Annotated in this window: 64 protein-coding genes, 1 tRNA gene and 1 pseudogene (2 of these 66 running past the window's edge); 36 read left to right on the plus strand and 30 right to left on the minus strand. The window is 60.9% G+C overall.

All coding sequences use genetic code 11. From position 1 onward, the window contains the following. The 11 genes from ILT42_RS19815 to ILT42_RS19865 all read left to right on the plus strand — a co-directional run. Nucleotides 1-98: the 3' portion of a hypothetical protein gene (locus ILT42_RS19815; RefSeq protein ID WP_204217620.1), read on the plus strand. 397 nt of this gene lie to the left of the window's left edge; the window shows 98 of its 495 coding nt (coding positions 398-495); its start codon lies off the left edge, out of view; it ends in the stop codon at nucleotides 96-98. A gap of 9 nt (nucleotides 99-107) precedes the next feature. Then, the gene (locus ILT42_RS19820; protein WP_204217621.1) at nucleotides 108-500 is read left to right on the plus strand and encodes a phage holin family protein; all 393 of its coding nucleotides are present in this window, start codon (nucleotides 108-110) and stop codon (nucleotides 498-500) included. Beyond that, nucleotides 497-898 (plus strand): DUF3618 domain-containing protein, encoded by a 402-nt coding sequence (locus ILT42_RS19825; RefSeq protein ID WP_204217622.1) that lies wholly within the window; start codon nucleotides 497-499, stop codon nucleotides 896-898. Before ILT42_RS19820 ends, ILT42_RS19825 begins: the two co-directional genes overlap by 4 nt. 16 nt (nucleotides 899-914) lie before the next feature. Beyond that, entirely contained in the window at nucleotides 915-1652 is a 738-nt protein-coding gene (locus ILT42_RS19830; protein ID WP_204217623.1) for a DUF883 family protein, read from the plus strand. A gap of 298 nt (nucleotides 1653-1950) precedes the next feature. Then, a complete protein-coding gene (locus tag ILT42_RS19835; RefSeq protein WP_204217624.1) occupies nucleotides 1951-2292 on the plus strand; it encodes a response regulator in 342 nt (113 codons plus the stop codon). A 26-nt stretch (nucleotides 2293-2318) separates the two neighbouring features. Further along, nucleotides 2319-3362, plus strand: a complete 1044-nt coding sequence (locus tag ILT42_RS19840) for an apurinic/apyrimidinic endonuclease family protein (protein ID WP_204217625.1) — start codon at nucleotides 2319-2321, stop codon at nucleotides 3360-3362. After that, complete coding sequence (locus ILT42_RS19845) at nucleotides 3343-3690, plus strand: hypothetical protein (protein WP_204217626.1); 348 nt, start codon at nucleotides 3343-3345, stop codon at nucleotides 3688-3690. Before ILT42_RS19840 ends, ILT42_RS19845 begins: the two co-directional genes overlap by 20 nt. Before the next feature lie 111 nt (nucleotides 3691-3801). Then, nucleotides 3802-4251 carry a response regulator gene (locus ILT42_RS19850; protein ID WP_204217627.1) on the plus strand — a complete coding sequence of 150 codons (450 nt, stop codon included), beginning with the start codon at nucleotides 3802-3804 and terminating at the stop codon, nucleotides 4249-4251. Between the two features lie 176 nt (nucleotides 4252-4427). After that, entirely contained in the window at nucleotides 4428-4760 is a 333-nt protein-coding gene (locus tag ILT42_RS19855) for an SWIB/MDM2 domain-containing protein (RefSeq protein ID WP_204217628.1), read from the plus strand. A 267-nt stretch (nucleotides 4761-5027) separates the two neighbouring features. Continuing rightward, on the plus strand, nucleotides 5028-5888 hold the full coding sequence (locus ILT42_RS19860; protein ID WP_204217629.1) for a D-amino-acid transaminase: 861 nt from the start codon (nucleotides 5028-5030) through the stop codon (nucleotides 5886-5888). Nucleotides 5889-5940: 52 nt separating this feature from the next. Continuing rightward, on the plus strand, nucleotides 5941-6285 hold the full coding sequence (locus ILT42_RS19865) for a hypothetical protein (RefSeq protein ID WP_204217630.1): 345 nt from the start codon (nucleotides 5941-5943) through the stop codon (nucleotides 6283-6285). 45 nt (nucleotides 6286-6330) lie between these two features. Here ILT42_RS19865 and ILT42_RS19870 read toward each other — a convergent pair whose 3' ends face one another. The 3 genes from ILT42_RS19870 to cysQ form a co-directional block, all read right to left on the minus strand. Further along, on the minus strand, nucleotides 6331-7596 hold the full coding sequence (locus tag ILT42_RS19870; protein WP_204217631.1) for a coiled-coil domain-containing protein: 1266 nt from the start codon (nucleotides 7594-7596) through the stop codon (nucleotides 6331-6333). A 177-nt stretch (nucleotides 7597-7773) separates the two neighbouring features. After that, complete coding sequence (locus ILT42_RS19875; protein ID WP_204217632.1) at nucleotides 7774-8370, minus strand: DUF1134 domain-containing protein; 597 nt, start codon at nucleotides 8368-8370, stop codon at nucleotides 7774-7776. A 362-nt stretch (nucleotides 8371-8732) separates the two neighbouring features. Next, nucleotides 8733-9557 carry a 3'(2'),5'-bisphosphate nucleotidase CysQ gene (gene cysQ / locus ILT42_RS19880; RefSeq protein WP_204217633.1) on the minus strand — a complete coding sequence of 275 codons (825 nt, stop codon included), beginning with the start codon at nucleotides 9555-9557 and terminating at the stop codon, nucleotides 8733-8735. A gap of 178 nt (nucleotides 9558-9735) precedes the next feature. Between cysQ and chpT the strand changes: the two genes are divergently transcribed. Next, nucleotides 9736-10377 carry a histidine phosphotransferase ChpT gene (chpT, locus tag ILT42_RS19885; RefSeq protein WP_204217634.1) on the plus strand — a complete coding sequence of 214 codons (642 nt, stop codon included), beginning with the start codon at nucleotides 9736-9738 and terminating at the stop codon, nucleotides 10375-10377. Here the strand turns inward: chpT and ILT42_RS19890 are convergent. Continuing rightward, entirely contained in the window at nucleotides 10374-11306 is a 933-nt protein-coding gene (locus tag ILT42_RS19890; RefSeq protein ID WP_204217635.1) for a LysR substrate-binding domain-containing protein, read from the minus strand. The two genes, chpT and ILT42_RS19890, sit on opposite strands and share 4 nt — an antisense overlap. 113 nt (nucleotides 11307-11419) lie before the next feature. On the opposite strand from ILT42_RS19890, the gene ILT42_RS19895 reads away from it, so the two are divergent. Next, a complete protein-coding gene (locus tag ILT42_RS19895; protein WP_204217636.1) occupies nucleotides 11420-12259 on the plus strand; it encodes an EamA family transporter in 840 nt (279 codons plus the stop codon). A 4-nt stretch (nucleotides 12260-12263) separates the two neighbouring features. On the opposite strand, the gene ILT42_RS19900 is transcribed toward ILT42_RS19895, so the two are convergent. Together ILT42_RS19900 and ctrA are read right to left on the minus strand one after the other, a co-directional pair. Further along, nucleotides 12264-12701, minus strand: a complete 438-nt coding sequence (locus ILT42_RS19900) for an EamA family transporter (protein ID WP_204217637.1) — start codon at nucleotides 12699-12701, stop codon at nucleotides 12264-12266. Nucleotides 12702-12779: 78 nt separating this feature from the next. Then, nucleotides 12780-13481: a response regulator transcription factor CtrA gene (gene ctrA / locus ILT42_RS19905; protein WP_204217638.1), complete on the minus strand. Its 702-nt coding sequence runs from the start codon at nucleotides 13479-13481 to the stop codon at nucleotides 12780-12782. A gap of 525 nt (nucleotides 13482-14006) precedes the next feature. Between ctrA and fliJ the strand changes: the two genes are divergently transcribed. Further along, the gene (gene fliJ, locus ILT42_RS19910) at nucleotides 14007-14420 is read left to right on the plus strand and encodes a flagellar export protein FliJ (RefSeq protein ID WP_204217639.1); all 414 of its coding nucleotides are present in this window, start codon (nucleotides 14007-14009) and stop codon (nucleotides 14418-14420) included. Here fliJ and ILT42_RS19915 read toward each other — a convergent pair. Further along, on the minus strand, nucleotides 14417-15106 hold the full coding sequence (locus ILT42_RS19915; RefSeq protein ID WP_204217640.1) for a GNAT family N-acetyltransferase: 690 nt from the start codon (nucleotides 15104-15106) through the stop codon (nucleotides 14417-14419). The genes fliJ and ILT42_RS19915 overlap by 4 nt on opposite strands. A gap of 75 nt (nucleotides 15107-15181) precedes the next feature. On the opposite strand from ILT42_RS19915, the gene ILT42_RS19920 reads away from it, so the two are divergent. The 4 genes from ILT42_RS19920 to ILT42_RS19935 all read left to right on the plus strand — a co-directional run bounded on the left by ILT42_RS19920 (nucleotide 15182) and on the right by ILT42_RS19935 (nucleotide 18012). Beyond that, on the plus strand, nucleotides 15182-15580 hold the full coding sequence (locus ILT42_RS19920; protein WP_204217641.1) for a hypothetical protein: 399 nt from the start codon (nucleotides 15182-15184) through the stop codon (nucleotides 15578-15580). Between the two features lie 43 nt (nucleotides 15581-15623). Further along, the gene (gene copM, locus ILT42_RS19925; RefSeq protein ID WP_204217642.1) at nucleotides 15624-16013 is read left to right on the plus strand and encodes a CopM family metallochaperone; all 390 of its coding nucleotides are present in this window, start codon (nucleotides 15624-15626) and stop codon (nucleotides 16011-16013) included. A 159-nt stretch (nucleotides 16014-16172) separates the two neighbouring features. Next, nucleotides 16173-17174, plus strand: coding sequence for a lysylphosphatidylglycerol synthase domain-containing protein (locus ILT42_RS19930; protein WP_204217643.1), 1002 nt, complete (start codon nucleotides 16173-16175; stop codon nucleotides 17172-17174). Nucleotides 17175-17178: 4 nt separating this feature from the next. Continuing rightward, entirely contained in the window at nucleotides 17179-18012 is an 834-nt protein-coding gene (locus ILT42_RS19935) for a class I SAM-dependent methyltransferase (RefSeq protein WP_204217644.1), read from the plus strand. Here the strand turns inward: ILT42_RS19935 and ILT42_RS19940 are convergent. The 4 genes and pseudogenes from ILT42_RS19940 to ILT42_RS19955 all read right to left on the minus strand — a co-directional run. Continuing rightward, nucleotides 18009-18239: pseudogene (locus ILT42_RS19940) on the minus strand (helix-turn-helix domain-containing protein); the annotation flags it as partial. The gene ILT42_RS19935 and the pseudogene ILT42_RS19940 sit on opposite strands and share 4 nt — an antisense overlap. Nucleotides 18240-18411: 172 nt before the next feature. Next, nucleotides 18412-18687: a CtrA inhibitor SciP gene (gene sciP / locus ILT42_RS19945; protein WP_204217645.1), complete on the minus strand. Its 276-nt coding sequence runs from the start codon at nucleotides 18685-18687 to the stop codon at nucleotides 18412-18414. Nucleotides 18688-18847: 160 nt separating this feature from the next. Then, complete coding sequence (locus tag ILT42_RS19950; RefSeq protein ID WP_204217646.1) at nucleotides 18848-19483, minus strand: MarC family protein; 636 nt, start codon at nucleotides 19481-19483, stop codon at nucleotides 18848-18850. A gap of 72 nt (nucleotides 19484-19555) precedes the next feature. After that, nucleotides 19556-19777: a hypothetical protein gene (locus tag ILT42_RS19955; RefSeq protein ID WP_204217647.1), complete on the minus strand. Its 222-nt coding sequence runs from the start codon at nucleotides 19775-19777 to the stop codon at nucleotides 19556-19558. A gap of 179 nt (nucleotides 19778-19956) precedes the next feature. On the opposite strand from ILT42_RS19955, the gene mnmA reads away from it, so the two are divergent. The 4 genes from mnmA (at nucleotide 19957) to ILT42_RS19975 (ending at nucleotide 22389) form a co-directional block, all read left to right on the plus strand. Then, nucleotides 19957-21108 carry a tRNA 2-thiouridine(34) synthase MnmA gene (gene mnmA / locus ILT42_RS19960; protein ID WP_229428810.1) on the plus strand — a complete coding sequence of 384 codons (1152 nt, stop codon included), beginning with the start codon at nucleotides 19957-19959 and terminating at the stop codon, nucleotides 21106-21108. A gap of 20 nt (nucleotides 21109-21128) precedes the next feature. Further along, on the plus strand, nucleotides 21129-21782 hold the full coding sequence (locus ILT42_RS19965; RefSeq protein WP_204217649.1) for a class I SAM-dependent methyltransferase: 654 nt from the start codon (nucleotides 21129-21131) through the stop codon (nucleotides 21780-21782). Continuing rightward, entirely contained in the window at nucleotides 21779-22216 is a 438-nt protein-coding gene (locus ILT42_RS19970) for a bleomycin resistance protein (protein WP_204217650.1), read from the plus strand. The genes ILT42_RS19965 and ILT42_RS19970 overlap by 4 nt, the downstream gene beginning before the upstream one ends. Before the next feature lie 96 nt (nucleotides 22217-22312). Beyond that, nucleotides 22313-22389, plus strand: a tRNA-Met gene (locus ILT42_RS19975). 320 nt (nucleotides 22390-22709) lie between these two features. Here ILT42_RS19975 and ILT42_RS19980 read toward each other — a convergent pair. Then, nucleotides 22710-23624, minus strand: a complete 915-nt coding sequence (locus tag ILT42_RS19980) for a LysR substrate-binding domain-containing protein (protein ID WP_204217651.1) — start codon at nucleotides 23622-23624, stop codon at nucleotides 22710-22712. A gap of 170 nt (nucleotides 23625-23794) precedes the next feature. On the opposite strand from ILT42_RS19980, the gene ILT42_RS19985 reads away from it, so the two are divergent. The 6 genes from ILT42_RS19985 (at nucleotide 23795) to ILT42_RS20010 (ending at nucleotide 30171) form a co-directional block, all read left to right on the plus strand. Then, nucleotides 23795-24721 (plus strand): sugar phosphate isomerase/epimerase family protein, encoded by a 927-nt coding sequence (locus ILT42_RS19985; RefSeq protein ID WP_204217652.1) that lies wholly within the window; start codon nucleotides 23795-23797, stop codon nucleotides 24719-24721. Between the two features lie 9 nt (nucleotides 24722-24730). Beyond that, nucleotides 24731-26053: an extracellular solute-binding protein gene (locus ILT42_RS19990; protein ID WP_204217653.1), complete on the plus strand. Its 1323-nt coding sequence runs from the start codon at nucleotides 24731-24733 to the stop codon at nucleotides 26051-26053. Nucleotides 26054-26120: 67 nt separating this feature from the next. Next, nucleotides 26121-27062: a carbohydrate ABC transporter permease gene (locus ILT42_RS19995; protein WP_204217654.1), complete on the plus strand. Its 942-nt coding sequence runs from the start codon at nucleotides 26121-26123 to the stop codon at nucleotides 27060-27062. 7 nt (nucleotides 27063-27069) lie between these two features. Beyond that, nucleotides 27070-27951 (plus strand): carbohydrate ABC transporter permease, encoded by an 882-nt coding sequence (locus ILT42_RS20000; protein WP_204217655.1) that lies wholly within the window; start codon nucleotides 27070-27072, stop codon nucleotides 27949-27951. Nucleotides 27952-27976: 25 nt separating this feature from the next. Further along, the gene (locus tag ILT42_RS20005) at nucleotides 27977-29050 is read left to right on the plus strand and encodes a Gfo/Idh/MocA family protein (protein WP_204217656.1); all 1074 of its coding nucleotides are present in this window, start codon (nucleotides 27977-27979) and stop codon (nucleotides 29048-29050) included. Between the two features lie 35 nt (nucleotides 29051-29085). Continuing rightward, complete coding sequence (locus ILT42_RS20010) at nucleotides 29086-30171, plus strand: ABC transporter ATP-binding protein (RefSeq protein WP_204217657.1); 1086 nt, start codon at nucleotides 29086-29088, stop codon at nucleotides 30169-30171. A 134-nt stretch (nucleotides 30172-30305) separates the two neighbouring features. Here the strand turns inward: ILT42_RS20010 and ILT42_RS20015 are convergent, their stop codons facing one another. The 13 genes from ILT42_RS20015 to ILT42_RS20075 form a co-directional block, all read right to left on the minus strand. Beyond that, the gene (locus tag ILT42_RS20015) at nucleotides 30306-31235 is read right to left on the minus strand and encodes a dihydrodipicolinate synthase family protein (RefSeq protein ID WP_204217658.1); all 930 of its coding nucleotides are present in this window, start codon (nucleotides 31233-31235) and stop codon (nucleotides 30306-30308) included. Continuing rightward, on the minus strand, nucleotides 31235-32359 hold the full coding sequence (locus ILT42_RS20020) for an NAD(P)/FAD-dependent oxidoreductase (RefSeq protein WP_204217659.1): 1125 nt from the start codon (nucleotides 32357-32359) through the stop codon (nucleotides 31235-31237). Before ILT42_RS20020 ends, ILT42_RS20015 begins: the two co-directional genes overlap by 1 nt. Further along, nucleotides 32356-33774: an FAD-dependent oxidoreductase gene (locus ILT42_RS23310; RefSeq protein WP_204217660.1), complete on the minus strand. Its 1419-nt coding sequence runs from the start codon at nucleotides 33772-33774 to the stop codon at nucleotides 32356-32358. The genes ILT42_RS20020 and ILT42_RS23310 overlap by 4 nt, the downstream gene beginning before the upstream one ends. Beyond that, nucleotides 33771-34067 carry a (2Fe-2S)-binding protein gene (locus ILT42_RS23315; protein ID WP_204217661.1) on the minus strand — a complete coding sequence of 99 codons (297 nt, stop codon included), beginning with the start codon at nucleotides 34065-34067 and terminating at the stop codon, nucleotides 33771-33773. The genes ILT42_RS23310 and ILT42_RS23315 overlap by 4 nt, the downstream gene beginning before the upstream one ends. A gap of 86 nt (nucleotides 34068-34153) precedes the next feature. Further along, on the minus strand, nucleotides 34154-34828 hold the full coding sequence (locus tag ILT42_RS20035; protein ID WP_204217662.1) for a GntR family transcriptional regulator: 675 nt from the start codon (nucleotides 34826-34828) through the stop codon (nucleotides 34154-34156). Continuing rightward, nucleotides 34825-35304, minus strand: coding sequence for an amidohydrolase family protein (locus ILT42_RS23235; protein WP_204217663.1), 480 nt, complete (start codon nucleotides 35302-35304; stop codon nucleotides 34825-34827). Before ILT42_RS23235 ends, ILT42_RS20035 begins: the two co-directional genes overlap by 4 nt. Before the next feature lie 32 nt (nucleotides 35305-35336). Then, nucleotides 35337-36386, minus strand: a complete 1050-nt coding sequence (locus tag ILT42_RS20045) for an ABC transporter ATP-binding protein (RefSeq protein WP_204217664.1) — start codon at nucleotides 36384-36386, stop codon at nucleotides 35337-35339. Continuing rightward, nucleotides 36376-37374 carry an ABC transporter ATP-binding protein gene (locus ILT42_RS20050; RefSeq protein ID WP_229428793.1) on the minus strand — a complete coding sequence of 333 codons (999 nt, stop codon included), beginning with the start codon at nucleotides 37372-37374 and terminating at the stop codon, nucleotides 36376-36378. Before ILT42_RS20050 ends, ILT42_RS20045 begins: the two co-directional genes overlap by 11 nt. A 35-nt stretch (nucleotides 37375-37409) precedes the next feature. Continuing rightward, the gene (locus ILT42_RS20055) at nucleotides 37410-38348 is read right to left on the minus strand and encodes a succinylglutamate desuccinylase/aspartoacylase family protein (protein ID WP_204217665.1); all 939 of its coding nucleotides are present in this window, start codon (nucleotides 38346-38348) and stop codon (nucleotides 37410-37412) included. Next, nucleotides 38345-39433: a branched-chain amino acid ABC transporter substrate-binding protein gene (locus ILT42_RS20060; protein ID WP_204217666.1), complete on the minus strand. Its 1089-nt coding sequence runs from the start codon at nucleotides 39431-39433 to the stop codon at nucleotides 38345-38347. Before ILT42_RS20060 ends, ILT42_RS20055 begins: the two co-directional genes overlap by 4 nt. 18 nt (nucleotides 39434-39451) lie before the next feature. Next, on the minus strand, nucleotides 39452-40351 hold the full coding sequence (locus ILT42_RS20065; RefSeq protein ID WP_204217667.1) for an ABC transporter permease: 900 nt from the start codon (nucleotides 40349-40351) through the stop codon (nucleotides 39452-39454). Then, nucleotides 40348-41289: an ABC transporter permease gene (locus tag ILT42_RS20070; protein ID WP_204217668.1), complete on the minus strand. Its 942-nt coding sequence runs from the start codon at nucleotides 41287-41289 to the stop codon at nucleotides 40348-40350. The genes ILT42_RS20065 and ILT42_RS20070 overlap by 4 nt, the downstream gene beginning before the upstream one ends. A gap of 84 nt (nucleotides 41290-41373) precedes the next feature. Beyond that, nucleotides 41374-43011: an ABC transporter substrate-binding protein gene (locus ILT42_RS20075; RefSeq protein ID WP_204217669.1), complete on the minus strand. Its 1638-nt coding sequence runs from the start codon at nucleotides 43009-43011 to the stop codon at nucleotides 41374-41376. Nucleotides 43012-43531: 520 nt separating this feature from the next. Between ILT42_RS20075 and ILT42_RS20080 the strand changes: the two genes are divergently transcribed. Then, entirely contained in the window at nucleotides 43532-44317 is a 786-nt protein-coding gene (locus ILT42_RS20080) for an alpha/beta fold hydrolase (protein WP_204217670.1), read from the plus strand. Here ILT42_RS20080 and ILT42_RS20085 read toward each other — a convergent pair. The 4 genes from ILT42_RS20085 to ILT42_RS20100 form a co-directional block, all read right to left on the minus strand. Next, nucleotides 44314-44901: a GNAT family N-acetyltransferase gene (locus ILT42_RS20085; RefSeq protein WP_204217671.1), complete on the minus strand. Its 588-nt coding sequence runs from the start codon at nucleotides 44899-44901 to the stop codon at nucleotides 44314-44316. The genes ILT42_RS20080 and ILT42_RS20085 overlap by 4 nt on opposite strands. A 93-nt stretch (nucleotides 44902-44994) precedes the next feature. Beyond that, nucleotides 44995-45222: a hypothetical protein gene (locus ILT42_RS20090; protein ID WP_204217672.1), complete on the minus strand. Its 228-nt coding sequence runs from the start codon at nucleotides 45220-45222 to the stop codon at nucleotides 44995-44997. A 109-nt stretch (nucleotides 45223-45331) separates the two neighbouring features. Continuing rightward, nucleotides 45332-45895: a hypothetical protein gene (locus tag ILT42_RS20095; RefSeq protein ID WP_204217673.1), complete on the minus strand. Its 564-nt coding sequence runs from the start codon at nucleotides 45893-45895 to the stop codon at nucleotides 45332-45334. A 129-nt stretch (nucleotides 45896-46024) separates the two neighbouring features. After that, nucleotides 46025-46612 (minus strand): hypothetical protein, encoded by a 588-nt coding sequence (locus tag ILT42_RS20100; RefSeq protein WP_204217674.1) that lies wholly within the window; start codon nucleotides 46610-46612, stop codon nucleotides 46025-46027. Between the two features lie 358 nt (nucleotides 46613-46970). On the opposite strand from ILT42_RS20100, the gene ILT42_RS20105 reads away from it, so the two are divergent. From ILT42_RS20105 to ILT42_RS20115, 3 genes are all read left to right on the plus strand, one after another. Next, nucleotides 46971-47255 (plus strand): hypothetical protein, encoded by a 285-nt coding sequence (locus tag ILT42_RS20105; RefSeq protein ID WP_204217675.1) that lies wholly within the window; start codon nucleotides 46971-46973, stop codon nucleotides 47253-47255. Nucleotides 47256-47428: 173 nt separating this feature from the next. Next, a complete protein-coding gene (locus tag ILT42_RS20110) occupies nucleotides 47429-47851 on the plus strand; it encodes a hypothetical protein (RefSeq protein WP_204217676.1) in 423 nt (140 codons plus the stop codon). Between the two features lie 405 nt (nucleotides 47852-48256). Then, nucleotides 48257-49042: a pentapeptide repeat-containing protein gene (locus ILT42_RS20115; RefSeq protein WP_204217677.1), complete on the plus strand. Its 786-nt coding sequence runs from the start codon at nucleotides 48257-48259 to the stop codon at nucleotides 49040-49042. On the opposite strand, the gene ILT42_RS20120 is transcribed toward ILT42_RS20115, so the two are convergent. Further along, complete coding sequence (locus ILT42_RS20120) at nucleotides 49039-49518, minus strand: opioid growth factor receptor-related protein (RefSeq protein WP_204217678.1); 480 nt, start codon at nucleotides 49516-49518, stop codon at nucleotides 49039-49041. The genes ILT42_RS20115 and ILT42_RS20120 overlap by 4 nt on opposite strands. 268 nt (nucleotides 49519-49786) lie before the next feature. On the opposite strand from ILT42_RS20120, the gene ytfQ reads away from it, so the two are divergent. The 4 genes from ytfQ to yjfF all read left to right on the plus strand — a co-directional run. Further along, nucleotides 49787-50749, plus strand: coding sequence for a galactofuranose ABC transporter, galactofuranose-binding protein YtfQ (gene ytfQ, locus ILT42_RS20125; protein WP_204217679.1), 963 nt, complete (start codon nucleotides 49787-49789; stop codon nucleotides 50747-50749). Between the two features lie 62 nt (nucleotides 50750-50811). Next, on the plus strand, nucleotides 50812-52326 hold the full coding sequence (ytfR, locus tag ILT42_RS20130; RefSeq protein ID WP_204217680.1) for a galactofuranose ABC transporter, ATP-binding protein YtfR: 1515 nt from the start codon (nucleotides 50812-50814) through the stop codon (nucleotides 52324-52326). Then, entirely contained in the window at nucleotides 52327-53331 is a 1005-nt protein-coding gene (gene ytfT, locus ILT42_RS20135) for a galactofuranose ABC transporter, ATP-binding protein YtfT (protein ID WP_204217681.1), read from the plus strand. Further along, a protein-coding gene (yjfF, locus tag ILT42_RS20140; RefSeq protein WP_229428811.1) for a galactofuranose ABC transporter, permease protein YjfF crosses the window boundary here: on the plus strand, nucleotides 53331-54112 show its 5' portion. Its footprint extends 190 nt past the window's final position; only the first 782 of its 972 coding nucleotides appear in the window; it begins with the start codon at nucleotides 53331-53333; the stop codon falls past the right edge of the window. Before ytfT ends, yjfF begins: the two co-directional genes overlap by 1 nt.

Here is a 54112-nt window from a genome sequence, read left to right on the forward strand (position 1 = left end):
GCACCGCGTCCGACCTGCGTTACGAAGCCGAACTGGCGGGTGGCGATATTCGCACGGCACGCAGGCGCCCGACTCAGGCGATGTCGCGACGCGGCTAGGAGCTCGACATGGCAGGCGGACCTCAATCCATTCAAGGCCTCTTCGGCGACGCGTTGCGGGAAACGACGGATCTGGCGCAGAAGGAGTTCGCTCTCTTCCGCACCGAGATGAACCAGAACATTCGCAGCCTCTTCGTGGGACTGGCGATGATCGTCGGTGCCGCGGTCTTTGCCATCGCGGCTTTGATCCTATTCACGAAATCCCTGGTCGACTGGCTTGCCACGGTGGTGCACTCGGAGGCCCTCGCGGCGCTGATCGTGGGGGGTGTCATGGCCGCCGTCGCGATCGGGCTTGGCCTCTACGGCCGCCACATGATGTCGAGCTTTTCCATCACCCCTCAGCGGACGGTTCGGTCGATCAAGCGCGATGCTGAAGTACTCTCGGAAAGGTCCGCCGCATGAGCGACGATATGGGTGATCTCGAACGCGAGATCGAACAGACCCGTGCCCGGCTCGATCTGACGATCGATCGGTTGCAGGACAAACTGACCGTTTCCGGCGTCGTGGACGATGCATTGGGCTCCGTCCAACGGAGCGCGTTCGCTCCTGTCTATGACAACATGCTCACGACCATCCGGCAGAACCCGGTGCCGGTCATGCTGGTGGCGGCGGGCATGGCGATGATCTTCTACCGCATGACGAAGCCTCGCCCCCGGCGCGTCAAAATCGCCGTCGTCGAGGAGCCGCTCGCGTCCGATGTCGTCGATGACGGTTTCGTCCTGCGTCCTACATCTCCGGCAATCCATCCCGGTCTCGAGCCCCTTGGGCCCGACCTCGATAACCCCTCACGGCGCTACTGATCGATAGGAGAGATCCATGGCTGATCCGAAGAACAACGACACCAGCAAGACCACTCAGTCGAAGACCTCCGATACGACGTCGAAGGTCTCGGCCGGGACGTCGGTGGGCGATATCGGGTCGTCCCCGATGCCTCATGCCCAGGGCGACCACAAGTCCGCCCAGAGTTCTACCCTGGCTTCGCATACGTCAAAGCCCCTTGGTGGCTCGTCCGGGCAGCACGAAAACAAGGCGTCGGCTCAAGGCGAGAACTTGACGGACAAGGCCAAGGACGCCTTCGAGTCCGCCTCCGACACCGTGCGCTCGAAGGCCGGGCAAGCGCAAAAGCGCGCGGCCGACCTGTATGACGATGCCTCCGATTGGGCGCAGGACACCTATGATCGCGCGTCGTCTTGGGCCGAAGATCGCTCCGGCCGCGCAGGCGAACGGTTCGGCCACGCCCGCGAGCGCTCCACGAGAGCGCTCGGCAGTGCCAAGGGAAGCCTCCAGCATTATGTGGCCGAGAACCCCATGGTGGTTGGCATCGTGGGTCTGGCAACCGGTCTGCTGATCGGCGCTCTCCTGCCGCGGACTCGCAAGGAAAACGAGACCTTCGGCGCTTGGGCCGACGAGGTGCGCGAGCAGGGCCTTCGCTACGCTCAGGACGTGACCCAACGCGGCCGGGACTATGTGGAGGAGACCTTCACGGGGGACGATCCTCGCTTCAGCCGTCATGAAGCCGATTTCCGTTCGGACCAGAACGCCAACCGTCACTGAGTTATCGCGCATCTGCTTGAAAGCACCGGCCCCTGCGGCCGGTGCTTTTGTTCGTAAAGCGACGTTTTGTCTCGTATGACTTTCGATAAAACCTGAGCCGGGGGAGCTGTTGTCGTCGGCAAAGACATTTCTTAACTATCCTTCGAGCGAAGATTAACGATGAGCTATTGGTTGGGAACCCTCTGTTTATTTGTTCGTTCTCAAGGTGTTCACTCGAATTGAGGGCCAGCCGACAGGCTCGGATGTGCTGCAGATTTCGCGGCGGGAAAGAGTGTGGCCTTAACGCCGAGGAATGACGATGCGCGTGTTGATCCTGGAAGACGACCCTTTCATCGCACTCGATCTGCAGTCACTCGTGGAAAGCGACGGCCACGAGGTTCTGGGTACCTACGCATCGGTGGCGGAGGCGGCCGAGCACCTGGAAGACGGCTTCGATTACGCTCTGCTCGATATTGACGTAGCCGACGGCAAGAGCTTCGCCATAGCGGCCGAACTCAAGGAACGTGGGATTCCCTTCGCGTTCGTCTCGGCCTCTAAGCCTGGCGATGTTCCCGGCCATCTGCGAACGGCTGCTTTCATCTCGAAGCCGTTCGAAGAGGAAGCCGTTCTGAGCAGTATCGAACGACAGACCCTTGCCTGACGCCGAGTCCGGCCTAAACCCGAACCATGACTCAGTCCCGCATCGGCTTCTGCTGCAAATACGTACCCCAAGATGGCGACGCCGAGGCATCGAGGGCCCTCAATGTCGGGGCCGTCACCATGGCCTATCTCGGGCGCCTCGACCCCAAAGCAGCCTTCGATAAGCTCTCCTCCGTCGTGATGCACAACCTCTCGGCTTTTCACCGTCAGGTGGAACATGTCGGTGGAAGGCCCTCGCTCGAGCGCCTGCACCGCCTCTCCAGCGGTCTGCTGCCGGGCTACACCCATCCGACCGCGCAGGATTATTATCGCGATCCCGACCTGCGACGCCTGATCGAGACGGGTCTCGCTTCGACCGGGGCCCTGGCCCGCGAGCGTGGCGTAAGGCTCAGCATGCATCCCGGCCAATTCTGCGTCATCACGTCTGCGAACGAATCTGCCCTGCGCAATGGGGTGGCGGAGTTCGAATATCATGCCGAGGTGATGGCTCTCATGGGCTATACGGGTGGATGGCACCCGGACGGGGCGCATATCAACATCCACGGGGGCGCGCGAGCCATGGGAGCCGAGGGCTTCCGGAAAGGGCTCGCCGCACTGTCCGAGCAGGCACGAAACCTCATCACGGTCGAGAATGACGAGGTCAGCTACGGCCTCGACGACCTGCTGCCGCTCGCCGATGCGCTGCCCATCGTCCTCGACCTGCATCATCACTGGATTCACAGTAGGGGCGAGTACATCCTCCCCGACGATCCCCGGATCGAGACCATCAAGGCGTCCTGGAGGGGGGTGCGGCCCCTGAGCCATATCAGCGTGTCGCGGGAGGAATTCCTGCCCGACCCGGACATCCAGGTTCGGCCGGATTTCGCGGTCCTGGCTGCGGGTGGCGTGAAGGCGAAGGATCTGCGGGCCCATTCGGACCTGATGTGGAACGAGGCTTTGAACGATCTCGTGGCCGAGCACCTCGCCTGGACGGATTTCGAGGTCGAGGCGAAGATGAAGAACATCGCGTCCGAGGGCCTCGCCCATCACGTGACCGCCCGATGGAAGCGGGATGAGCGCATCCCGGCCTGATCCCTACCCGTCGACGCCGGATGGCCGCTACTTCGTGGTCCGCGGCCGCCTCTGGCGCTGCTCGAACCCGAACCTCGATCCCCAGGAGCGCGACACGCTCGTGCGCGACCTCATGCGGGCTCGCAGGGCGGTCGGCGCGGCCCAGAAATGCAACGACGAGGAGGCGCTGAAAGCAGCGAGATCCGATGTGGATCGCGCCAAGCGCGGCTTGGGAGAACGAGGACCGGTCTGGTGGACGGATGGCGCGCCGGACCTCAATCGGCATCTCGTCAAGAACACTCCCTACGCGGCCTGGTATGGGACCCACCATCCCCAAAGCCGCCCGTGATGCCTCTCTACCCCTGAGCTTTTCGTATGAACGGAATGGTTAATGGCGCGTCGCAACGGAACACACGGCTTCCTTCGGCGTTGGCGAAGATCGTGTTCGAGTTCAGTGTAGATGACCGACGATACGCCCGCGATACTTCTGGTTGAGGATGAGCCTCTCATTCGCCTTTTCCTGGCAGAGCTTCTGGAAGAAGCTGGGTTCAGGGTGGTCGAAGCCGCTCATGCCAATGAGGCCCTTACGATCCTGAACTCCGGCTTGCCCGTGAGCGTCCTGCTGACGGATGTCGATATGGGCCCGGGGCCCGATGGCTATGAATTGTCCCGTACAGTCAATCGATTCTGGCCCGGCACGGAGATCCTCATCATGTCCGGACGGCGGTGGCCCGCCGATGGCGACCTTCCTCCCGGAGCGGCCTTCCTGGCCAAGCCATGCCCCAACGAGGCCGTTGTCCTGCATGTCCGATCGGCCATGACGCGAGCCCTGGGGCAAGAGACCTGTGTCAGGACCGACTGGGCTCCGGAACCCAAGGGAACGGTGGTTCCTTTCCCAAAAACCGCTTGATCTTGTGCGCAAGAGCGCCGGAGCGCCTTGCCGTTGGCTCTGAGCAGCCATAAGCTCCCGCCTGTTGAAACCCTTTCAGGATCAATATCTCGGACCCAAGACGGTTTCGGTTGCGTAGCGGATCTTCCGGCCAAGCCTGAAAACGTCGTCCCTTCCATCCTACCTCGGAGGAACCTATGCCGACCAAGCCGACCGCCGGAAAAGCCGGTGCGACGAAGACCGCCGCCAAGCCAGCCGCCAAGAAGGCAGCGGGCACCAAGGCCGCTGGATCCAACGCTCTTCAGAAGCCGCTCCAACCTTCCAAGGAACTGGCGGTCGTCGTGGGTTCCAACCCCATCGCGCGGGGCGAGGTCGTCAGCAAGATGTGGGAATACATCAAGAAAAACAATCTCCAGAACCCGGAGAACAAGCGCGAGATCCTGGCGGACGACAAGCTCAAGCCGATCTTCGGCAAGGACAAGGTGACCATGTTCGAGATGAACAAGCACCTGGCCCAGCACTTGAAGTAACCCTTCTCGGCCCCCTGAAAGGGCCGACATTTTTGAACGGACCTTCCGCCACTCCTCCAAGGGCGAAAGGTCCGTTTTTTCATCCGGATCCGGAGAAGCTGAACCCCCTCCGGGCGGCCCCAGGGAGCCAACGCCTCGGGGCCCCTCCAAATCGCGTACGGGCCATGCGGATGGGGGCCTTTAGCGGGTCCCGCGATCGGGATATGTAGGCCGATGCTTCCGCCGGACCGAGCCGGTTCCGGGCCGGAGCGATCGTCTGGAGCCATCATGTCCCGCGTCGTTTTTCTCAACGGTACCTTTCTTCCCCTCCAGGACGCCAAGGTGTCCGTCATGGATCGCGGCTTCTTGTTCGCCGATGGCATCTACGAGGGTTACGGGGTGCTGGATGGGCACCTCGTCGACACCGAGGGGCACCTGGCCCGGCTGGAGCGGTCCTTGGATGGGGTCCGGATCGCCAACCCGTATTCCCGCACCGAGTGGATCGAGGCCATGAACGGTCTCATCCACCGCAACAGCATGCGGGAGGGCTTCCTGTACCTGCAGGTGACGCGGGGTGAGGCCGAGCGCGACTTTTTCTTCCCGGACGGCGTCGCGCCCACGGTGGCCATGTTCACCCAAGCCAAATCGATCGTCGACGCGCCGGCTGCGGAAACCGGGATCGCCGTCGTGAGCGTTCCGGACCTTCGCTGGAAGCGGCGCGACATCAAATCCTTGTCATTGCTGGCCCAGGTGCTGGCCAAGCAGGCCGCCCGCGAGGCGGGTGCCGGCGAGGCCTGGATGGTCGAGGACGGCTACGTGACGGAGGGCGGCTCCTCCAGCGCTTTCATCATCACCCGGGATGGAAATCTCGTGGTCCGTCCTCTCTCACACGCCATCCTGCCGGGCATCACCCGCCAGTCGATGCTGCGCTTCGTCGAGGAGACGGGAACGGGAATCGAGGAACGCCTCTTCACGCTGGAGGAGGCCTACGATGCGGCGGAGGCCTTCCTGACCAGCGCCTCCAACTTCGTCCTGCCGATCGTCACCATCGACGGACGGTCCATCGGCGACGGGCGTCCGGGCGCGCGAACCCGCCGCCTGCGCGAGCTCTACATTCAGGCCGCCCGAGCTTCCGCTGGGGTCGCGTGAGGCCGGAACCCTTGCTCCGCTTGGGCCGTTGCCCTCGAAAGGAGCCGAGCCGATGAAACGCATCACTGTCCTGACGACCCTGGCCGCCATGGGATTCGCGGCCTCGGCTTGGGCACAGACGCCTGTCCCTCAGCAGCAGGCGCCCAACATGCCCGCGCCGAAGGACATGCCCGCCGAGAAGGTGGACCCAAGCCTCATCAATCCGACGGAGCCATCCACGACCGGCTCGACGGATAATTTGAGCGAAAAGCTGCAGCAGTCGGACGGCGTGATCCGACCCCCCAATACGGGCACGCCCGATATGCGGGTTCCGGCCCCCGTGCCCAATCCCGGCACCACGCCCGTCATTCCAGCCCCCGGGAGTCCCGGAGGGAACCAAAGCATCGATCCCAAATGACGAAAGCCGCGGAGGATCCCTCCGCGGCTTTTCTTTGAAGCCTGTCTAGTTGGCCGCGGATCGCCGCCGACCGGAACGGGCCGGTTTGGGTTTGGGCTCGCGCATCACCATATCGGCGACTTCGATGATGCGCTGGCGCAGCTCCGCGTTCTCGGCCCTCACGAGATCGCTCTCGGGGGTTCCCTTGCGGAGCGCCTGTAGGACTTTCTCGAGCCGCGCCCGGTCCTCGCGGGAAGCCATGAGCCCACCCTCGAGCGCAGCCTTCTCGGCTTTCAGGATCTCATACTTCTCCGAAAGGGTTCGCAGATCCGCCGCATGGCTCTGGCCGCTGCGGCCGCCCTCGTCTTGAAGCGCCGCGATCCGCGCGTTGGCGGCCGCAAGGGCCATTTCCAGGGCCTGCGCGGCAGCCGCGCGTTCCTCCAGCGAGGTTCGAGCCGCGCGACCCTCTCCGGTGAGAGCTTCGAGCTGGGCCGAGATGGCCGCGATCTCGGCGGATTTCCCGTCGCGCTCCGCCTCGATCTCGCGGATGCGCTGGTCGAGCAGAAGGCCACGCTCCTGCTCGGAGGCCAGGTCCTTGGCGAGGTCGGCGAGCCGTTGACGCTCCTCCCCGAGTTCGGAGCGGCGCTCGCCCAGGGCCCGCTCGAAGTCGTCGCCGCGCGAGGTCTGCGTCATCAGGCGGGTCTCGATGTCGGAGATCGTGATGCGCTTCGCGTCGAGGTCGCTGAGCGTCGCGGTATGGCGGGATTCCAGGTCCGCATGGGCCGATTCCAGGCGCGCGAGCTTGTCCAGGTTGAAGGTGAGTTCGGCCTTGGCCTGGGTCAGATCCGCTTTCGTGCGGTCGAGTTCGGTTCGGGTCGCGGCGAGTTCATCCAGAGTGGTCCGGTGGGCGGCCTCGAGGGCCGTGAGGGTCTCGCGGAGGCCAGACAGGGTGCCTTGCGTCTGAGACAGCTCCTCGCCGGTACCCGCGAGGCGGCTGCGCGTCTCGGACAGGTCGGCCTGAAGGCCCGATATGGATTGATCGCGCTCGGCCAGCAGGGTTTCCAGCGCTTCGATGCGCACGGCGCGGCGACCCAACTCCTCCATGCTCTCGTGCTTGACCGCCATAGCCTCTTCGGCCTTGCGCTCGATGCGGCGCTGCAGAACCGCGAACTCCGCGCGCAGGTGATCCTTGTCGGCGGTGAGTTCGGAGATGGAGAGCGGGAACTGGGCCTCGACCCGGCGGCGCGCCAGTCGTTCCGCGCGGGAATTGATGGCCGGAATGACGAGAAGCGCCAACAGGGATGCCGCGAGGAATCCCAGCGCAAAGATCATGATGGTCTCAATCACGCCCGCACAAACTCCAGGGTGCCCGACCGGACAGGCTCAGGAACCCTGCCACGCGTCCGCACCGCTTGCCAGAGCCCAGCGCTCCGGAATGGCTAGGTTTAGGGCGTAACCCAACGTTTTCCCACCCCGCCGGGTCAGAATTCGCCGGGCCTGGGCAGAACCTCAGAAAGGGTTCCAGGTCGGCTGGTCGGTGAATTTCAGGTAGCCCACATTGATGCCCAACCGCGCGCCGACGCCGGTTCGGATGGGGACCACCACCATGTCGTCCGCCTTGGCCGCCGTGACGCCGAAGCCGCCGATCAGGTAGGCGGAGCCGTCGACCCCGACGAAGCGTCGGTAGAGCGCGTTTACGGCCGGCAGGTTGTAGACCAGCATCATGGTCCGGGCGCCGTCGCCACCCACGTCGAAGCCCAGCGATGGGCCCTGCCAGAAGACCTTGCGCTCTCCGGCGTTTCGGGTGAACAGCTTGCCCTCGCCGTAGCGCACCCCGCCGAAAAAGGCGCCACCCGCCTCCTGCCCGAGGATGTAGCCGTTGGGCTCGCCCCAGCGACGGACGGCCTCCTGCACCGCGAGCGCCAGGCCCCGGGAGGCGGAGCCGAAGAACTGGTGGCCGGAATCGACCAACTCCTCGGGCCGGAAGGAATCAGGAGCGGGCTGCGCCGCGTAGGCCGGCTGCACCCGCGGCGATTGGGCGGCGGCCGGCAGGGCGCAGAGGGTTGCGGCCAAGGCGGCGGCCATGAATGTCAGTCGCGAGCGCATGAGCAATTCCTCTCATGGACGTGGAGCGGGGCTCCAGCGGGGATGTCTTGGCCCAGGGGACCGAGCGCGAGACGGCCATTTAAGGCTATCAACCCTAACAATGTCTGTACGTCAGGTGCTCGACGAGGGCCGGCGAGGGGCTTAAGACCGGCCAAGGGGTCAAAATATGGCGTCACTGGGTTCCGTGAGCGTTTTGGGTTTCGACGTGGGCGTCCTGGGCCCAATGGCTCGCGGGCATTCACTGCGAACACATGGAAGCATTTCCCGCCACCCTCGGCCTTGAGACAGCCGTCATCGGCCCGTCGCGAGGTTGGGTTTAGCGATGCCGGACCTGGCCTTCTTTCGAACCTTCGCCGCCTGCCTCAGGCCGCGATGGCCGGGAGGGCGAGCTTCGCCGCGAGCGCGTGGTCGCCCAGGGCCGCGAAGGGGCCGTTGCGATAGCCGCGGTCCTCATGACCGTAGGTGAGGGGAGACCCGCCGGGGCCGATCACGACTCCACCCGCCCGCACCAGGATGTGGTCGCCGGCCGCGGTGTCCCATTCCATGGTCGGGCCGCAGCGCACGTAGACGTCGGCCTCGCCATCCGCGATGAAGCAGAACTTCAGGGCCGAGGACGCGGCGCGGCGGGTGCCGATGGACAGGGCCGACAGGCACGCCTCCGTCGCGTTGTCGCCGTGGCGGCGGCTCACGAGAGCGGTCAGGTCCTTGTCCGGCGCCGGACGGACGCGAACCGGTTCCCAGTCCGAGGGCACGTCCGCGCCTTCGGACAAGGCTCCCGAATAGGCGGCCTCGCCCGCGGCCCAGACCTTCCCGAGCGCCGGAGCCGAAACGGCGGCGGCGGCCGGGCGGCCCGAGCGGATGAGCGCGATGTTGACGCTGTACTCGCCGGTGCCCCGAATGAAATCGCCCGTGCCGTCCAGGGGATCCACGAGGAAGAACGTGTCGGCCGCCTCGGCCGCGTTCGCGGTCTCCTCCGCGATCACCGGGATTTCGGGCCAGATGGCGTTGAGACGCGCGATGATGAGAGTCTCGGCGGCGTAGTCGGCTTCCGTGGTCGGGGAGCCGTCGTCCTTGACCCGATGGTCGATGGCGGCCTGCTCCATGCGGCGGAGCAGGCGTCCAGCCTCCACGGCGATCTCGGCGAGTTTGAACGCGATGGCGTCCGCGGGGCGGTCTTCGGGCTGCATCCTTTCAGTTGTGCCCTTTGCCGGCGCATCTGTCGACCCTTCTTCGCCTGAAGTCGGTCCCGGTCGGCGGTTTCGACGGCTTTTCAAACCCATCAAGGCCGGGTATCCGAAGGGGAATCGTCCCCACCGCCGAACCGCCGGCCCTCACCCTGGCCGCGACAGGCCCCCCGGAGCCCCCATGGCCACGATCACGCTCGACTCGCTCGACCTCGCCGCCCTTCTCTGCTCGCGCGTCTGCCACGATGTGATTTCGCCCGTGGGCGCCATCATCAACGGCCTCGAGGTGCTGGAGGACGACAACGACGCTTCCATGCGGGATTTCGCCCTGGAGCTCATCGGCAAGAGCGCCAAGCAGGCCTCGGCCCGGCTGCAATTCGCCCGTCTCGCCTTCGGGGCGGCCGGTTCCGCAGGCGCGTCCATCGATCTCGGCGACGCGGAGGCCGTGGCGCGGGGCATGTTCCAGGACGACAAGGTGGCGTTCTCCTGGACGTCGCCGCGCCTCCTGTTCCCGAAGAACAAGGTGAAGCTGCTGCTCAATCTCGTCATGACGGCCACGAGCGCGATCCCGCGCGGTGGCTCCATCGCCGTCACCGTGACGGGAGACGCCGAGACCGGCGCCTTCACCCTCGTTTCGAAGGGCCTGAACGCCCGCATCCCGGCTCACGCGGAAGCCCTCATCGCGGGCGAGCCGGAGAGCGGTACCGTGGACGCCCACGGGGTCCAGCCCTTCTATGCCGGCATGGTGGCGCGCGCCTGCGGCATGAAGGTCTCGTTCGGCATCGAGGGCGATGAGGTCACCATCCGGGCTGTCTCGGCTTAAGGGAGCCGCGCGGCCGTCTCCTCGCCGGCGGAAGCCGGCGGTGGCGGCGTCATGGCGGCCTCCTGCGCGAGCCACCGGCAGAAAGCATCGGCCTTGCGGTTCCGGCGAAGGGGCCGCGCGACCACGTAGGCATGCCCGCTCGGCACGAATCCGAACGGCGCGATGAGACGACCGGCCCGGATGTCGTCGATCACGAGCGGCCAGGGCGCGATGCCGACGCCCAAACCCCCGGTGGCCGCCTCCAACATGTAGTAAAAGTGCTCGTACTCGACCCCAGCGGAACCGAGACCGGATGAACCGGCGCCGGATATCTCGAGCCAAGTCGCCCACGCGTCGCGCCGGGTCGCCGTGTGGAGCAGGGGAGCGCGGGCGAGATCGCCGGGGTGTTGAAACGTCATGCGTTCGGCCATCGCGCGGGACAGGACGGGTCCGAAATTCTCCCTGAACAAAACGTCCGTGACCACATCCTCCGACCGAACCTCCTCGGCGAGCCGAATGGCGACCTCGTAGCGTTCCCGCGCGAAGTCGACGGGCGCATAGGAGGCGCTGAGGCGCACCTCGATCTCGGGGTGCAGATGCCGGAAACGGAACAAGCGCGGGATCAGCCATCGCATGCTGAACGTGCCGGTGCACGAGACGTCGAGCGTACCGCTCTCGTCGTCGCGGACGGATCGAACGCCGGCCTCGATCGTCTCGAAACCTCCACTCAAGAAGGGGAGAAGCACCTGGCCGGCTTCGGTCAGCCGCAGCCCGTTCTTGGGGCCCTCGAACAAGCGGATCCCGAGAACCTCCTCCAGGTGGCGCACATGGCGGCTGACCGCGCCGTGGCTGACGGACAACTCTTCTGCCGCGAGAGTCATGCGGCCAAGACGCCCGGCGGCCTCGAAGGCCAGCAGCGCGTTGAGAGAGGGGAGATTGCGTCGAGCCAAGGGACCACCCAGCCATGTGAAGAAAACGCACATACGTCGTCAGATGTTATCGATTAACATCCCGCGCCCCCGATGTCACAAAGCGCTCCTCAGACTTTCCAACGGGGCGTGCCGTGAGCTTACTGATCTTCTGCGCGGTCCTGCTGGCCGCCCTGATGCATGCTGGCTGGAACGCGGTGGTGAAAGGGGGAGTAGATCGCCTCTCCTCCATGCTGCTGCTGGTCCTGTCGCAGGTAGCCTTCTCGATCGTGCTGATGCCTTTCTTCCCGCTGCCGGCCGCCGCCGCCCTTCCATGGCTCATCGCATCGGCCGTCGTGCACGTGTTCTACAAGCTGACGCTGATCCGGGCCTATGGCGTCGGAGATTTCTCGCAGGTCTATCCGCTCGCGCGCGGGTCGGCGCCCCTCATGGTGACTCTCGTCAGCGTAATGGCGTTGGGCGAAGCGATCACGCCCGCCAAACTGGCCGCCATCCTGCTCATCGGCGGCGGCGTCTGCCTGATGGCGTTTGGCGGACGAGGGGGGTTGTCCATGTCCCGGCACGCGATGGGGCTTGCCTTGGCGACAGGCTGCTTCATCGCGACCTATACGCTGTCGGACGGTATCGGTGCGCGCCATGCCGGAACGGCATCGGGTTTTTTTCTCGCCCTCAACATCATCGACGGCCTGCTGACCTGCGCCTGGGTTCGCGCCACGCGCGGTCCCGCGGTCTTCACGAAGCTCGCCCCGCATTGGCGAGGGGGCATCGCGGCGGGCGCCATGGCGATGGCGGCGTACTGGATCGTGATCTGGGGCTTCACGCAGGCGCCGATCGCGCTCGTCGCGGCGCTGCGCGAAACGAGCGTCCTGTTCGCCGTCCTGATCGCGGTGTTCTTCCTGAAGGAGCGTGTAGGTCCGGGCCGCATCGTCGCGGCGTGCCTCATCGCGGGCGGCGTGGCGCTGATGCGTCTGTGACGATTTAAGCCCTATAGGCCACCAGCACGACGCCCAGCGTAATCAGGACGACACCGATCCAATTGACCGCCGCGAGCCGCTCGCCGAGGAAGATGACGCCGAACAAAGCCACCAGAACGACGCTGAGCTTGTCGACCGGTGCGACGCGGGCCGCATCCCCGAGTTTCAGGGCACGAAAGTAGCACAGCCACGATGCGCCGGTCGCGAGGCCGGACAGGATCAGGAAGAGATAGGTTCGTGCCGCGATGGAACCCGGTGGCTGCCATTGCTGGGTTCCGACCAGAAGGCAGCCGAGAACCAGCACGATGACGATGGTTCGGATGAAGGTCGCGAAATCGGAGTTCACGTTCTCGACGCCAGCCTTGGCGAAGATTGCCGTGAGGGCCGCAAAACCTGCGGACGACAAGGCCCAGAACGTCCATGACTCAGCGAGAGCTTTCATGGTTCTCTCCTGCTCGTTCCAGAACGAAAAAAGCCCGATCGGACGACCGGGCTTCCTCCTGGCTCGTGACGGCCGATGTCAGACCGCGATGCGTTCCTCTGCTTCGTTCGGCTCACGCAGCACGTAGCCGCGGCCCCAAACGGTCTCGATGTAGTTCTTGCCCTGCGACGCGTTGGCGAGCTTCTTGCGGAGCTTGCAGATGAAGACGTCGATGATCTTCAGCTCCGGCTCGTCCATGCCGCCGTAGAGGTGGTTGAGGAACATCTCCTTCGTCAGGGTCGTTCCCTTGCGCAGGGAGAGCAGTTCCAGCATCTGATATTCTTTGCCCGTCAGATGAACGCGCGACGCGCTCACCTCGACGGTCTTCGTGTCGAGGTTGACGACCAGATCGCCGGTGGTGATCACCGACTGCGCGTGTCCCTTCGAACGACGCACGATGGCGTGGATGCGCGCGACGAGTTCATCTTTATGGAACGGCTTGGTCAGATAGTCGTCGGCGCCGAAGCCCAGGCCTTTCACCTTGTCCTCGATGCCGGCCATGCCGGACAGGATGAGAATCGGCGTCTTGACCTTCGCGACGCGCAGGCCGCGCAACACCTCGTAGCCCGACATGTCGGGCAGGTTCAGGTCGAGCAAAATGATGTCGTAATCGTAGAGCTTCCCGAGGTCGATGCCTTCTTCCCCGAGGTCGGTCGCATAAATGTTGAAGTTCTCGGATTTCAGCATCAGTTCGATGCTCTGCGCAGTGGCACTGTCATCCTCGATCAGAAGTACGCGCATGTTTAATCCCCAGCCCTAAGCCCTTGGGCCTCAAGACAGCAACGGCCGCCCACCCACCACAGGGCCTGTGGCGAATGCCCTTTGAAAGTGATTCGCAACGCTAGTTCGGAATGGTTAACAAACCCTGATTCAGCCGCGCAAGCTCTTAACGACCGACTTTCGTCAGCTCGGAGGGGGAGCGAGTCGCGATGTGATTCCAGGGCCACGATTCCGTCTCTGATTTCCTTGTGGAAAAGCTTCTCGCGTGAAGCCTCCGAATGCGCCGCGCAAAACACCGCAGGGGTGCTTTTCCCGGCAGACGCCAGTGTTAAGGAAATCGGTAAGCGAATCGTTAACGGCTGCGGCCCGGATCGGCCCCGAAGGCTCGAATTGTTCCGGATCCGGAAGAAAATTTTCCCGCGACGGCCCTGGGACCCTTGTGCGGTAACAATCGGTCAACTTCCATGGGCGATGGTGACGCAGGCCTGGCGGATGACTGAGCGATCCGGCGGGCCACCCAATTGGCGACGTGTGGAGTTTATCAGTATGAAGTCGCGGGACACGCTCATCCGCCTCAAGCGCTTCCAGGTCGACGAAAAGCGTCGGCGTGTGGCCCAGATCGAGATGATGATCTCCGAGTTCGACCGCATGGCGGCCGATCTCGATCGCGAGATCCAGGCGGAGGAGCAGAAGGCCGGGATCTCGGACCCCGCCCATTTCGCCTACCCGACCTACGCGAGGGCCGCCGCCCAGCGGCGGGACAACCTTCGCCAGTCGGCTCAAAACCTTTACGCCCAGCTCGACGACGCCAAGGCGGAGCTCGGCGAAGCCTTCGAGGAGCTGAAGAAGGCCGAGAGCCTGGAGGACCGGGAGCGGGCCAGCGAGCGCGCCGAGGTCGTGCGTGATCCGTCCATGATCGGACAGGCGATCCACCCGCGCACCATGAGAGCGTCCGCCTAGCCGGAGATTGACGCCTTTTTTCCGATCTGTCCCCTGCGAGGACGCGCCGCCCGGCGCGTTCCTGTCGTTCGAGCGGCGGCCAGGATCGGCACGTGAGGTCCCGCATGCGGGGGCAGATGCCCGGTCAGCCGCGGATCGTCCGCCACCTCGATCGCCTGGCGGTAGGGCTTGAAGCCCGAGCGGATGTAGAAGGGCAGGGCGGCCGGGCTGTCCAGGGTGCAGGTATGCACGTAGAACCGGCGAACCGGCCTGGCGAAGGCCCGACGGATCGCCTCGTTCATGAGCCAGCGGCCCGCACCCTGGCCGATGGCCTCCGGCACGAGACCGAAATAGCCGAGCTCCACCTCGCCGCGGGGGCGGAAATCCAGCTCGAGTAGGCCCAGATCCTCCCGGCCGTCATGGAGCGCGAAGGCCTCGACCCCCGGATCCCGTAGGATTCCAGCGAGTGACTCGTCCGGCATCACGGCCCGGCTGAACCACAGCCAGGGCTCGCCGACCCGAGCGAACAGGCGGCGGTAACGCGCCATGTCGCCGTTGAGGCGCAAGAGGCGCCATCCGGTCGGCCGGGGAAGGCGCTTTAGCCGCGGGCGCTCGAGCATCTCCAGATAGGTCACGATCGTCGCCACCTTGCCGCCCGGCAGATCCGTGTAGCCGTTCAGGTTCAGGGAAATCGGTTCGCGCGCCATCTTTCGACCACAGCTTTCGAATGTCTGTTGCTGAACGCCGATCTTTCACGGCCCCGGCCGGAGGGCAATGCCCCCATGAGACGAAAATCTGAACGACCATGGGCGGGGCTCGTGCTGCGCCGGGGGGCATGGATTCTCCTGCTGGTCTTCGGGTTCGCGGTCGCCCCCCATGCGGCGGCGGTCCTGGCCGCGCGGGATTGCGCGGGGGCGCCCATGGCGCACGGTCTCCAAGTCGGCCACTCGGTCGGCCACTCGGTCGGCCACTCGGTCGGCCACTCGGACGGTCATGGCGTGACCCCAGGGGAGGCGGCTGACGCCTTCCGGCCCTGCTGCGGGTCCTGGTGCGTTTCCCTCCTGTCCCATCCTCCGGCGCTCGTCATGGCGCCGCCAGACCGGCCGAGGATGACTGACGCGCCTGACGTCTTCGCGTCCGTCGTGCGCGACCCCGAGCACCCGCCGCCGCGACGGGGGTGATCGTCCCGACCGACAATCCCGTTTTCATCGAAAGGATCGATTCATGAAGATCGTCGCACTTCTGGCGGCCGCAACGCTGTTCGGCTGGGCCAGCCTCGCCTGTGCCCAGAGCGCCAATCCCCATGCCGGCCACGCGCCCGCGTCCCCGGGCGCCGCTCAGGCCGCAAACGAGGCCGGAGATCAGGCCAGGACAGCCTTCGAGGCCGCCAACACCCGCATGCATCGGGACATGGCCATCGCCTATTCGGGCAACCCGGACCTCGACTTCGCCCGCAGCATGATCCCTCACCACCAGGGGGCCTTGGACATGGCCAGGATCGAGCTCCAGCACGGCAAGGATCCCGCACTGAGGAAGCTGGCCCAGGAGGTCGTGGCAGCCCAGGAAAAGGAGATCGCCTTCCTCCGGGGCTGGTTGAAGAAGCACGCTCCGTGATCCCACGCCGCGCCGGAGCTCGCGCTCCGGCGCTTCCACCTCACGGGCTGTTGTGCGGAGGGCCCCCGATTGTGTCGCCCCGCCGCGTTCCGAGGCCCTTGCGGAGCAAGGTGTTGTGGGGCACACAGAAGGTCCCTCAGGAGGAGACCGACCGCCCCGATGAAAAATGTGCGTGAGTTCCTGTGGCCGATCATCGGGCTTCTAGCGGTCGTCGTGTCGGGTTGGCTTCTGTACCGGGAGCTCAGGGGGCTGTCCCTGGACGACGTGTGGGACAGCCTGAAGGCCGTGCCGACCGAGCGCTACGTCTATGCTGCCCTGTCCACCCTCGTGGCCTATGCGGCGCTCGCCTGGTACGACCGGATCGCGCTGCTGCACCTGGGGGTCCGCCACATCTCGTGGTTCTTCGTATCGGTGACCTCGTTCACCACCTACGCGCTCTCGCACAATATCGGCGCTTCGGTGTTCTCCGGCGCCTTGGTGCGCTATCGGGCCTATTCGTCCAAGGGTCTCAGCGCAGCCCAGATCGCCGTGCTCGTCGCCCTGTGTTCGTTCACGTTCGGACTCGGCACCATCCTGCTCGGCGGTATCGTGCTGACCCTCGACCCGACCCTGCTTCACCGGCTCGAAGATCTTCTGCCCGCGGCGCTCACGAACCCGGCGACGGCCCGTACGGTGGGCATCATCCTGCTCGGCATCGTGGTCCTTTACGCGGCAGGGTCCATCCTGCGCCTGCCGCCCCTCAATATCCGCAAGGCGAAGCTCGAATATCCCCGCCCGGCCATCATGGGGCGGCAGCTCGTGGCGGCGCCCCTGGAGCTGCTGGGAGCGGCGGGCATCATCTATTTCATCATGCCGGCCCATCTGGAACCGAGCTTCATCGTCGTGCTGGCGGTGTTCCTGGCTTCCTTCTCCGCCGCCCTCGTGAGCCACGCGCCCGGAGGCCTCGGCGTGTTCGAACTGGTCTTCCTCACCGCCATGCCGGACATCCCCAAGGCGGACGTGCTGGCGGCCCTCATCATCTTCCGGCTGTTCTACCTGCTGATCCCCTTCGCGCTCTCGCTCGTGGTGATCCTCATGTTCGAGCGCTCCCGCTTGTCCCAAGCCTGGCGCCAGCGCGGAAAGCCGGGCGATCCCGTGCCGCCGACACCGCCCCTGATCTGAGCCCATGCGCGTCCACTGGCGGCGGCTCGCCTTCGGGCTCTCGACCCTGCTGGGCCCGAAGGCACGGGGGTTCTTCATCCCATACCGCTATGCTCAGGGTATCGATGCCGGAAGGGGCTATCCGGCCCTGCGGCCCATCTTCGAGGCGGCGGGCCCTTCCTTCGAGGCTGTGCTGGCCGAGATCCGGCGTCATGAAGAGGCTTTGCGAACAATCTCCGAGCGCGGACCGGCCCGGTTCGATCAGGATTGGTTCCCGGGTCTCGATGCAGCCGCGGCCTACGCCATCGTGCGGCGGGAGCGGCCGCGCCGGATCGTGGAGATCGGATCCGGCCACTCCACCCGTTTCATGGCGCAAGCCGTGGCGGATGGCGGCCTGGCGACGGATTTCACCTGCATCGACCCCGCGCCCCGCGCCACGCTCGCTCGCCTCAGAGTGCGGCATATTCCGGCGCTGCTGCAGGAGGCCGATCCAGGCCTGTTCGCAGGGCTGGAGGCGGGCGACGTCCTGTTCATCGATTCCAGTCACATCGCCATGCCGGGCACGGACGTGGACAGGCTCTTCCTTGACGTTCTGCCCCGCCTCGCGCCCGGGACCCTCGTCCACATCCACGACATCACCCTGCCGGACGCGTATCCCAAGGACTGGGCCTGGCGGGGCTATAACGAGCAATCGTTGGCCGGGGCGCTGATCCAAGGCGGCGGGTACGAGGTGGTCTTCGCGAGCCATTATGTGGCGGCCACGCTGGGCGCGAACGGTCGCTTGGACCTTCCGGCCGTGATCGAGCCGCCATCCGGGGCCTATGAGACGAGCCTCTGGCTGCGCAAGCGCCACGCCTAGCGGGCGAGCCCCGCCTGTGGAACCTGGAATCCCGCCTCCGCGTATTCGTTGAGCTTGTTGCGCAGGGTCCTGATCGAGATCCCGAGGGTTCGCGCCGCGTGGGTGCGGTTGCCGAGGCACCGGTCCAGGGTGCCCATGATGAGCCGCCGCTCGACCTCGGCCAGACTGTGTCCCACCAACTCGCGCACGGCCTCGTCCTGCAGATGGGCCGGAGCCGGAGGTTTGCGGCCCGCGACCGGTCGGTGGAGGGGAGCGGCGTCAAAAGCTGCGTTCACGTTCGAAAAACCTGCCGAATCCGTTGTTCGGCGCCAGTATGGTTAGCGAGGTCTTAACAATTCGTGCAGGCACGCAAAAAGGCGCCGCTCTTGCGAGCCGCGCCTTGTCTTCGCTCGGAAATGCCTATTGGCGATATTGCTGGATGCGCGTCGTGCGCAAGCCGGCGAGACCATGCTGGTCGATGGAGATCTGCCAGCTGAGGAACTCTTCCGTGGTCAGCGTGTAGCGCTGACAGGCTTCCTCGAGGCTCAGGAGGCCACCGCGAACGGCGGCGACAACCTCTGCCTTGCGGCGGATGACCCAGCGGCGGGTGCTGGATGGCGGTAAGTCGGCAATCGTCAGAGGACTGCCGTCGGGCCCGATGACATACTTGACCCTCGGGCGGTGGGGTTCGGTCATGATACGCTCACACAAAAATTCAACGACCTTGTCGCGGATATGTGTAAGCGATGGCGCTTAATGTTTTCCTAAGCCCAAATATGGCTGCCCAAAATGTGCCTTGGTTCGGCCGCAATGGTTAACGATTTGCTCAGCGCTTTCGCGTAAGGCATTGGGATCGTTAGATTTCCGGCAATCCGAGCCATTGGGACGCCGCGGTAAGAATGAGGTTCACGGAGAGGGCGGCCAGGATCACGCCCATGATGCGCCGGAGCACGTTGGTGCCACCCTGGCCGATGACGCCTACGATCTTTTCGCCCAGCAGAAAGATGGCCAGAAGGAGCGAGAGCACCACGGCCAGGACGCCCAGGGTCACGGCTTGGTGCTCGAAGGTGAAGCGGTTGTTGTCCGTCAGGATGATGATCGCCAGCATGGCGCCCGGTCCGGCGACGATGGGCGTCGCCAGGGGATAAATCGCGACGTCCATGGCCCGGCCGCCCCGATCGGCCAGTGCAGCCTTGGCGGCCGGTGGGTCGCCCAGGACCATGTGCAGGGAAAAGACGAGGAGGATAATGCCGCCCGCGATCTGGAAGGAGATCAGCGAGATGCCCATCGCATGGAGCAGAGCCTGTCCGGCGAGCCCGAAGAACACCAGGATGCAGAAGGCGACCGGAACCCCGATGAGGGCCGCCCGGCGGCGTTCCTGCGCGCCCAGTTCGGATGTGGCGCCGAGAAACAGCGATAGGTGGCTGATCGGGTCCAGCATGGCCCAAAGGGTCAGGAATTGCGTGGCCAGGAGGTTCTGGTCGTCCAACATCGTGCGTACGCGCCCCTATCGGTTCGGGGCGTCATAGCCCAAGCGCCGGCGGGAGGCGACGAAGAAAGAGCCTCAGCCTTGAAACTCCGCGAGGATGCCTTGGCTCATGTAGGGATGCCCGGCTTCGTTCAGGGCGCGGTCGACGGCCTCGATGGCATGCAGGACGCGAGTCAGCTCGTCGGCCATCTCGACGGAGGGCAGGGGGGCGGCGCCGATCTGGCGGGCCATCTCCCGCCTCCGTTTCACGAGCCCCTCTCGGGCGGTCTTCAGTTCTTCGATCTCGTCCGATGTCATGGCGCTCGTCCGCTTCTGATGGTCCAGGATCAAGCCCTGAGGCGCACGCCCGTTCCATCGTCCATCCAAGCTGGGTCTTTTCGCGGGAAACCCTGGAACATCCCCGCCGCAATGGTTATAACACCCGCTTCACCCACTCCCGTGCGCCGCCTTGAACGGCGCTTCTGGATGGAACCATGCTGAATTCACTCGATCTTCCCACCGATCCGTCGAAGACGCGGGTCGTGGTCGCCATGTCGGGCGGCGTCGACTCGTCCGTGGTGGCCGCGCTCCTGAAGCGCGACGGCTACGACGTCATCGGCATCACGCTCCAGCTCTACGATCAGGGCGAGATGGCCCATCGCAAGGGGGCCTGCTGCGCCGGCCAGGATATCTACGACGCCCGGCGGGTCGCGGAATCCATCGGCATTCCGCATTACGTGCTCGATTACGAAGCCCGGTTCCGGGAGGCTGTGATCGACCGCTTCACCCAGAGCTATCTCAACGGCGAGACCCCGATCCCCTGCGTGGAGTGCAACCGCTCCATCAAGTTCCGGGATCTCCTAGAGACCGCCCGGGACCTCGGCGCCGACATCCTGGCGACTGGCCATTACGTGGCGAGCCGCCGCCTGGCCGACGGCCGACGGGCCCTGCACCGCGCGGCAGACCCCGACCGGGACCAGAGCTATTTCCTTTATGCCACCACGCCCGAGCAGCTCGACCTGCTGCGCTTCCCCCTGGGTGAGCTGCCCAAGGACGACACCCGGGCGCTCGCCCGCGAGTTCGGCCTGACGGTCGCCGACAAGGCCGACAGCCAGGACATCTGCTTCGTGACGCAGGGGCGCTACAGCGACGTGATCGAGCGCCTCAAGCCCGGCGCCGTCCATGGCGGCGAGATCGTCCATGTGGACGGGCGTGTCCTGGGGCGGCACAGCGGCATCGTTCACTACACGGTGGGGCAGCGCAAGGGCTTGGGCCTTTCCGTGGGCGAGCCGCTCTACGTGGTGCGCCTGGAGGCGTCCTCGGCCCGGGTCGTTGTCGGCCCCCGCGAGGCCCTGGCGACCCGCGAGGTGCGCATCACCGACATCAACTGGCTCGGTGACCGGCCCCTGGACGCCTTGGGCGAGGCTGGAATGGAGGTGGCCGTGCGGGTGCGCTCCACCCGCGAGCCGCGCCCGGCGATCCTGCGTCCCTTCGGAACAGGAGCTACGGTCGAGCTGTTATCGGCGGAAGATGGGGTGTCTCCCGGCCAAGCTTGTGTCATCTATGAGAGCGATGCGCCCCGGGCCCGCGTGCTTGGCGGCGGCACCATCGCCCGCAATGAGGCTCAGGCGACGCCAGCGGCGGCCTGAGGCTCGACCAAGGACTTTTCATGACGGCTTCCACCACGGATGGATCGACCACGGCTCTGATGCGCAAGGCTTACGCGCGCTGGGCCCCGGTCTACGACCTCGTTTACGACAAGCTGACCGAACCGGCCGCTCGTGCGGCGGTCAACGCGGCCGTCGCTTGCGGTCCACGCGTGTTGGAAGCGGGCGTGGGAACGGGCCTCTCCCTGGGCTACTACCCGCGCCACGCGGAGGTCTACGGGATCGACCTGTCCGAGGACATGCTGCGCCGGGCGCAAGGCAAAGTGGACAAGAACGGCCTGAGCCACGTCAAGAGCCTCCGGGTCGGCGATGCCACGAAGCTTGAGTTTCCGGACGAGAGCTTCGATGCCGTCACGGCGCAGTTCATCATCACCCTGGTGCCGGAGCCCGAAAAGGCCCTGTCCGAGTTCGCCCGTGTCTTGAGACCGGGCGGTGAGATCGTGCTTGCGAACCATTTTGGCCAGCCGGGCGGCCCCCTGGCGAAGGCGGAGGAGCTTGCGGCGCCCTTGGCGAAGGCCATCGGCTGGAGCTCATCATTCAAAGCTTCCAGGGTCGAGGCCTGGGCCCGGTCGACGGGCTTCATGGACGTGGTGGAGCTCTCGCCACTCTTCCCGGGCGGCTTCTTCAAGCTCATGCGGATCAGGAAGCGGGCTTGAGCGACTCGCGGCGCCCGAGGCTGGTGCCCGAGCTTCTTGTGACCGATCTCGAGGCCAGCCTAGGGTTCTGGCGCGATGCGCTGGGCTTCCGGGTAGTCTATGAGCGGCCGGAGCACGGTTTTGCCTCCATCGACCTCGACGGCGCGGTTCTGATGCTTGAGCAGCGAGACAAGGCTGCCCGCACCTGGGAAACGGGGCCCTTGGACCATCCTCTGGGCCGTGGGATCAACTTCGAGATCGCCGTGGCGGATCTGGATGCGATCCTGGCCCGGCTGGAGGCCAAGGATTGGCCGCTCTACATGGCGCCGGAGGCCCGATGGTATCGAGTGGACCGGCATGAGACCGGCCAGCGCCAGTTCCTCGTCCAGGACCCGGACGGCTACCTCCTCCGGTTGGCGCAGTCTCTCGGCACCCGTCCGATTCCTCTCGCCTGAATATTCAGTCCCGGGAGCCCGTACATCGCCTTGACACCCCCGGCCAACCTTCCCTATATCGCCTTTGCCTGACGTGGGGTTCGCCCCGCATCTTGGGGCGGAGTAGCTCAGTTGGTTAGAGCAGAGGAATCATAATCCTTGTGTCGGGAGTTCAAATCTCTCCTCCGCTACCACCTTCACCAGATTTCGCGCCGATAGAGAGCGAACTGCTTACGTATTGAGCAAGGTTAGGGCGTTCTCTTATAGCGTCTCTTTGTCGTTAAGATAAAAGACCTTGTCATGAATTGTGATGTGACGAGTCTTCGGCGCAGGAAGTGTCTCGGAAAGTTTTGCAATTAATTTCTGTCTTATGGCCAGTGTAGAGACAGAAACATCCTTTGCTCAGACAGTTCATCATTGCGAAGAATTGTAAAAGAATGCAGGCTTCGATGGTTCCGAACGCCTGTCGATCTATGAAATATTGGAATTGCGAGCCAACTGCGTCTTCGCGTGTCTAAAGTGATCTATGAAGCTGCTCTACTTGGTATAAATCTTTTTCGACGCTCTTAAACAACCATTCTCGAAAAATGATCAAAGATGCACTTTTGGCTTGTTCTCTCCAGAGAAAATAATAGGAGCGTGGATCGGAGTATACTTGAGGGAACGGATAGATTAGTCTTCCTGATTCAACATGATCTTTCACTACCAAGCAGTCGACAATCGCTATACCAACTCCTTGAACTGCGGCCTGATAAGCCAACGCTGCATTATCGAGTTCGAGAACGCTTTTAGCGTCGGCGTCAGTCAGACCCACTAGGTCGAGCCATTTCTTCCAAACATTTGGGCTACCACGAGATAAAATCAGTGTTTGGTTCAACAGGTCTCTTGGGCGCTGAATCTTTGCCTTGATGGTAGGGCTGCAGGCTGGGCGAAACTTGATCGGGGCTATAAGTTCTGCATTGCAGTCTGACCATTCCCCATGACCAGTTCGAAAAGCACAATCGAATTCATTGCGTCGGAAGTCGACTGACTCGCTTGAGGTTGTAATCAACTGCACTTCGATCCGTGGATGCTGCGCTTTAAACTCCGCCAGTTTGGGCAGAAGCCAATGCATGTTGAATCCATAGTAACCAGAAAATCGAACGACCGGTCGAGACGCCGGTGAGGATAGCTCACGCGTCCCATTCTCCAATTGATCGAGAACGCGCGTCACGACCTGAAAATAACGCTCTCCGTCCTCGGTTAGTTGAATGAGGCGAGGCAAGCGAGCAAACAATCTTAGATTGAGTGCTTCTTCCAAGGTTCTTATCTGTTTACTGACGGCTGCTTGAGTGACGTGAAGTTCCGCTGCGGCACGCGACATGCTCGATAGACGTGCCGAGGCTTCGAAGGCTCTCAGGGCATTAAGAGGCGGAAGAACACGAACCATATGTGAATATACATAACTTTTAGTAATGCGTCGAGTTACGAATTCTCGTTTGTCACGGCACGGGGCCGATGAAATCGTTAATCAAGCCAGTTGGTAACGCTGTTCCTGCAAACCCACTCACAGGAGCAGCGTTTCCAAAATAAAAGATTATGTGACGGAGGAATGCGCCCATGAAGATCGGTTGTCACGCGGCTGCCTTGCAAAAGGTGCGCAAGGCTCCGTACCACGAGGCGATCGAGAACGCCGGGAAGTTAGGCTTCGAGGGACTCGAGCTCATAGCGATGGACCTCGCGGAGCTCAATGACTATTACACGGACGAACGCTGTGCCGCCTTACGGGCTCAGGCCGAAAATAACGATCTCGTCATCAGTCAGTTCGCTCTCTATTCCACGGCATGCGAGGGGATGGCGAGCCTCGATCCGAGCGAGAAGGAACAAGGCCTCAAGGCCTTTTTTCGCGCCGCCGATGTCTGCGGGAAGCTTGGTTGCGGCATTGTCAATCTCGTCGCTCATTGGCCCGTCGGCCTGACGTGCCCGCACCCATATCCTCCCTCATACATTCACCCGATCGGTAGAGGCATGATGAGCACACCATCTCCCAAGATGGTGATGAAAATCCCGCAGCCCTTCGACGCGGATGCCATATGGGAAAACTATGTGGATTCTCTCGCCCAAGTGACGAGATACTGCGAAGAAAAAGGCATCAAGTTCGCGCTCGAGGGGCACGCTCACGTCATCGTATCCGGCACGGATGCCATGCTGCGTCTGTTCGATCGGATCCCGAGCAAGGCCCTCGTCATCAATTTCGACACGTCGTGGCACTTCATCCAGCGCGAATACCTGCCAATGTCGGTCTATAAGTTGAAGGACCGGATCGGCCACGTTCATCTCAGGGATTCAGATGGTCTTCTGTTCTACGGGGCCCCAGTCGGACAGGGCATCATCGATATGCGCGGTCTGATCCAGACGCTCAGGGAAGTCGGATACGACGGCTTCCTGTCGTTCGAGTACAGCGGTTTCGAGGACTACCTTGGCGTAGCGGGCCAGTCGAAGGATTACATCGAACGCATTCTCGAGGAGCACACGATCGCACCCTGACTGAGAGCATTGTCGCAAGAAAAAAGAAGAGCCCAAACAGGCCGAAACAGAAACAAGGAGGAAATGATGGTCACAAGACGCCAGTTTTTGGTTTCCGCATCTGCACTCGCTGGATCGGTCGGCATGGGGCTGCATTCAAGCAGAGCCTGGGCGGCGCCGACATCTCCCAAGCCAAGCAAGCTCGTCGCCATCGTGACCAGCACCTACGGTCCGGCGCTCGAAGCATTCGCGAAGGAATGGACTAAGCAGACCGGCATTCCCGTCGAAGTAATCAGCCAGAGCTACGACACGACATATACCAAGATCGTGACAGCACTCGCCGGCGGATCCGCCACCGACATCGTCATCGTCGACAGCATTTGGACCGCAGGCTTCGTGCAGGCCGGCTTCCTTCAGCCCCTGAACGGCTTCGTGGGCTCAGCCACAAAGGATCTCGTCCCAGTCAGCATCGATCAACGGACGATCGACGGCAAGGTCTACTCGATGCCGATCAGCAACGAGGCTAAGTTTTTCTATTACAATGCCGACATTCTCAAGGCTGGCGGATACAACACGCCACCCCGCACTTGGGAAGAGGCAGCCAAGATCTCTCAGGACCTGAAGGACAAGAAGCTCGTCAAGCATGGGACCATCTGGGGCTGGCAACAATCCGAAGGTCTGATTTGCGACTACGTCGCCTTGGTGAACGGCCTTGGTGGCAAACTGATCGACGACGGCGGCAAATGGATCGTCAACCAGGGACCAGGCGTCAAAGCGCTGGAATTCATGGTCGATCAGCTCAAGTCGGGAGGGGCGGACCCGTCCTCGATCAGCTTGAGCGACAGGCAGGTGGTGGACAGTTTCAGCGCAGGCGAACACGCGTTTCTCATGAGCTGGTCGTTCGCTCTGGGGGCGCTCAATAACCCGAAGAACTCCAAGGTCGTCGACAAGGTCAAGCTCGATCTCGTTCCAGGCTTCGCATCGGCCGGAACCACCAGCACGTCGGTCGTGGGAGGATCTGGCTTCGGCGTTACCGCGACCACGAAGGCGGCAGACTGGGCGTGGGACCTGATCCAGTTCGCAACCGATCGGACGCGCCAGATCGAGATCTTCAAGATCCGAAGCAATGTACCGGTCTGGAAGGAACTCTATACGAACCCGGCCGTCGTCAAGGAGTATCCTTATATTTCGCAGATGGAGCGCCAATTCGAGTATGCGACCTGGCGCCCGAACATCCAAAACTACGCTGAACTCTCAGGTGTGCTGCAACTTCAGATCCATAAGGCTCTGAGCGGCCAAGTCTCGCCTCAAGCAGCCCTGGATCAGGCAGCGACCGAGATGGCGAAGCTCTGATGCGTCGGGGCAGCGTCGTTCCGCTGCCCCTTTTCGAATGCTGTAGTGTCGCGACAGGGCTGGCAACATGACTTCGATAGATCTCGCCGAACGTGCCGGTCAGACGCCGGGAGCCGCACGGCGGCCAGGCTTCACGGAACCGAACGAGACGACGCTTGCATGGCTCCTGGTCCTACCAAGCCTGCTCATCATCCTTGGGATTAAACTCTATCCCCTGGCCTATTCGTTGTGGCTTAGCGGTTTCAAGGTCAGCGTGCTGTCGCCCGTGGCCCGTTACGTTGGAACCGACAACTACGTTGCACTCCTGACCAATCCAAACTTCCAAGCATCTCTGGGCCGAACTCTCTATTTCACGGTCGCGTCGCTTGTGATTCAGATGGTGCTTGGAATTTCCATCGCTCTGGTCCTGAACACACCTTTCCGGGGACGGACATTCGTCCGCGCCCTCGTGCTTCTTCCATGGGCGGTGCCGACGGTTGTCAACGCCGTGCTCTGGCAATGGATATACCATCCGCAGTTCGGTGCCCTTAACGGCCTTCTTAATCTCGTAGGCCTCATCGACCAAAACGTACAGTGGCTCGGAAGCCCGTATCTGGCGATGAATATGGTCATTCTTGCCGATACTTGGAAGACGCTTCCGCTCTACGTCATCATGTTCCTGGCAGCGCTTCAAACCGTACCCGATGAGCTGCACCAGGCCGCAGCCGTGGATGGAGCAGGCTTCTGGAAGCGCTTCGTCCACGTAACATTGCCTTTCCTGAAACCGACCATGGTCGTCGTTCTCGTGCTGAGGACGATGGAAACCTTCCGTGTCTTCGACATCATCTTCCTGATGACGGCCGGCGGACCGGCCGGATCGACCACGGTTATCGGATACTATGCCTATCTGGAAGCCTTCCGGAATCTGAATTTCGGAGCGGGAGCGGCCGCAGCGAACATCATCGTGTTCTCGGTCGCCCTGATCTCTCTGGCGTACCTACGTCTGCTCCGCACGCGTGCATTCGATTGAGGCAAACATGATCGTAACTCGCTCGACGCACCTTCAACGGGTTGCTCTGTATGCTGCAGTCTCGGCGATCGTCCTGTGGACTCTGGCTCCGTTCTACTGGATGCTGGTTTCTAGTGTTTCGGAGCAACGGGACCTCTTCTCCTTTCCACCAGTATGGTTTCCGCGAACGATCTCCTTCGAGCGCTTTTGGCAATTGTTGGGAATCGGGAGCCTCGGCGACATCGACGAAGAGACAGCGCGACCGGCAAGGCTCTTCCGTTCGGCTCTACTGAACAGCGTGATCGTCTGCGGGATTACGACCATTGTTGGCCTCACGATCGGAACTACCGCCGCTTACGCTTATGCGAGATTGCGGTTCTCATTCAGCCGATACCTGATGGCGCTGACCGTGATGGTTCACATGCTGCCGCCCATCGCGACGGTGATACCGCTCTACATTTTGCTTCGGAAGATCGGCCTGTTGAATCAGCTGTCCGGGTTGATTCTTGTCTACGCGGCTCTCTCCGTCACCTATGTGGTTTGGGTGATGAACGGGTATTTTCGCACCATCCCGCGTGAGCTCGAGGACGCCGCAAGAATCGACGGCTGCTCCAGGATGGGTGCCCTGTTCCGAGTGGTTCTGCCAATCGTTGTCCCAGGTCTGATAGCGACTGGTATTCTCGTGTTCATAACAACGTGGAACGAGTTTCTCTATGTGCTCGTGCTCGTCAACGATCCTGCCAATAAGACCGTGCCGGCGATGATCGCCGAGTTCAGCACTCAAGACCAAATCAAGTACGGAATGATCATGACCGGCGGGATCATTGTCTCGCTTCCCCCCGTCTTACTCGCATTGATCTTTCAGCGCCGTCTGATCAGCGGTCTGACCGCCGGCGCGATCAAAGGATGAGACCAAACTAGGATTGGATGACACAATGAAAAGCGATAAACTTGGCATCGGCATCATCGGGTGTGGGACGATTGCCGAACGCATGATCAAGGCCTGGCATCCTCATATGCGGAACGCCCGCTTGGTGGCCGCTTCGGATATCAATGGCGGGCGCGTCGAGCACTTCAAAGAACGCTTTGGGGTCGAGCGGGGGTATGCCGAAGAAAGCGCCCTCTTGAATGACCCGGATGTCGATGCCGTTTTCGTTCTCACGCCGAACTTCCTGCATGCCCCTCAAACCATCGCGGCAGCGCGGGCAGGTAAACACGTTTTGTGCCAAAAGCCGCTGGCGCTGACGACCGATGAAGCGAGCCGCATGATCGATGCAGCGAAGGAGAACAACGTAACGCTCATGGCGGCATTCGTGAAGCGCTTTTGGCCTTACTACGCGGCGGTGCGAAAGCTGATCGACGATGGCGCTCTTGGAAGGGTGGTCAGCATTAGAACTCAGTTCTCTCATTCGGGCATCGGAAAATACTACGTGCCGGCATCGAACTGGTTCAACGATCGCGCCAAAGCAGGTGGTGGGCCTCTGGCCGACCTTGGCGTGCATCACTTCGATGTCATGCGCTGGCTGGTGGGCGCCGAAGTGGATTATGTTTCAGCGGAAATGACGAATTCGAATGGCGTCTCAGATGCGCTCGAGGACAATGCGATCGTCAATCTCGGATTCGCAAACGGCGTGGTCGGGCAAGGGTATTACAGCTTCACCACCGTTGCGCCTCCTGGCGTCACCCTCGAGAGACTCGAGGTCTACGGCACAGTCGGCAGTGTCATCGTCACGCTATCGCACCCTGGACGAGTTGTAGTGCAGTACTGCACCGAAACGGGGCCCCTCGCGAATCTAGGGTGGGTCGATCTCCCCGTGACCGAACCCGTTCCCGCCTTCGGGCTCATGCTGCAGCACTTCGTCGATTGCATCAGAGAGGGGCGCCAACCCGTGACGGTCGGCGAGGATGGGCTGCGAACGGTCGAGATTGCGGAGCACGCTTATATCTCAGCCAAAGAGGGAAGACGCGTGTCGATGCGAGATCATAGCGGCGCGAAAGCCGTTGCTTAGAAGCTTTCGCGACTGAAACGATCTTGGAGAGAGCAATGAGTTCCGTCGAAATAAGACACGTAACAAAGTCCTTTGGCTTGGCTCCGATCATCAAGGGTGTGTCGATTGACATCCAGGATGGGGAGTTCGTGATCCTGGTGGGTCCCTCGGGCTGCGGCAAGTCCACGTTGCTTCGCATGATCGCCGGGCTCGAGGATATCTCGGGCGGCGAGATCCGCATCGGATCGCGGGTGGTCAACAACGTGCCGCCGAAAGACCGGGACATCGCCATGGTGTTCCAGAATTACGCGCTCTACCCGCACATGACGGTCGCCCAGAACATGGCGTTCTCGCTCAAGCTCAAGCGCTCGCCTCAAGGAGAGATCGACGAGCGCGTGGCCAGGGCGGCCGAGATCTTAGGCCTCAAGCCCCTGCTGGAGCGGTTTCCGCGCCAGCTCTCGGGCGGTCAGCGCCAGCGCGTGGCCATGGGCCGGGCCATCGTGCGCGATCCGCAGGTGTTCCTGTTCGACGAGCCCCTGTCCAACCTCGACGCCAAGCTGCGCGTGGCCATGCGGGCCGAGATCAAGGCGCTGCACCAGCGCCTGAAGACCACGACGATCTATGTGACCCACGACCAGATCGAGGCCATGACCATGGCGGACAAGATCGTGGTCATGCATGACGGGATCGTCGAGCAGATGGGAGCGCCGCTGGAGCTCTACGACCGGCCCGCCAACCTGTTCGTGGCGGGCTTCATCGGGTCGCCCGCCATGAACTTCATCAAGGGCAATGTCGGCTCCAACGGCTTCAAGGCCGAGAGCGGGCAGACCTTCCCGCTGGCGGCTGCTCCGGCCGCCTCGGACGGGCGCCCGATGGTCTACGGCATCCGGCCGGAGCATATCCGCCTGACGGACGAGGGCGTGCCGGTGGAAGTGGTGGTGATCGAGCCCACGGGGTCGGAGACCCAGATCATCGTCCGGCCCGCGGGCGAGCGCGACAAGCCCGTCGCGGACCATTCCAGCGCCATCACCTGCGTGTTGAAGGACCGCATCGCCGCCCGACCAGGCGACATGATCCGGGTCATGCCAGATCCCACGAAGCTTCACTTATTTGACGGAAAAACAGGCGGTCGCCTCAATTGAGTGATTCCGGATCTCGATCGCTGTTTGCTTAGCCACATACACTTCACGTTGGAATCACATACGGCGACGATCGAGCTGTTGCGTTTCACATTACCGTTGGAGTGATCTTATACTGTGTGTGAGATCGCTTCGTTTTAGAGCTTTAGTCCATGCAGCGCCCTCTCAAGACGTCGATACTCCTCTTGTGTCGCTGCTGCCTGAGGGGGCCTAACGAAATCATTCGAGACGAGTCCGAGAATTTTAAGACACGCCTTTAGTCGAGAGGTTGCTCTTCCCGAGGGCTGGTCACGGTAAACTGCCACTGACAGTGGATACAGTTGCTCATGAATAGCTCGAGCAGCGTTCCAATCCTTCATTTCAGCCGCATCCCAAAGGGCACAAACGATTTCAGGAATGACGGCTGCAAGCGACACCTGACTGCCGACACTCCCAATCAGATAACTAGTCAGCAGATGCTCATCACCTGAACCAAGAACTAGAAAGTCCGGTCGCGCGGCTTTGAGCAGCCTCATATTCGCCTCATAGCGCGACACCTCCCAACTTCCTTCTTTGATGCCAACAATTCTTGGAATCGATGCTAGCATCAGCAATGTGCTGGGCTCATAAGCCATCGTGCCAGCACTGATGGGTGCCCCATAAATCAACAGCGGTCCATGCGTAGCATCGCGGATATAATGGTGGTGCCGTTCAATCGCATCATCAGTTTGGCCCAGGGCCCAGGAATTAGGCGGAAAGACCAGGAGGCCGTCAGCGCCTTCATCCTCCAAAGCCACTGCTTCGCGCGCCGCCGAGATTGATGACTCCTGATTGACACCGGACACTAGTGTGCATCCGTCAGGTATCAACGATCGAGCTATCCGTACGATTGTTCTTTTTTCCTCCAGGTCGAGAAGGAAATTTTCCCCGGCATGACCATTGACAAGCAAACCCTTGATGCCAGGGGTGGCTGTCACATGACGAATATGATCCGAGAGCGCAGCCTCGTCTAGCCTATAGTCCTGAGTGAATGGAACGACTGTCGCGGCATGGATCCCTCGAAATTTAGCTAACACAACGTTGTCCATCAGTTGGCTCCGCGTGAGGTTTCGAGTTCAAGCAGTCGGTCGATTGGAAATAGGGGCATCTCCGGTTCGTCGTCGAGGATACGTTGAGCCAGTAGACGAGCAAGATATGGGCCGCTGGTATAGCCAGAATGGATGCTTCCGCACACAAACGCCCCCGGGACGCCAGGAATGGGTCCGACTGCGGGCAGTGCATCACGGGTTTCAGCTTCAAATCCCGCCCAGCCTCGGGCTAGACGGGCATTCGCAAGATCAGGTATCGCATGGCAAGCCAGTCTCACATTGCCGATCACCCGATCCGGGAGCAATTCTGTGCCACCGTCGTCACGATCTCCAAGAGCCTGCCAACCGCCACCTATCACAACGGTGCCATGAGGGTATTGCTTCAAGGACAGCAGTCCACTAGCGATCCCAACGACTGTCCGCATGACAGGCGACACCCGCTCTGTAACGGCTAGTTGGTTAACAAGCGTTTTGATAGGCAGATGTATTCCGAGCCAAGCAAGCATTGGCTCGATCCAAACTCCTCCCGCTAGAACGATCCGCCGCGTGCGAACTGTGCCTGTGGACGTTGCGAGTGAAAAACCTAAATCACTGACCTCGATGCCTGATACGGCTCGATTCTCGAGAAGTGACACATCAGCCTCATGTAACGCTCGTTGATAGGCTAACCCCGTCAAGTATGCATTGGCAAAACCATCGACTTTGCAGTGGCCGGCCAACAAAACGCCATCAGATATTCCAGGTTCAACTTCCTTCGCGGCCTTGCCGCTGATGATGGAAATTGGAGCTCCAGCCTCCCGTCGACGCTCAGCGCGAAACGAAAGAATTTCGGCCTCATCCTTGGTAAAGGCTAGAGATAGACCATCGCAGATGCGGACACCAACGTCGTGCCCGAGCCATTGAGACGCCGTAGACCACATGCCATGTGCTTTTAAGGCGTATGGAATAAGAGCGACGCGAGTCATCTGCATTGTGAGCGTTCCCGCATTCACCCCCGACGCCTCGCGGCAAAGAGCGCCGCGCTCTAGCAATACTACTGTCATTCCCCCCCGAGCGCAGAACAAAGCAGTGGTGGCACCTAGTATGCCGCCCCCAACAACAGCGAGATCAAAAACGTGACTCATAGAGGGGCCGGGTTGGGTATCGGGATGTCATCATATTCGAATGTGCCTATCAGGTCAGAGAGCGACACGGCCCTCAGGGGAGGGCGCGCCGTCCACTGGCCGACAGCCTGCCGATCAATGGAGAGCTTGAGAGCACAGAGTTCCTGAATGACATCTCCACACATCCGACCTTGGCACGGGCCCATCCCACAGCGAGTAAAGTGCTTTAACTGATTGATGTCTCTTGCACCGCAATCGATTGCTTTGTCGATCTCATCCCTTGTAACGTCCTCGCAGCGGCAGACAATCGTCTCGGAGGGGATGCTGTCGACTTGCGCAGGTCGCAAAGCCATCAATCTCGCCATCGCGATGGATGCCGAACGAACGTGAGCAATTTTTTTATGAGCTTGATCAACCTCACTCTTCCAACTCGACGGGAGAGGCCGACCTGCATCCTGGGCTGCAGTTAATCCAACGAGCTTCCCATGGCTAACTGCAGTCTCCGCTCCTCTGATGCCCGAGCCATCCCCTGTTGCATACAGTCCGGCGATGCTGGTACGGCCGCAACTGTCCAACACTGGGACATGGCCGCCTAAGTCCCGGTCGAACCTTATATGCGCACGCAACAGCCTGGGTATGTCAGCTCCCGGAACTAAGCCGTGACCAACAATCAGACAGGAGGCGTGGAAACACGCTTCTGATACTGGTTTCGGAGATCCTGTTCTTGAAACGGGCCCGATAATGACTTTTTCCAGACCTTCATGGCCTTCAGCTCTCAAGACTGTACTTTGAAAGAAGACTGGAATTCGAGCCTTCGCTATCTGAGCAGCCCATTGTAGACCCTGTGTCATCATGCTGGGGCGCAAAGCCAAAGCCGGAGCGGTTCCCAGCCAGTCTCGAGCACTAGCGAGGTCAGCAATCGCTGCGACCCGACCGCCCGCCTTGATGATTCCAGCTGAGACGGCGAAGAGAAGTGGGCCGCAGCCCGCCACGACGACGGGACTTGCTGGAATCACCCGGTGTGACTTGAGAATTACTGTCGAAGCAGCCAACCCGATAACACCTGGGAGCGTCCAGCCCGGGAATGGGACCACGCGTTCGTAAGCTCCCATCGCCGAGACTAGACGGGGGGCTTCGAATGTCTCGTTACCGTCGGCGCCAATAGCATCAACCCGAAAGTTCCCTCCGACCGACCAAACTGTTCGGCCGTACCGCAAAGAAATGTTCGAAGAACTAAGTGCTGAGCGCAATTGATCCCCAGCTTTTCGCTCCTGGCTTTCGTCATGTACACTGGCCTCCCATGGTGCCCTCCAGACTTGACCACCTGCCTGAAGCTGTTCGTCGACTAGAACGACGCTAAGGCCGAGCTTGGAAGCTGCGAGCGCCGCATGCGCTCCAGCAGGACCGGCTCCAATTACTATTAGATCGCTTCTCAAGAGTTTTTACCCAGACTGACAACCATTCCGGCTTCAACCGGAGTAAGGCAAGAACGAAGCAGACGGCCGTCTACGTGCACGACACATTCCTGGCAGACGCCCATGAAACAAAATCCTCCTCTTGGGGCGCTGGCTCTAGGACTAGACCTCAACCGTGTCATTCCGAGTGAAGCTAGTGCAATCACGAGGGGCTCACCTTCGAAAGCTGTTGCCGACCTCCCATCGACCTCGATAGAAACGCGTCGCGTCGGAAGATCCTCGATGCGCGTAAAACTAGGTGTCGATTTCGACATTGATCGCCCTCAAAACTTTGCTCTAGATCTGGCTCGTGACCCTAGCTGTTTTTTCACCTATCGAAGTAATGCTGATCTGCTTGTATTTAGCGAACTGTCTCAAGTGCAAAAGCGACAAGGCTGCGTATATGAGCCGCCACAGCTCGGCGTGCTCCCTTACTGTCCTCGGCCTCTAAAGCGGATAGTATCGAAAGATGCTCGACAGAGTCTGGTTCAAGGCGGTCAGCAAGCCTCGCGATCTCGAACAATCGCGTTGTGACACGCAGACCTTGGATCATCTTCGAGAGTACATCGTTTCTACAGTTCTCGATGTACAGATTGTGAAGGTTATCGTCGGACTGCCAATGAGCATGAGTGTGGTAATCCGTTGCGTCGAGAAGCTCTTCGATCTCTCGGCGGACTCCTGCTAACGCTTCGGTCGGGATGTGCCCGGTAGCGAGCGCCGCTGCTTCGGCTTCTAGAAGTTCTCTGACCTTGAGGCTATGCAGATACTCCCGCAGGTCAACCTGTCGAACAACGAATGACCGCCCGCCAGCTTTGACGACAAGGCCTTCGCCCTCGAGGCGCTGTAAAGCTTCTCTCAATGGCGTACGCGAAATGCCCAAAACTTCGGTTAGGCGAGCTTCGACAATCACATCACCTCCGCGCAATTGTTTCGCACGGATCATGTCAGACAACGCATTGTACGCGAGATTCGATAGATTCGACGCGTGAGAAGAATGAAGTTTCCTGTCGTCGAGAATTTCTTCGACTTCTGTCATCCGGCTACCCTAGATGCATGAGGAGAGCGCTTGCGCGAAATGTAGGATCCATAACCAATTTGTCCGACTACTTCACCTTCCGCAGCGACGACTACGCCACGCACAAGCGTTATGATGGGCCAGCCAGTGATTTTCATTCCTTCATACGGTGTATAATCTGCGCCGTCACGAAGATGGGCATGTGTAAGTACAGTCTGCACCATTGTGGTCTCGCCTAGGGCTGCCGAACGTGTCGCGCTTTCGAAGTCATCTGCCATCTCGACACCATCGCCCGAAGGTTGCGCGATGTGGACGTGGCTATCGATCCCTCCCGGCATGACAATTTTGCCTGTCGCGTCAATCTTATAATCTGCATTCCCAAGGTTATGTCCCAAAGTGGCAATCTTGCCGTTTCGCACGCCCACATCGTAGATCACGCTGTCGGCAGCAGTTACTACAGTGCCTCCATGGATGATGAGATCGAAATGCTCAGGCAATTTAGATATTCCTTCGAAGTAATGATAGTTGGCTACTCACTGAAGCGGCCCTTGAAGTCCTCAAGTGTGGTTCGTTCGAGATGACATGCCGCCAAGTGCCCGTCTGCCCGTGGAGTCAGTTCCGGCTCCTCACGCAAACAGCGTTCGAAAGCGAACGGGCAGCGGGTATTGAAACGACACCCAGACGGAGGACGTGCTGGGTTCGGTGGGTCACCTTCAAGGATTATTTCATTGGAGTTTGAACGCTTGGGATCCGGCACACAGACAGCAGATAAGAGAGCCTGTGAATAAGGATGTCGCGGCGCAGCGAATAGACTTTTACGGTCGGCAATCTCAACGATGCGGCCAAGATACATTACGGCAATTCGAGTACTGATATGGCGCACCATACTGAGGTCATGGGAAATGAAAACATAGGTCAACCCTAAACGCTGCTGCAGCTCTCCAAGCAAATTGATGACTTGCGCTTGGATCGACACATCAAGCGCCGAAATGGGTTCGTCACAAATAACGACCTTGGGGTTGAGCGCAAGTGCCCGTGCTATGCCAATCCGCTGACGCTGGCCACCAGAAAACTCGTGCGGATATCGGTTCAGGAACTTGGGATTTAACTCGACCAGTCTCATAAGCTCCGCGACACGGTCCCTAGTCTCTGTACCGCTCAGCCCGCGATGAATTCGGAGCGGTTCAGCGATGATGCTTGCTACGGTCAGTCGCGGATTGATAGATGCGTACGGATCTTGAAAAATCATCTGCATCGACTTGCGCTGCTTCACAAGCTCTTGTGGCTTTAATGAAGCCAGATCGATCCCATCGATGAGGATCTCTCCGCCTGTCGGTTCGTAGAGTCTGAGCAATGTGCGTCCTAGAGTCGACTTTCCACATCCGCTCTCACCGACCACTCCAAGCGTTTCGCCAGCTTGCACATCGAAGGAAACGTCATCGACTGCCTTGATCGAGCCAGTTACGCGCTTGATAAGGAGACCCTTTTTGACTGGAAAGTACTTTTTGAGGTTTCGGACGCTGATAATCGGCTTCGTAGGATGGGTCCGCAGCGGATGCGAACTGTGCTCATTGTTCATGGTATGCCCCAATCTCATTTGCGCGCCAGCATGCGACTCGTGCGCGGGGATCGGACCCGGTCGGAACGAGAGAGGGTGTTTCGCGAACACATCGCTCGATGGTATACGGACATCGCGGGGCGAAAGGACAACCCGCTTTGAGTTTCGACAGGTCTGGCGGTTGACCTGATATTGGCCTTAGCTGCTCGCCGACGTTGTCATCAAGCCTCGGCAATGAAGAGAGAAGGCCACGCGAGTATGGATGGCGTGGAGTGGCATAGAAATCCAGTACCCCTGCTTCCTCTACAACGGAGCCTGCATACATGACCATTACACGATCCGCGATTCTGGATACCACTCCCAAGTCGTGGGTAATCCAAATCAAAGCCATACCGCGTTCCGCCCGCAGCCGCCTCACGAGTCTTAGAATTTGCGCCTGAATGGTTACATCTAGTGCAGTGGTCGGTTCATCTGCTATCAAAAGAGCTGGATTGCACGACAATGCCATAGCGATCATCGCCCGCTGCCGCATTCCACCCGAGAACTGGTGGGGATAATCGTTAAGCCGGTTCTCAGCCATCGGTATTCCGACGAGTCGGAGCAGATCTATGGCACGGCGACGAGCCTCTCCGCGGCTCAGCATCTCATGTTCCCGCAATGCTTCTGATATTTGATAACCGATCGTCAGAACCGGATTAAGGGAAGACATTGGGTCCTGGAAGATCATGCCGATCTTGGCGCCGTTGATCTTCCGCATTTCCTTCTTATCAAGCTGCAGCAAATCGATGCCTTGAAAAAGTGCCTTTCCGCCCTCAACAGCACCTCCATGCGGTGGCAAAAGTCCCTGGATGGACAGCATGCTAACGCTTTTGCCTGATCCACTCTCGCCAACGATTGCCAGGGTTTCACCTGGTTGTACTGAGAAGGAAACTCCGTTCACGGCATTGATGACACTGCTCGGAGTGCGAAACCGGGTGTGAAGATCTCGAACATCAAGGAGGGCTGACAACGGAATTTTTCCTTCAGGCTACAATGTGAAGTTAATCAAGCAGCTTTCTCGATGACGCCCAACCAAAGCAGGAAAGCCCCCTTTTTTACTGGCATTCCCCAATTCATATTCATGACCTTGCCAGCCGCTGGCGCTGTCACGGTCTGCAAAAGTTCTCCAAAATAATCCCGGACGACACCGACTACTTCACCCTCTTCGACATCCTGGCCAACAGTGATTGAGGGGAAGAACACGCCGTCTTCATCAGCTGTGAGCCAGTAGCGGTCGCCAATCGCTCTTAGAGGTTCAAAAGTCTGCGGTTCCCCGGACAAGTAACCGAATGTCTTGAGAACGTTGATGATGCCATTATACATAAGCCCTTGGTCGTCCCGGCTTCCGCGCTCACCTACTTCGGGCGTTATTTCAGGGATGCGCAAACGATCGGCCATGCTCTTCTTCGGCCATAGCCACCATGCGGGACGGACACTGCTTTCCGGTGGCTCACCGCGATATTGAGACCAGCTTACATAGGGAAGCCCGAAAGCCTGGGCCATTTTGCGGGCGCTTTGGTCTAGCGTTTCGTCTCCGAGGAGGCGGCATATCACATATGGATGCATGCCCTCACTGAATTCTCCACCGTGGCAGTTAATGATGAGGTCGCTGCCCTGTGCCAGCTCCATCATCATTTCCATGATTGATGGGTATGTTGGCGCGAACTGCTCCCAGTTCAGGAACGATTCCTCATGAGTTGCAAGCGCGATCACTATTCGACCCGAGACCTCAGCAGGGTCTATAGTACGATAGAGTTTCTGGACGGCCTCGATGCCATCGTACTCGGTCCCGTGTTGACCGCCGAATATCGTGATCTGGCCACCTGGTCGAGCGCCTTCGACAATACCTACTGGAATTCTGTGGGTCTTACCTGCATCGTCGATCCGGGACAAAAACTTCCCTTGTTTACTACCGAGCATAGTTGCGCTTTCCGCACTGGTCATGTCAAATCTCCAATTGCCCCAAGGTAGTTCCGAAGCCCGTCCTTGCAGCGGTAAAGGCCGATTGCTGGGTTATCGAGGTCGCCATTTTCATCAAACGTCACTCTACCAAGCGCTCCATCGTAGGATTTCATCGCTTGAACAGCTTTGAGTACGGACTCCCGATCTGGCTGACTTGAAGTCGCGATAGCTTGTAAAAGAATGCCGGTCGCGTCGTATGCCTCCGCCGCATACTGCGGTGCAACGAGCATCATCGGATAGCGGGTTGCGAATTTCTCGAAGAACGTGCGAGCACTAGCCTGCAGCCTCATGTCGATGCCGGCAAGGCTATGATGTGGTGGAATGACATCCAGGCTTGGAACCTCAAGGAAGGCGTACGGCTTCAATGCGTCGCTTCCGAGAAAAACAGCCTTAATACCCCTATCTCGAAGCCTATGCGTGATGATGTGGGCTTTGTTCCAGTAGACCGCGAAATAGACGAGATCCGGCTCCGCTGCGACCACCGCCTCGATGAGTTCATCGAAGTCCAGGTTCATCTCTTTAGATGCAAAAAAGAACTCCAAGACTGGCTTTGAACCGAGGCGTGTCGCCTCTGTCGAGAAGATTTCTGCGATCGGCCGACCCCACCCAGATCCGTCAGAGAGAACTGCAATGCGTTCCGCTTTGAGGTAAGAAACAGCGGCTTTCGCAAGCTGGCGGCCTTGAACCTCGTCATTGGCGACCACGCGCCTGAAATTCTTGTAGCCTTTAGCCGTCAGACTTGGGCTCGACGCCTCCGATGTGACCTGAGCAAGACCTGCCTCATTGTAAACATGCTGGGTCGTGAGAGCCATGTCAGAGTTTATCGGACCGAGCACTCCCACCGCCGATAGATCATTGGCGAATGTCTCCGCAGCGGAGATTGCAATCTCTCGGTTGCGTTTATCGATGATCGGGACGAGCTCAACCTTGACCGTCGCGTTCGCAGAGCCGTTGAATTCATCAATGGCGAGTTCGGCGGCGCACCAGCCGGTTACATCGTGAACGTTCGGCTCAGGTAGTTGAAAACCGACTTTGACAACAGGTCGTTGGTCAGGATTCGGTGACATAGAGTATCCTCGAGTTAGCTAGCGACGGTGTTTAGGATCCAGTGCGTCTCGTAACCCGTCACCGAGCATGTTTGCGCCTAGCACCGTCGCCACGATTGCAAGACCAGGAAACCAGACAAGCCATGGTGCTTCCCGCATGTATTCCTGCCCAATGTTCACCAGATTTCCCCATTCTGGCGTCGGCGGCTGTGCGCCGAGGCCAAGAAAACCGAGGGCCGCAGCTGAGAGGATTGCGTTACCAATGCTGAGGGTGACCAGGACGATGAGAGAGGGAAGGATATTCGGGATGATGTGGGTGATGAGGATGTGGAAGGAACTTGCGCCTAGGCTGCGGCTAGCCAGTACGAAGTCGCGCTCTCGCTCGGTATAAACGACGCTTCTCACGAGACGGGCAAATAGCGTAAATTCTCCGATACCAATGGCCAGCATGACGACTGGAAGCGAACTTCCAAGCATAGCTGCGATTACCATCGCAACGAGAAGGCCCGGAAACGACATGAAAGTGTCGATCACCATAACCACGAATGCGTCGACGCGGCCACCAAAGTAGCCCCCCATCAGCCCAACGAACATTCCGATTAAGAGTGCAATCAGGACTGCCCCGAGACCAACGGCAAGAGAGACCCGAGCCCCATAGATGACTCTGCTGAGCAGATCCCGCCCGAGAGCATCTGTGCCGAAGAGGTGCGCTGCGCTTGGCGGTTCCATAAAGGCGCGCGATTGCTCTATCGGATCATAGGGAGCTAACACATCTGCGAAAATCGCGGTGAAGACCAATGCTAGAATGATTGCAAGACCAGCGATCGCACCACGGTTTTTGACGAAATTCCGACGAATAATCTGGAATTCGGTTGTACGCGCATGAACCTCTGTCTGATCTACGACTGGAAGTGAAAGGGTAGGACCTACTTGACTCATGCCTTGCTGGCCTCCGTGTCGTAGACAATCCGTGGGTCAAGCGCAGCGTTCATCAAATCGATGACGAGATTTACTGTTGTATACGTGAGCGCCGCAATCAGGACGACGGCCTGCAGCACTGGAAAATCCATTTGACGAATGGCATCGACGGCCATTGTTCCAAGTCCCGGCCGAGCGAAGACCGTCTCGGTAATGACGGCACCTCCTAGCAGCCAGCTCGCCTGCACGCCGAGAAGAGTCAAGATAGGGATAAATGCATTTCGTAGTCCGTGCACTGTGACAACCCGCCAAGGACTGAGTCCTTTCGATCTGGCTGTCGTCACATATTCGTCTCCCAAGACTTGGAGCATGCTGGATCTGGTCAAGCGGGCGATCATGCAAGCGGATTGCAAGCCAAGTACAAAGGCCGGAAGCACCAAGCTCGACCAGCCTGCGTTAGCGGCGACCGGAAACCAACGTAGCTCAACTGAAAAGAACAGCAGCGCGATTAGGCCGAACCAAAAGAGTGGCATCGCTACACATAGAGAAACGACCACCATTAAAGCGCTGTCTACCCACGTGTTCTTCTTAATTGCAGCAAGTACACCGGCAGGAATCCCAAAAACGACAGTGACCAGCGTTGCAGCCACGGCCAGCTCGAGTGTCCGAGGGAGCACGGACAGTATCATGTCTGCTACTGGTCGTTTCGAAACGATAGAGGTACCAAAGTCTCCCTGCATGATCCGGAGGAGCCACTCGAAGTATCGAATGTAGATAGGCTTATCTAACCCAAGCGTCTCTCTTGCGAGTGCCATGTTTTCGGCGGTCACATATTGGCCAGCGAACATATGCATCACTGGATCGCCTGGCAGCATGTTGACCATCCCGTAGACAAGGATGCTCACTAGGAGAATGACCGGTATCGATTTCATGATCCGGCGCAGAATGTAATCAGTCATTTACGGTTGGCCCAAGATGATCACAGACGCAGCAATGGAGTTCCCCCGCCAGCGAGTTTTGGAGCTGGCGGAGGGGTTGGCTTGTTACTTGCCTTCTAGGTAGGCCGAATTGAATAGCGCATGACCGCCGTTGTTATAGGCGACGCCCTTGAGTCCCTTGATCATCACATAGGTCGTAAAGCCCTGGACAACCGGCACGCCAAGATAGTTTTCGCTAATGAGCTTTTGCGCCGCTTGGAATTTGGCTTTCCGGTCGTCAAACGTCGCGGCGTTGTCCCCAGCATCGAGCAGTGTATCGAGCTCTGCAGAGACTGCCGCATTTCCTTTCTGCACATATGTAAAGCTCATACCGTAGCGGCCTGGCTTGGGAGTCTCACGTGAGTTGAACATCACATTGAGAACGGACCCAGTGGGCAAGGGCATATCGAAGTTGATCAGATTATGCTCTTCACGCATCGCGACAGCCGACTGGTCGTCCCAGGGCCTTACGTTGATTCGCGTGGAGATTCCGATTGCCTTCAAATCAGACTGGATGGACTCCGCTACTATGACGCTGGGGTTGTTGTCACGGTTGCCGAAGATGTAAAGGTCGATCTCGATTGGCTTGTTGTCGATCTCGAGAATACCATCGCCGTTGCTGTCCTTGGCTCCTGCGTCTGCTAGAGCCTTTTTCGCCTCAGCTTGATTATAGTAGATGAACTTTGTTGCATCGGGCCAGAATTCGGGTGTGGCAGGCGCTAGAGTTGAGTACAGAGGTCGCCGCTCGCCTCGGAACGCTGCCATGTTGATTTTCTCGCGATCTATCGCGAGGTTGATAGCCTTTCGCACTGCCAGTTGGTCAGTCGGGAAACGGCCTGTGTTGAAGACAAACGAGTATGGCATGCCGGTCTGAGGAATTTTGACGACTTCGAATGCTGGGTTCGAGGACAGACGGCGCATGTCAGCGAAGTTCGGGTCCTTAATTATATCGCAATCACCAGACTCAAGACACGCGACGCGTGTGGCTTGATTGGCGATAAACTTGACTTCCAAGCCATCAAGGTACGGTGCACCTGTATTAGCAAGCATAGGCGAGCCCCATTTGTAGTCCGGGTTTCTCGCGAACTTCATGTTGCTTTGCGGCGCCCAGCTGACGAACTTGAACGGACCAGCTCCCACCGGCTCGCGGTTCATCGTCATGCCTTTCGAGCCCCAGGCTGCATTTGACGGTATTCCCGTTACATCGAGCATGCCAATATAGAAAGCAAAGGTGCCTGCTGGCTTTGAGAATTTTACCTTTATGGTGTAATCGTCGATGATGTCAGTTCCGACGTAAGCATTCATATACTGGTGGCCGTTGTTGCAGCAGTATTGCTTGTCGAAGACTCGCGAAAAGTGCGCTTTCACGCTTTCGGCATTGAACTTTGTGCCATCGTGGAATGTGACGTCGTCACGAAGTTTAATGGTGTATTCGGTTGCCTCCGGGTTGCTGCTCCACTCCTTCGCTAGGCTTCCAAACGGCTTATTCGCAGTGTCGAAAAGCGCGAGGCCGTCATGCACATGGATTGCGGTTTCCGAAAATCGTCGGTGCGCAGTGAGCGGATCAAGCCCACGTGACTCTTCTGCGATCGCGAAGCGAACAGTGCCGCCAGGCTTGGGCTGCGCGGTTTGGGCTAGAGCGGCAGAGTGCAGGATGCCGAGTTGAATCATACATGCGGCGACAGTTGTGGAACGAGTGATCATCAAAGCCAGGCCTCCTAGATCCGTCACGAGGGCGATGCGCCTATGTCCGGCTGAAGTTGTGGGAGCGTTAGCAGAGTTAACGGGGGCTTTTGTGTGTGCCGAATGTATACATTCGATACACGATAGGAACACCCCCCAATGCGATCGTCAAGAACAGGGTCGCAAAATTATTCGGCAGACCCATGCAAATTTTAGTCAGTTGGTGATTTGCGGAGGCAGCCGGAGGGTCCGTCAACTGCTGGGTCCACATCATCAGATAATGCTATTGAGCCTTTGAAACCGACTGTCGTGCAACAGTATAGCTGACACCCGTGGGGGCTTTTTCAGATCGCCAAGCGTTCGGCCCTGTTCGTGCTAACAGGGTGCCGGCGCCGGATTTTTGGTAAGAGACACAAGCCAGCCCGCTCGATATGGGCTACTGGTATCGTCGCCGAACCGCGCGCTCAGCCATGGTTGCGACGTTTTAGAAGGCTGCCGACCAGAAGAGCGGTTGGCGCAGACTCGCGGAGGATTACGACAGATGCGCTCTCTCGACCGCGATGGTGTCGCTCTTGCCTATCGGGACACCGGGGGGGAGGGGCGTTCGGTCGTGCTCGTCCATGGCTGGTGCTGCGACCACACCTATTTCGCACCACAGGTCGAGCACTTCGCCCGGTTGGGGTATCGTGTCGTCGCGGTGGACCTGCGTGGGCATGGCCGGAGCAGCGCCCCCCGCCAAGCCTACGCGATGCATGCCTTCGCCGACGACGTTGCCTGGATGTGCGAGTCGCTGGACCTCGGAAAGCCGATCCTGATCGGCCACAGCATGGGCGGGATCGTGTGCTTCGATCTGGTCGCCCGCTATCCGGGCCTCGCAGCGGCCCTGGTGATGCTGGACGCCGCAATCGTGCTGCCCTTGGAGGCGCGTGCTGCCATCCCGGCGTTCCTCGATGGATTACGCGACAAGAACTACAGGGATGTCCTGCAGGCCTATGTCGGACGCGCGCTGTTCGTGCCTACGGACGATGCGGCTGTCAAAGCCGATATCCTGTCAAAAATGGCAGGCACGGCGCAGCATGTCATGCTCGCGGCCTTCGAGGGCTTGCGCGACTATGATCCGGAGGTGGCGAGGAAAGGCCTTATGATTCCGGCCCTCTACGTCGCTGCCGATGAACCCGTGGCCCGGTCCGATATGGCGCGCCTCCGGGAACTCGTGCCTCAACTCCATTACGGGAGGACGGTGGGATCGGGGCACTTCTGCCAGATCGAGGTGCCCGAGCAGGTCCATGCGATGATCGACCGCTTTCTGCGCGTGAGCGGCCTCTAGGTGCCGAAAGTCGTCAGGCGCGCGCGCGGATGGCTCGCACAGGAATCTCGCCTCAACAGCATCGTCGGGCGCTCGTTGAAGACGGTGCGGTGGGTTTCGCGATATCCGCATTTGTCCGCGACACGCAAGGAGGCCTCATTGGTCGGAGAAATGATGCAGACGCTGGAGCTTCCGGCGTCGCCGCGGTCCAGCCACCGGAGCACAGCGAGAACGGCCTCCGTCGCATAGCCTTTGCCGTGGTGGCCCGGATCCAGCAGCCAGCCGGCTTCCGGAATACCGAGGAGGGACGGCTCGATGTCCCGATGAAAATCCGCAAAGCCGACATCGCCGACGAAACGCCCGGTGCTCTTCTCCTCCACCGCCCAATAGCCGTAGCCGAGGAGCGGCCATAAGCCCGCATACCGGAGAATCCGAAACCAGATCTCCTGAGTCCCGGCGGTCTTGCCCGTGATATTCTCGACTACCATTGGGTGGTTCCAAAGGGAGCAGGCAGCATCGAGGTCGCGGGCCGTATGGGCCCTCAGAAGAAGCCGATCCGTCTCCAGGGGAGGGGCCGCATGGGCAAAAGGGCGTTGGGCGTGCATGGCGAAGGGCTCGGTCCAAGAACGGAGGCTCTCTATCGCATGGCGAGAGCGCACGACCAATCCGTTATCGCGTAAGAAGGGCTCGCTCGAGGCCTACTCGTCGAGGCCGACCGTCCTCGGGCTTTCGGACTCGACATCCAGGCTGGTGACGGTTTTCAGCTCGAGGTCCTTCATGGCTTGCTGCCGCCAGAACCGAAGCGCGCCGCTATCCTTGCCCACATGCTCCTCCGCCATCACGGCGTCCCAGCCCGGCCCCTGCTCATCGGCCAGCCGCCGTGCATGGTCCATGATCTCGGCTTCGGTGAAGCGTTCCTGTGTCATAGGGGCGTCTCCGGTCGGGGCGTGCTCCGTCAGTGTGACTGCCGAGTGTGACGGGATCGTGTTGCGGACCTGACCTCGCGTCGGACGCAGGGCTCGTGCTCGCGCTTCCTCAAGACTTTGCCTTCGGAGCCTCCGTCACGTCGTAGGTACAGGCAAAGGAGGCTGCGGCAATACGATAAGTGTCGGCCGCGTTGGCCGGATCCTGCACGATGGCGTCACCCGGCTTGGCCACCATGGCCTCGCCCCAGGGGGCCCTGAAACTGAAGGGACCCTCCGACGCCGCGAGGGTCACGTACCGCATGGGGGTGCCAAGGGGCTTATAGGGGCGCCAGCCCTGCGCCGCCTCGCCCTGCGGAGGGCTGTAGCGTTTGGTGAAGTTCGCCGCCTTGACGAGGTATTGCTCGCTCCCCGTTTCAGGGCAGCGGTTGCGCACGACCATGTCGCCTGCTTCCGCAGGCTTGCTCCTGGTTTCGACCCCTTCCGACTTGATAACCGTGACGACAACCTCACCCGGTTCGGCTGGTCTGGCGTCCACCATCCGGGTTTTCTGCGCAAGTCCGGCGCGTCCAGTGTCGGCGGCCTTGGCGAAGAATACCTTGACGTCGAAGTCCTGGGCGCTGGCCCCTGTGGTCAGGACGGAAAGGGCCGACATGGCGAGAAGGAAGCGGCGCATGATCGTCTCGAGTCTGGTGATGAAGCGGAGCCGCAGGTTACATCGGGCCACCTCCCGAACGCCAGACCCGTCCTGCTGTTTTTACGGGCATGCCGGCCTCTCGATGGCCCAGAGAGGCTGCGGCTTAGGCTAGTAGGGCGTCATCAGAACTTCCGTCATGGTGCGCGGATCGGGGCGGGTCAGGACGCGAATCCGGCGGCCGTCGGGGAGTTGGATCGTGCGGAGGTTCATGACCTCGTATCCCGCATCCACGGCTTCCCGGACGTTTCGGAATCGGCGTGGAGATGTGCCCTGCGCCATACGGCGCTGGGTTTGGGACATCCGTCCGCGCTGGGCAGCGGCGGTGTCGCGCCGGGCAGGCTTGCGGGCCTGCGCAGCCTTGGGTGCAGGCTGCGCCGTGCGCGTGCGAGCCTCGGACTTGGCATCCGCGGCAACGGCCGGGCTCTTTGCCTCGGTGGATGCCGTTGGAACGGGCGTAGGCACCGGAGCCGTTTGAGGAACCTCTTCGAGGGGAGCCGTCGTGGGAGTGCTGCTGGCGTTTTCGGACGGGTGAACCTTCGGATAGCTCACGGTCTCGTCTGCCGGAGCAGGCTTGGGCGCTGGGGCGCCCTCCGACGGCGGGTCGACCCACGGACGCGCGTTTTGGGCAAAAGCCGGCCCCGTGCTCAAGATCAGAGCGGCGGCCAGCCCCATCAGCCGCTTGGTATGATCTGTCATCGTCCGCTCCTCACATGCTTTGTATCAGAACGCCGAGACCGGCAAATGGTCTCCCCATCATACTCGAGACACCGGTCAACAAGCTGTCATGTTAACGACAATCAAGACCACCCTATTCCGATCCCGATCCAATTTGTTGTAATGTTTCATGAGGTCGCTGAAAATGCTTGCGCGGCTAAGTTCAGGCGCCTTCGGATCGCGGGTTTGTACTGTGAACTGCATGATTCAAATCCGACCTTTTCTCAGGGAGGTTACTTAGGAAGGGGCATTCCAAGTTTTGTGTCGGGTTTCAAACAGACGAGATTATTCACCTCGATTACGTTCGGCACCAAGACGATAAGGTTTCCGAGGGCAGACGATGACACAGACTACGAGTCGTGAAAGTATTCTGTTGGCGAACCCTTCAGCGTCCTATGTCTATCCCCAAGATCTTCAGCCGCTGCTTCAAGCCCTTCTAACCACACTCACGGACCTCGACTTCGAGTATGACCGAGAGCGTGAAAGGCTGAGCAGGACGCTGAAGGATCCGAGCTTGAAGATCCGCGTCCTGGAAAAGCTCAAGCAGAAGCACCGCGACCGCCGCACGCCGTACTTGCAGCAACTCGCCATTCTGCAGGAGCGGATACACCGGCAGCGGAATTAGTCTGCCCGGCGGAAGGGGCCATGGCAGGCCCCTCCGCCGGGATCCTCCCGAAGCGCCCCAATGTCCCGTGTGACACACCTCACACCAGAAGGCGCCAGGCTGTGAGATTGTCGAAATCCACGAACAACGCGCATGTCTGCGGAGTGTTTGGTCTGTTTCAGAAGAGGCACGCCATGACAGAGGATGAAATCGAGGTCGTCGCCGAAGCCCTCGCCAAGGCCGCCGGAATGGCGTGGTGCTCCGGCTACGGACGCACATCGCCCCAGAGGCTCGTTTCGGAGCGGTACCGGGATCGCGCCCGAACGGCCATCGCCACCATCGACCGCCTGCGCCAGAACCGCGAAGCTCCCTGCCGCCAGGACAATGCAGCCTTCGAGGAAGACGGGAGCGGGGACACCCTGCCGCGGCCGCCCGTCAAGCTTGGCGCCATGGTGATCTACAAACCCCATGGAGACCGGCGGGGCTATTCCTGCCGTGTCGTGAAGATCGAGGGCAGCCGCGCGTATCTGCAGCCCATTATCAAGGCCTGCACGGGCTGGATTTCCATCGAGAATCTCGGGGCTGTCTCCCCAGAACCGGCTACCTCCGGCGAGTGATGTTCGCGCGACATCCTCGGACAGAGTCGTATCTTTAGGGCTTATCAACTCTTCCGGGCCTAGGTTTCCCTGAAACCCGAGGCCCCCGAGTTTGTTCAATTCCCGGGTCGGCCACGAACGAGCGAAGCCCAGCGCCGATGGGATGAGCAGATGCCTTCTGATCGCGACGATGATCGAAGAGCCAGGGTGGAGAACATCCTCGGAACCTCGCCGAAGCAGATCGCCGATGGACTGGCTCCGTCGCTTCGGAAACATTACGGGACCGTTCTCCTTGAGACGATTCCGGATCATCTCCAGGCTTTGGTTGACCGCATCGGTGATGGCAATCCCCCACCTCGAACGAGACGGAAGCCTTAAGGAACGACTCGCGCCGCACGGGCATAATCTCGTAAGGATGGATCATCCATGCCGAATGCGATAGGCGAGGTCATGATGCAAAGCTTCCACTTACGTCCGATTGGCGCGTCTCTCTTCGTCTGGCTGGCCCTCACGGGACTGGCCCAGGCCAAGTGCCAGGATGCGCCCAACCCCGGCGTCGACTGGTCGGGATGCGCGAAAACCCAGCTTTTTCTTTCCAACGACGACCTAACGGGTGCGAACTTCTCCCGAGCGCAGGTTTCCGCGACGGACCTGACGGGGTCGAACCTGTCAGGAGCCAAGCTCTCGGAGGCCGAGATGAGCCGCGCCAGGTTCGACGGCGCCAACCTCGCGGGCGCGGATCTCACGAAGGCGGTCGGTTGGCGGACGAATTTCCAGAAGGCTAATCTGGAGCGGGCAAACCTGACCTCGGCCGATCTCAGCCGGTCCAATTTCGCGGGCGCCCGCCTGGCCGGCGCGAGCTTGACGAAGTCGGAACTTAACCGATCCGATTTCACGGGAGCGGACTTGTCGAAGGTCGATCTCTCCCGGGCGGAACTCGCCCGCGTGGTTTTCGCGAAGGCCAAGCTTCAGGGCGTAAACGTCAGCTTCTCGAACCTCGCCCGAGCCCGCCTCGAGGGCCTCGACCTGAATGGGGTCAATCTCACCGGCGCATACCTTTTTCTCACGCAGATCGCCGGAACGGACCTGTCCGCCACCAGCGGCCTCAAGCAGGACCAGATCGCGCTCGCATGCGGCGATCCACGGACGAAACTGCCGGACGGGATCACAGCCCCGAAGACCTGGCCGTGCCCCAGCGACGAAGCGGATTAAGCCAAAGCCCCGCAGGCGGCGTGCCAATAGCGCAGGTTTTCGGGATTGATGGGGCGGCCTGCCGCTTCGTGGCGCTCCATGACCGCTTCGTGGAAGGCCCGCGCGGCGTCCTGGCCGAGAAGTTCGCGGAGGCTCGCGATGATGCGGCTGATGCGCAGATGGTTATGGTCACTCCAGGTCAACCAGCCGTCGAAGCAAGCGTAGAATCCCAGCATCATGTCGCTCGCGTGGACGAGTGCTGTGCGAGCCTTTGGATCCGCCCGAATAGCTTCAGCCTCAGCCTGGGTGAGCACAGGAGCGCCGGGCTGGGCCATGCTGCGGGTGCGCAAGGGGAACAGCCACTGGATGTAGTCGTGGACGGCTTCGAGGCGATGGTCGTCGAATGCCAGCACGTCTCCGACGAGGCGGCCGCGACCGTCCGTACCGGTACCCGACAGGAAAGCATGCAGAGGTCCGGTTGGATGAACGGCATTCATGGCTGCATCTACGCTCCACACGCCGACAACGCCGGGCCGGCCAAAGGGTTTGGTCGTAGCCGGCATTCGTCTTTAGGCGCATGCAGTTCACGCGATCCCATCATAAGTCCTTGGGATCCTTGAAACGAACATCTCCTCCGGATTGGGCTCTTGGGCCAAACACGACTGCACCGGCTTGTGTTCAATTCATATAATATTATTAATTGAGGCAGGCCGAAGGGCTGACAGAGCCGACAAGGCCGCTCAACACGGGAATGGGAGAGAACGCATGAAGGCTCGTCATCTCTTGACGACACTCGCTGTCGCCGCGCTGACGCTCGGATCGGGTGCCGCCTACGCGCAGACCAAGATGAAGATCGGCTTCTCGCAGGTCGGTTCCGAATCCGGCTGGCGCGCCGCCGAGACGAAGGTCTCCAAGATCGAGGCGGACAAGCGCGGCGTCGACCTGCGCATCTCCGACGCGCAGCAGAAGCAGGAAAACCAGATCCGCGCGGTCCGCTCCTTCATCACCCAGGGCGTGGACGCCATCTTTATCGCGCCCGTGGTGGCGACTGGGTGGGACGCCGTCCTGAAGGAGGCCAAGGACGCCAAGATTCCGGTCGTTCTCCTCGACCGCGCCATCGATACGAAGGACGACACCCTCTATCTCACGGCGGTGACCTCGGACACGGTCTACGAGGGCAAGGTCGCGGGCGAATGGCTCGCCAAGGAGACCGGCGGCAAGTGCAACGTGGTCGAACTACAGGGCACCGTCGGCTCGAGCCCGGCCATCAACCGCAAGAAAGGCTTCGATGACGTCGTCGCCGCCAATCCGGGCATGAAGATCGTCCGCACCCAGTCCGGCGATTTCACCCGGACGAAGGGCAAGGAGGTGATGGAAAGCTTCATCAAGGCCGAGGGTGGAGGCAAGAACATCTGCGCGGTCTATGCCCATAACGACGACATGGCGATCGGCGCGATCCAGGCCATCAAGGAAGCCGGTCTCAAGCCCGGCAAGGACATCAAGGTCGTGTCCATCGACGGCGTGCCGGACATCTTCAAGGCCATGGCCGACGGCGAGGCGAACGCCACCGTGGAGCTGACCCCCAACATGGCGGGCCCAGCCCTCGACGCCCTCATGGCCTACAAGAAGGACGGGACCGCGCCGAAAAAGTGGATCCAGACCTCATCCAAGCTCTTCCTGCCAGACACCGCGAAGGCCGAGTACGACCAGCGCAAGGATATGTACTGAGCACTGTGCGGGAGCGGCTTGCCGCTCCCGCACCCTCAAGGATTCAGGCTGACGGAGGCCCCATGGCAGGGCAGGACATGCTGGCGGGCGCGCCGCTACTGGAACTCGCCGGGCTGTCGAAGGCCTTTCCGGGTGTCCAAGCCTTGGACGGAGTCGATTTCCGCCTCCAGCGCGGCGAGATCCACGCGCTCCTGGGCGAGAACGGCGCCGGGAAGTCCACCCTCATCAAGGTTCTGACGGGCGTGTTCCGGCGTGATGCTGGGGTCGTCCGCTTGGACGGCCGGGAGATCGAGGCCCGGGATCCAGCCGACGCGCTCGCGCTCGGGATCGGAACTGTCTACCAGGAAGTCAACATGCTGCCGAACCTGTCGGTGGCGGAAAACCTGTTCATCGGCCGCCAGCCCAGCCGCTTCGGGCTCGTGGCCACGCGCGAGATCCGCCGCCGCTCGGAGGCGATCCTGAGCGGCTATGGCCTCGACATTAACGTCGCCGACCCCCTGGGGACGTTTTCCGTCGCGGTCCAGCAGATCGTCGCCATCGCCCGCGCGGTCGACCTGTCGGCCAAGGTTCTCATCCTCGACGAGCCCACGGCCAGCCTGGATGCGGGCGAGGTCAACACGCTGTTCGGCATCCTGCGCGGTCTCAAGGCGAAAGGCATCGGGATCGTCTTCGTCACCCATTTCCTCGACCAGGTTTATGCGGTCTGCGACCGCATCACCGTGCTCCGCAACGGACGCCTCGTCGGCTCGCGGGAAACCGCCGCCCTGCCGCGTCTCGAACTCGTCTCCATGATGCTCGGCCGCGAGCTGGCCGAGGAAGCGCTGCACCGGAATCACCGGCCTCCGGTCATCGGCGAGCCCATCATAGCCTTCAAGGATTACGGCAAGAACCGTCTGGTCGCGCCCTTCGATCTGGCCCTCCGGCGCGGCGAGGTGGTGGGGCTCGCGGGCCTCCTGGGTTCGGGCCGCACCGAAACCGCCAAGCTCGTTTTCGGTATCGAGAAGACGGATCACGGGCAGGCTTATGTGGACGGCAAGCCCGTCCGCATCGCCTCGCCCCGGGACGCCGCCCGTCTCGGCTTCGGATTTTGTCCGGAAGACCGCAAGAGCGAGGGCATCGTGGCGGAGCTTTCCGTGCGGGAGAACATCATCCTGGCACTCCAGGCCCAGCGCGGCTGGCTGCGCCTGCTTCCGCGCGGCCGCCAGGACGAGATTGCCAGCCGGTTCATCAAGCTTCTCGACATCCGCACGTCTGACGCCGAGAAACCCATCGGGCTCCTGTCCGGCGGGAATCAGCAGAAAGCGATGCTGGCGCGGTGGCTTGCCACCGAGCCGCGCTTCCTCATCCTCGACGAGCCCACACGCGGCATCGATGTGGGCGCACACGCGGAGATCATCCGTCTCATCGAGAGCCTGTGCGAGGACGGCCTAGCGCTCCTGGTGATCTCTTCGGAGCTGGAGGAGATCGCCGCCTACAGCGACCGTGTCGTCGTCCTGCGCGACCGGCGCCACGTGCGCGAACTGTCCGGCACCGAGGTGTCCGCCGATGCCATCATGACCACCATCGCGAGCCAGTGAATGAGTACCGTCGTGCCGGTTCCGGCCTCCCGCGCCATGCCGAAAGGCCTCCCGCAGGTTGCGGCTCTCCTCGTCGTCTTCCTGGTCAACTGGCTCGTCTTTCGCGACTTTTTCGCGATCCGGCTGCAGGATGGGCGCCTCTTCGGCAGCCTCATCGATGTGTTCAACCGGGGCGCGCCGGTGGCGCTTTTGGCGCTCGGCATGACGCTCGTCATCGCCACGCGCGGCATCGACCTGTCGGTGGGGGCCGTGATGGCCATCGCGGGCGCCACGGCGGCGACGCTGACCGCACAGGGCTATCCGTTGCCCGTGGTGCTGCTCGCGGCCTGCGGCATCGGTCTCCTGTGCGGGCTCTGGAACGGTTTCTTGGTCGCCGTGCTCGAAATCCAGCCCATCGTCGCGACGCTCATCCTCATGGTGGCCGGGCGTGGCTTCGCGCAGCTCATCACCGAGGGACAGATCGTCACCTTCGTGAGCCAGGGGTTGTCCGCCATCGGCAGCGGTTCCTTCCTCATGCTGCCCATGCCCGTGGTGATCGCGGCCGCGATGCTCGTCGTCACCCATGCGCTCGTGCGGTTCACCGCCCTGGGCCTGTTCATCGAATCCATCGGCGCCAATGTGCGCTCCAGCGCCTATGCGGGAGTCAGCACCAGGGTCGTGACCATCGCGGTTTACATGTGGTGCGGCCTCTGTGCCTCGATCGCCGGTCTCATCGTGACGGCGGACATCCGAGGTGCCGACGCGAACAACGCCGGATTGTGGCTTGAGCTCGATGCGATCCTGGCCGTCGTCATCGGCGGCACGTCCCTGTTCGGCGGCCGCTTCAGCCTTGGATTGTCGGTGGTGGGCGCGCTTATCATCCAGGCCATGAACACCGGCATCCTGCTCAGCGGCTACAAGCCCGAATACAACCTGATCGTGAAGGCCCTCGTGGTGCTCGCCGTGCTGCTGGCGCAATCGCCGGTCCTGTCGGGCTTCAAGGCTGCCTGGAAGACAAAGTCATGATGCGCCGCCAGCTTCCTCTTTTCATCACCATCGCGGTCTTCCTGGCGGGGTACGCGATCTGCCTTGCCCAGTTTCCGAGCTTCGCCTCCACCCGCGTGATCGCCAACCTCCTCACCGACAACGCCTTCTTGGGGATCGTCGCGGTAGGCATGACCTTCGTGATCATTTCGGGCGGCATCGACCTCTCGGTCGGGTCGGTCATCGCCTTCACGGGCGTGTTCATCGCCATCACCACGGAGCAATATGGGGTCAGCCCGTATGTGGCTTTCGCCATGATCCTGGTCATCGCGGCGGCGTTCGGCGCCGGGATGGGATACATCATCCACACGTTTCAGATCCCGGCCTTCATCGTAACCCTGGCGGGCATGTTCCTGGCCCGGGGCATGAGCTTCGTGCTCACCACCGACTCGATCCCCATCAGCGCGCCGCTCTATGGCGACATCACCGACATGGCGTTCCTGCTGCCGGGGGGAGGGCGGCTCACCTTCATCGCCATCGTGATGCTGCTGGTGGTCGCGGTCGGCATGGTGCTGGCCCATTTCACGAAATTTGGCGCGAACGTCTATGCCCTCGGCGGCAACCGGACCTCCGCCGAGCTGATGGGCGTTCCGGTCGGCCGGACGACGATCCAGATCTATACCCTGTCGAGCGTGCTCGCGGCTCTCTCGGGGATCGTGTTCTCGTTCTACACCTCGGCCGGATATTCCCTTGCGGCAACCGGCGTCGAGCTTGACACCATCGCGGCCGTCGTGATCGGTGGCACTCTGCTGACGGGCGGATA

Origin of the sequence: Microvirga pudoricolor (assembly GCF_016892705.1) — a bacterium.
Classification (GTDB): Bacteria; Pseudomonadota; Alphaproteobacteria; order Rhizobiales; family Beijerinckiaceae; genus Microvirga; species Microvirga pudoricolor.

Bases quoted from the DNA above. Each gene is read 5' to 3' on its own strand.
- ILT42_RS19820 (WP_204217621.1), top strand. From the start codon at position 108: ATGGCAGGCGGACCTCAATCCATTCAAGGCCTCTTCGGCGACGCGTTG.
- ILT42_RS19825 (WP_204217622.1), top strand. From the start codon at position 497: ATGAGCGACGATATGGGTGATCTCGAACGCGAGATCGAACAGACCCGT.
- ILT42_RS19830 (WP_204217623.1), top strand. From the start codon at position 915: ATGGCTGATCCGAAGAACAACGACACCAGCAAGACCACTCAGTCGAAG.
- ILT42_RS19835 (WP_204217624.1), top strand. From the start codon at position 1,951: ATGCGCGTGTTGATCCTGGAAGACGACCCTTTCATCGCACTCGATCTG.
- ILT42_RS19840 (WP_204217625.1), top strand. From the start codon at position 2,319: ATGACTCAGTCCCGCATCGGCTTCTGCTGCAAATACGTACCCCAAGAT.
- ILT42_RS19845 (WP_204217626.1), top strand. From the start codon at position 3,343: ATGAGCGCATCCCGGCCTGATCCCTACCCGTCGACGCCGGATGGCCGC.
- ILT42_RS19850 (WP_204217627.1), top strand. From the start codon at position 3,802: ATGACCGACGATACGCCCGCGATACTTCTGGTTGAGGATGAGCCTCTC.
- ILT42_RS19855 (WP_204217628.1), top strand. From the start codon at position 4,428: ATGCCGACCAAGCCGACCGCCGGAAAAGCCGGTGCGACGAAGACCGCC.
- ILT42_RS19860 (WP_204217629.1), top strand. From the start codon at position 5,028: ATGTCCCGCGTCGTTTTTCTCAACGGTACCTTTCTTCCCCTCCAGGAC.
- ILT42_RS19865 (WP_204217630.1), top strand. From the start codon at position 5,941: ATGAAACGCATCACTGTCCTGACGACCCTGGCCGCCATGGGATTCGCG.
- ILT42_RS19870 (WP_204217631.1), bottom strand. From the start codon at position 7,596: ATGATCTTTGCGCTGGGATTCCTCGCGGCATCCCTGTTGGCGCTTCTC.
- ILT42_RS19875 (WP_204217632.1), bottom strand. From the start codon at position 8,370: ATGCGCTCGCGACTGACATTCATGGCCGCCGCCTTGGCCGCAACCCTC.
- cysQ (WP_204217633.1), bottom strand. From the start codon at position 9,557: ATGCAGCCCGAAGACCGCCCCGCGGACGCCATCGCGTTCAAACTCGCC.
- chpT (WP_204217634.1), top strand. From the start codon at position 9,736: ATGGCCACGATCACGCTCGACTCGCTCGACCTCGCCGCCCTTCTCTGC.
- ILT42_RS19900 (WP_204217637.1), bottom strand. From the start codon at position 12,701: ATGAAAGCTCTCGCTGAGTCATGGACGTTCTGGGCCTTGTCGTCCGCA.
- ctrA (WP_204217638.1), bottom strand. From the start codon at position 13,481: ATGCGCGTACTTCTGATCGAGGATGACAGTGCCACTGCGCAGAGCATC.
- fliJ (WP_204217639.1), top strand. From the start codon at position 14,007: ATGAAGTCGCGGGACACGCTCATCCGCCTCAAGCGCTTCCAGGTCGAC.
- ILT42_RS19915 (WP_204217640.1), bottom strand. From the start codon at position 15,106: ATGGCGCGCGAACCGATTTCCCTGAACCTGAACGGCTACACGGATCTG.
- ILT42_RS19920 (WP_204217641.1), top strand. From the start codon at position 15,182: ATGAGACGAAAATCTGAACGACCATGGGCGGGGCTCGTGCTGCGCCGG.
- copM (WP_204217642.1), top strand. From the start codon at position 15,624: ATGAAGATCGTCGCACTTCTGGCGGCCGCAACGCTGTTCGGCTGGGCC.
- ILT42_RS19930 (WP_204217643.1), top strand. From the start codon at position 16,173: ATGAAAAATGTGCGTGAGTTCCTGTGGCCGATCATCGGGCTTCTAGCG.
- ILT42_RS19935 (WP_204217644.1), top strand. From the start codon at position 17,179: ATGCGCGTCCACTGGCGGCGGCTCGCCTTCGGGCTCTCGACCCTGCTG.
- sciP (WP_204217645.1), bottom strand. From the start codon at position 18,687: ATGACCGAACCCCACCGCCCGAGGGTCAAGTATGTCATCGGGCCCGAC.
- ILT42_RS19950 (WP_204217646.1), bottom strand. From the start codon at position 19,483: ATGTTGGACGACCAGAACCTCCTGGCCACGCAATTCCTGACCCTTTGG.
- ILT42_RS19955 (WP_204217647.1), bottom strand. From the start codon at position 19,777: ATGACATCGGACGAGATCGAAGAACTGAAGACCGCCCGAGAGGGGCTC.
- ILT42_RS19965 (WP_204217649.1), top strand. From the start codon at position 21,129: ATGACGGCTTCCACCACGGATGGATCGACCACGGCTCTGATGCGCAAG.
- ILT42_RS19980 (WP_204217651.1), bottom strand. From the start codon at position 23,624: ATGGTTCGTGTTCTTCCGCCTCTTAATGCCCTGAGAGCCTTCGAAGCC.
- ILT42_RS19985 (WP_204217652.1), top strand. From the start codon at position 23,795: ATGAAGATCGGTTGTCACGCGGCTGCCTTGCAAAAGGTGCGCAAGGCT.
- ILT42_RS19995 (WP_204217654.1), top strand. From the start codon at position 26,121: ATGACTTCGATAGATCTCGCCGAACGTGCCGGTCAGACGCCGGGAGCC.
- ILT42_RS20000 (WP_204217655.1), top strand. From the start codon at position 27,070: ATGATCGTAACTCGCTCGACGCACCTTCAACGGGTTGCTCTGTATGCT.
- ILT42_RS20005 (WP_204217656.1), top strand. From the start codon at position 27,977: ATGAAAAGCGATAAACTTGGCATCGGCATCATCGGGTGTGGGACGATT.
- ILT42_RS20010 (WP_204217657.1), top strand. From the start codon at position 29,086: ATGAGTTCCGTCGAAATAAGACACGTAACAAAGTCCTTTGGCTTGGCT.
- ILT42_RS20015 (WP_204217658.1), bottom strand. From the start codon at position 31,235: ATGGACAACGTTGTGTTAGCTAAATTTCGAGGGATCCATGCCGCGACA.
- ILT42_RS20020 (WP_204217659.1), bottom strand. From the start codon at position 32,359: ATGAGTCACGTTTTTGATCTCGCTGTTGTTGGGGGCGGCATACTAGGT.
- ILT42_RS23315 (WP_204217661.1), bottom strand. From the start codon at position 34,067: ATGTCGAAATCGACACCTAGTTTTACGCGCATCGAGGATCTTCCGACG.
- ILT42_RS20035 (WP_204217662.1), bottom strand. From the start codon at position 34,828: ATGACAGAAGTCGAAGAAATTCTCGACGACAGGAAACTTCATTCTTCT.
- ILT42_RS20045 (WP_204217664.1), bottom strand. From the start codon at position 36,386: ATGAACAATGAGCACAGTTCGCATCCGCTGCGGACCCATCCTACGAAG.
- ILT42_RS20055 (WP_204217665.1), bottom strand. From the start codon at position 38,348: ATGACCAGTGCGGAAAGCGCAACTATGCTCGGTAGTAAACAAGGGAAG.
- ILT42_RS20060 (WP_204217666.1), bottom strand. From the start codon at position 39,433: ATGTCACCGAATCCTGACCAACGACCTGTTGTCAAAGTCGGTTTTCAA.
- ILT42_RS20065 (WP_204217667.1), bottom strand. From the start codon at position 40,351: ATGAGTCAAGTAGGTCCTACCCTTTCACTTCCAGTCGTAGATCAGACA.
- ILT42_RS20070 (WP_204217668.1), bottom strand. From the start codon at position 41,289: ATGACTGATTACATTCTGCGCCGGATCATGAAATCGATACCGGTCATT.
- ILT42_RS20075 (WP_204217669.1), bottom strand. From the start codon at position 43,011: ATGATCACTCGTTCCACAACTGTCGCCGCATGTATGATTCAACTCGGC.
- ILT42_RS20080 (WP_204217670.1), top strand. From the start codon at position 43,532: ATGCGCTCTCTCGACCGCGATGGTGTCGCTCTTGCCTATCGGGACACC.
- ILT42_RS20085 (WP_204217671.1), bottom strand. From the start codon at position 44,901: ATGCACGCCCAACGCCCTTTTGCCCATGCGGCCCCTCCCCTGGAGACG.
- ILT42_RS20090 (WP_204217672.1), bottom strand. From the start codon at position 45,222: ATGACACAGGAACGCTTCACCGAAGCCGAGATCATGGACCATGCACGG.
- ILT42_RS20095 (WP_204217673.1), bottom strand. From the start codon at position 45,895: ATGCGCCGCTTCCTTCTCGCCATGTCGGCCCTTTCCGTCCTGACCACA.
- ILT42_RS20100 (WP_204217674.1), bottom strand. From the start codon at position 46,612: ATGACAGATCATACCAAGCGGCTGATGGGGCTGGCCGCCGCTCTGATC.
- ILT42_RS20105 (WP_204217675.1), top strand. From the start codon at position 46,971: ATGACACAGACTACGAGTCGTGAAAGTATTCTGTTGGCGAACCCTTCA.
- ILT42_RS20110 (WP_204217676.1), top strand. From the start codon at position 47,429: ATGACAGAGGATGAAATCGAGGTCGTCGCCGAAGCCCTCGCCAAGGCC.
- ILT42_RS20115 (WP_204217677.1), top strand. From the start codon at position 48,257: ATGCCGAATGCGATAGGCGAGGTCATGATGCAAAGCTTCCACTTACGT.
- ILT42_RS20120 (WP_204217678.1), bottom strand. From the start codon at position 49,518: ATGAATGCCGTTCATCCAACCGGACCTCTGCATGCTTTCCTGTCGGGT.
- ytfQ (WP_204217679.1), top strand. From the start codon at position 49,787: ATGAAGGCTCGTCATCTCTTGACGACACTCGCTGTCGCCGCGCTGACG.
- ytfR (WP_204217680.1), top strand. From the start codon at position 50,812: ATGGCAGGGCAGGACATGCTGGCGGGCGCGCCGCTACTGGAACTCGCC.
- ytfT (WP_204217681.1), top strand. From the start codon at position 52,327: ATGAGTACCGTCGTGCCGGTTCCGGCCTCCCGCGCCATGCCGAAAGGC.